Source organism: Wandonia sp. (assembly GCF_984588085.1).
The window spans coordinates 173,015-230,685 of sequence record NZ_CFIGVI010000001.1 but is presented as its reverse complement, the minus strand read 5'-3'; the positions used below and the strand labels follow the sequence as shown (position 1 = coordinate 230,685).

General features: G+C 39.8%; 62 protein-coding genes (2 of these 62 running past the window's edge). 14 read left to right on the top strand and 48 right to left on the bottom strand.

Annotated elements, in window-relative coordinates; genetic code table 11:
- The 4 genes from serS to AC4PL9_RS01040 all read right to left on the bottom strand — a co-directional run.
- Positions 1 to 330: the beginning of a serine--tRNA ligase gene (serS, locus tag AC4PL9_RS01055; RefSeq protein WP_491602942.1), read on the bottom strand. 942 nt of this gene lie to the left of the window's left edge; 330 of the gene's 1,272 nt are visible here — the first part of the coding sequence; it begins with the start codon at positions 328 to 330; its stop codon lies off the left edge, out of view.
- 144 nt (positions 331 to 474) lie between these two features.
- On the bottom strand, positions 475 to 741 hold the full coding sequence (rpmA, locus tag AC4PL9_RS01050; RefSeq protein WP_343785195.1) for a 50S ribosomal protein L27: 267 nt from the start codon (positions 739 to 741) through the stop codon (positions 475 to 477).
- Between the two features lie 37 nt (positions 742 to 778).
- Positions 779 to 1,090: a 50S ribosomal protein L21 gene (rplU, locus tag AC4PL9_RS01045; protein WP_491602941.1), complete on the bottom strand. Its 312-nt coding sequence runs from the start codon at positions 1,088 to 1,090 to the stop codon at positions 779 to 781.
- Between the two features lie 80 nt (positions 1,091 to 1,170).
- Entirely contained in the window at positions 1,171 to 2,070 is a 900-nt protein-coding gene (locus tag AC4PL9_RS01040) for a DMT family transporter (protein WP_491602940.1), read from the bottom strand.
- Between the two features lie 123 nt (positions 2,071 to 2,193).
- On the opposite strand from AC4PL9_RS01040, the gene AC4PL9_RS01035 reads away from it, so the two are divergent.
- Entirely contained in the window at positions 2,194 to 2,715 is a 522-nt protein-coding gene (locus tag AC4PL9_RS01035) for a heavy-metal-associated domain-containing protein (protein WP_491602939.1), read from the top strand.
- A gap of 13 nt (positions 2,716 to 2,728) precedes the next feature.
- Here the strand turns inward: AC4PL9_RS01035 and AC4PL9_RS01030 are convergent, their stop codons facing one another.
- The 3 genes from AC4PL9_RS01030 to AC4PL9_RS01020 form a co-directional block, all read right to left on the bottom strand.
- A complete protein-coding gene (locus AC4PL9_RS01030) occupies positions 2,729 to 3,214 on the bottom strand; it encodes a regulatory protein RecX (RefSeq protein WP_491602938.1) in 486 nt (161 codons plus the stop codon).
- A 2-nt stretch (positions 3,215 to 3,216) separates the two neighbouring features.
- Complete coding sequence (locus tag AC4PL9_RS01025) at positions 3,217 to 4,764, bottom strand: Rne/Rng family ribonuclease (protein ID WP_491602937.1); 1,548 nt, start codon at positions 4,762 to 4,764, stop codon at positions 3,217 to 3,219.
- 386 nt (positions 4,765 to 5,150) lie between these two features.
- Positions 5,151 to 5,441, bottom strand: coding sequence for an HU family DNA-binding protein (locus AC4PL9_RS01020; protein ID WP_343785189.1), 291 nt, complete (start codon positions 5,439 to 5,441; stop codon positions 5,151 to 5,153).
- A gap of 100 nt (positions 5,442 to 5,541) precedes the next feature.
- On the opposite strand from AC4PL9_RS01020, the gene mutY reads away from it, so the two are divergent.
- From mutY to AC4PL9_RS00995, 5 genes are all read left to right on the top strand, one after another.
- Positions 5,542 to 6,558 carry an A/G-specific adenine glycosylase gene (gene mutY, locus AC4PL9_RS01015; RefSeq protein WP_491602936.1) on the top strand — a complete coding sequence of 339 codons (1,017 nt, stop codon included), beginning with the start codon at positions 5,542 to 5,544 and terminating at the stop codon, positions 6,556 to 6,558.
- An 89-nt stretch (positions 6,559 to 6,647) separates the two neighbouring features.
- Positions 6,648 to 7,121 (top strand): single-stranded DNA-binding protein, encoded by a 474-nt coding sequence (locus AC4PL9_RS01010; RefSeq protein ID WP_491602935.1) that lies wholly within the window; start codon positions 6,648 to 6,650, stop codon positions 7,119 to 7,121.
- A 15-nt stretch (positions 7,122 to 7,136) separates the two neighbouring features.
- On the top strand, positions 7,137 to 8,492 hold the full coding sequence (gldE, locus tag AC4PL9_RS01005) for a gliding motility-associated protein GldE (RefSeq protein WP_491602934.1): 1,356 nt from the start codon (positions 7,137 to 7,139) through the stop codon (positions 8,490 to 8,492).
- Complete coding sequence (gene gldD, locus AC4PL9_RS01000) at positions 8,489 to 9,055, top strand: gliding motility lipoprotein GldD (protein ID WP_491602933.1); 567 nt, start codon at positions 8,489 to 8,491, stop codon at positions 9,053 to 9,055. The genes gldE and gldD overlap by 4 nt, the downstream gene beginning before the upstream one ends.
- Positions 9,056 to 9,134: 79 nt before the next feature.
- A complete protein-coding gene (locus AC4PL9_RS00995; RefSeq protein WP_491602932.1) occupies positions 9,135 to 9,896 on the top strand; it encodes a cyclase family protein in 762 nt (253 codons plus the stop codon).
- A 7-nt stretch (positions 9,897 to 9,903) separates the two neighbouring features.
- Here the strand turns inward: AC4PL9_RS00995 and prfB are convergent, their stop codons facing one another.
- The 14 genes from prfB to AC4PL9_RS00925 all read right to left on the bottom strand — a co-directional run bounded on the left by prfB (position 9,904) and on the right by AC4PL9_RS00925 (position 26,931).
- Complete coding sequence (gene prfB, locus AC4PL9_RS00990) at positions 9,904 to 10,995, bottom strand: peptide chain release factor 2 (RefSeq protein WP_491602931.1); 1,092 nt, start codon at positions 10,993 to 10,995, stop codon at positions 9,904 to 9,906.
- 61 nt (positions 10,996 to 11,056) lie between these two features.
- On the bottom strand, positions 11,057 to 11,902 hold the full coding sequence (porG, locus tag AC4PL9_RS00985) for a type IX secretion system protein PorG (protein WP_491602930.1): 846 nt from the start codon (positions 11,900 to 11,902) through the stop codon (positions 11,057 to 11,059).
- A gap of 68 nt (positions 11,903 to 11,970) precedes the next feature.
- On the bottom strand, positions 11,971 to 13,512 hold the full coding sequence (locus AC4PL9_RS00980) for an acyl-CoA carboxylase subunit beta (protein ID WP_491602929.1): 1,542 nt from the start codon (positions 13,510 to 13,512) through the stop codon (positions 11,971 to 11,973).
- 71 nt (positions 13,513 to 13,583) lie between these two features.
- Positions 13,584 to 14,474 carry a hypothetical protein gene (locus AC4PL9_RS00975; protein ID WP_491602928.1) on the bottom strand — a complete coding sequence of 297 codons (891 nt, stop codon included), beginning with the start codon at positions 14,472 to 14,474 and terminating at the stop codon, positions 13,584 to 13,586.
- Between the two features lie 135 nt (positions 14,475 to 14,609).
- Positions 14,610 to 15,980, bottom strand: a complete 1,371-nt coding sequence (gene radA / locus AC4PL9_RS00970; RefSeq protein WP_491602927.1) for a DNA repair protein RadA — start codon at positions 15,978 to 15,980, stop codon at positions 14,610 to 14,612.
- Between the two features lie 72 nt (positions 15,981 to 16,052).
- Positions 16,053 to 16,889 (bottom strand): phytoene/squalene synthase family protein, encoded by an 837-nt coding sequence (locus AC4PL9_RS00965; protein ID WP_491602926.1) that lies wholly within the window; start codon positions 16,887 to 16,889, stop codon positions 16,053 to 16,055.
- Positions 16,890 to 16,893: 4 nt separating this feature from the next.
- Positions 16,894 to 18,360 carry a bifunctional phytoene desaturase/3,4-desaturase gene (crtID, locus tag AC4PL9_RS00960; protein ID WP_491602925.1) on the bottom strand — a complete coding sequence of 489 codons (1,467 nt, stop codon included), beginning with the start codon at positions 18,358 to 18,360 and terminating at the stop codon, positions 16,894 to 16,896.
- A 5-nt stretch (positions 18,361 to 18,365) separates the two neighbouring features.
- The gene (locus tag AC4PL9_RS00955; RefSeq protein ID WP_491602924.1) at positions 18,366 to 18,869 is read right to left on the bottom strand and encodes an RNA polymerase sigma factor; all 504 of its coding nucleotides are present in this window, start codon (positions 18,867 to 18,869) and stop codon (positions 18,366 to 18,368) included.
- 165 nt (positions 18,870 to 19,034) lie between these two features.
- A complete protein-coding gene (locus AC4PL9_RS00950; RefSeq protein ID WP_491602923.1) occupies positions 19,035 to 19,232 on the bottom strand; it encodes a hypothetical protein in 198 nt (65 codons plus the stop codon).
- 106 nt (positions 19,233 to 19,338) lie between these two features.
- Positions 19,339 to 22,707: a preprotein translocase subunit SecA gene (gene secA, locus AC4PL9_RS00945; protein ID WP_491602922.1), complete on the bottom strand. Its 3,369-nt coding sequence runs from the start codon at positions 22,705 to 22,707 to the stop codon at positions 19,339 to 19,341.
- 171 nt (positions 22,708 to 22,878) lie between these two features.
- Positions 22,879 to 24,843, bottom strand: a complete 1,965-nt coding sequence (locus AC4PL9_RS00940; protein ID WP_491602921.1) for a T9SS type A sorting domain-containing protein — start codon at positions 24,841 to 24,843, stop codon at positions 22,879 to 22,881.
- A 128-nt stretch (positions 24,844 to 24,971) separates the two neighbouring features.
- Positions 24,972 to 25,733: an HvfC/BufC family peptide modification chaperone gene (locus tag AC4PL9_RS00935; protein ID WP_491602920.1), complete on the bottom strand. Its 762-nt coding sequence runs from the start codon at positions 25,731 to 25,733 to the stop codon at positions 24,972 to 24,974.
- Positions 25,726 to 26,574: an MbnB/TglH/ChrH family RiPP precursor modification enzyme gene (locus AC4PL9_RS00930; RefSeq protein ID WP_491602919.1), complete on the bottom strand. Its 849-nt coding sequence runs from the start codon at positions 26,572 to 26,574 to the stop codon at positions 25,726 to 25,728. Before AC4PL9_RS00930 ends, AC4PL9_RS00935 begins: the two co-directional genes overlap by 8 nt.
- A 9-nt stretch (positions 26,575 to 26,583) precedes the next feature.
- Positions 26,584 to 26,931 carry a hypothetical protein gene (locus AC4PL9_RS00925; RefSeq protein ID WP_491602918.1) on the bottom strand — a complete coding sequence of 116 codons (348 nt, stop codon included), beginning with the start codon at positions 26,929 to 26,931 and terminating at the stop codon, positions 26,584 to 26,586.
- A gap of 169 nt (positions 26,932 to 27,100) precedes the next feature.
- Between AC4PL9_RS00925 and AC4PL9_RS00920 the strand changes: the two genes are divergently transcribed.
- Both AC4PL9_RS00920 and AC4PL9_RS00915 read left to right on the top strand, forming a co-directional pair.
- Entirely contained in the window at positions 27,101 to 27,652 is a 552-nt protein-coding gene (locus AC4PL9_RS00920; RefSeq protein ID WP_491602917.1) for an RNA polymerase sigma factor, read from the top strand.
- Positions 27,652 to 28,485, top strand: coding sequence for an anti-sigma factor (locus AC4PL9_RS00915; protein WP_491602916.1), 834 nt, complete (start codon positions 27,652 to 27,654; stop codon positions 28,483 to 28,485). The genes AC4PL9_RS00920 and AC4PL9_RS00915 overlap by 1 nt, the downstream gene beginning before the upstream one ends.
- 3 nt (positions 28,486 to 28,488) lie before the next feature.
- Here the strand turns inward: AC4PL9_RS00915 and AC4PL9_RS00910 are convergent, their stop codons facing one another.
- The 20 genes from AC4PL9_RS00910 to AC4PL9_RS00815 all read right to left on the bottom strand — a co-directional run bounded on the left by AC4PL9_RS00910 (position 28,489) and on the right by AC4PL9_RS00815 (position 44,897).
- Complete coding sequence (locus AC4PL9_RS00910; RefSeq protein ID WP_491602915.1) at positions 28,489 to 29,262, bottom strand: YoaK family protein; 774 nt, start codon at positions 29,260 to 29,262, stop codon at positions 28,489 to 28,491.
- A gap of 2 nt (positions 29,263 to 29,264) precedes the next feature.
- Positions 29,265 to 29,738: a lipocalin family protein gene (locus AC4PL9_RS00905; protein WP_491602914.1), complete on the bottom strand. Its 474-nt coding sequence runs from the start codon at positions 29,736 to 29,738 to the stop codon at positions 29,265 to 29,267.
- A gap of 1 nt (position 29,739) precedes the next feature.
- A complete protein-coding gene (locus AC4PL9_RS00900; protein WP_491602913.1) occupies positions 29,740 to 30,228 on the bottom strand; it encodes a hypothetical protein in 489 nt (162 codons plus the stop codon).
- 74 nt (positions 30,229 to 30,302) lie between these two features.
- Positions 30,303 to 31,652, bottom strand: a complete 1,350-nt coding sequence (locus AC4PL9_RS00895; protein ID WP_491602912.1) for a sensor histidine kinase — start codon at positions 31,650 to 31,652, stop codon at positions 30,303 to 30,305.
- Positions 31,653 to 31,680: 28 nt separating this feature from the next.
- Positions 31,681 to 32,364, bottom strand: coding sequence for a response regulator transcription factor (locus AC4PL9_RS00890; protein ID WP_491602911.1), 684 nt, complete (start codon positions 32,362 to 32,364; stop codon positions 31,681 to 31,683).
- A gap of 43 nt (positions 32,365 to 32,407) precedes the next feature.
- Positions 32,408 to 32,863: a nuclear transport factor 2 family protein gene (locus AC4PL9_RS00885; RefSeq protein WP_491602910.1), complete on the bottom strand. Its 456-nt coding sequence runs from the start codon at positions 32,861 to 32,863 to the stop codon at positions 32,408 to 32,410.
- Positions 32,864 to 32,905: 42 nt separating this feature from the next.
- Positions 32,906 to 33,937: a cytochrome-c peroxidase gene (locus AC4PL9_RS00880; protein WP_491602909.1), complete on the bottom strand. Its 1,032-nt coding sequence runs from the start codon at positions 33,935 to 33,937 to the stop codon at positions 32,906 to 32,908.
- A 3-nt stretch (positions 33,938 to 33,940) separates the two neighbouring features.
- A complete protein-coding gene (locus AC4PL9_RS00875) occupies positions 33,941 to 34,717 on the bottom strand; it encodes an MbnP family protein (protein ID WP_491602908.1) in 777 nt (258 codons plus the stop codon).
- A gap of 78 nt (positions 34,718 to 34,795) precedes the next feature.
- On the bottom strand, positions 34,796 to 35,188 hold the full coding sequence (locus tag AC4PL9_RS00870) for a hypothetical protein (protein ID WP_491602907.1): 393 nt from the start codon (positions 35,186 to 35,188) through the stop codon (positions 34,796 to 34,798).
- Positions 35,189 to 35,253: 65 nt separating this feature from the next.
- Positions 35,254 to 36,282, bottom strand: coding sequence for an amidohydrolase family protein (locus tag AC4PL9_RS00865; RefSeq protein ID WP_491602906.1), 1,029 nt, complete (start codon positions 36,280 to 36,282; stop codon positions 35,254 to 35,256).
- 44 nt (positions 36,283 to 36,326) lie between these two features.
- Positions 36,327 to 37,235 (bottom strand): alpha/beta hydrolase, encoded by a 909-nt coding sequence (locus AC4PL9_RS00860; RefSeq protein ID WP_491602905.1) that lies wholly within the window; start codon positions 37,233 to 37,235, stop codon positions 36,327 to 36,329.
- Positions 37,232 to 37,933, bottom strand: coding sequence for a hypothetical protein (locus AC4PL9_RS00855; protein ID WP_491602904.1), 702 nt, complete (start codon positions 37,931 to 37,933; stop codon positions 37,232 to 37,234). Before AC4PL9_RS00855 ends, AC4PL9_RS00860 begins: the two co-directional genes overlap by 4 nt.
- 5 nt (positions 37,934 to 37,938) lie before the next feature.
- Positions 37,939 to 39,999 (bottom strand): M43 family zinc metalloprotease, encoded by a 2,061-nt coding sequence (locus tag AC4PL9_RS00850; protein ID WP_491602903.1) that lies wholly within the window; start codon positions 39,997 to 39,999, stop codon positions 37,939 to 37,941.
- 20 nt (positions 40,000 to 40,019) lie between these two features.
- On the bottom strand, positions 40,020 to 40,427 hold the full coding sequence (locus AC4PL9_RS00845) for a 5-fold beta-flower protein (protein ID WP_491602902.1): 408 nt from the start codon (positions 40,425 to 40,427) through the stop codon (positions 40,020 to 40,022).
- A gap of 60 nt (positions 40,428 to 40,487) precedes the next feature.
- Positions 40,488 to 40,745 (bottom strand): BPTI/Kunitz-type proteinase inhibitor domain-containing protein, encoded by a 258-nt coding sequence (locus AC4PL9_RS00840; protein WP_491602901.1) that lies wholly within the window; start codon positions 40,743 to 40,745, stop codon positions 40,488 to 40,490.
- Positions 40,746 to 40,798: 53 nt separating this feature from the next.
- Positions 40,799 to 41,563: a peroxide stress protein YaaA gene (yaaA, locus tag AC4PL9_RS00835; RefSeq protein ID WP_491602900.1), complete on the bottom strand. Its 765-nt coding sequence runs from the start codon at positions 41,561 to 41,563 to the stop codon at positions 40,799 to 40,801.
- Between the two features lie 56 nt (positions 41,564 to 41,619).
- Entirely contained in the window at positions 41,620 to 42,714 is a 1,095-nt protein-coding gene (locus tag AC4PL9_RS00830) for a cytochrome-c peroxidase (protein WP_491602899.1), read from the bottom strand.
- The gene (locus AC4PL9_RS00825; protein ID WP_491602898.1) at positions 42,692 to 43,453 is read right to left on the bottom strand and encodes an MbnP family protein; all 762 of its coding nucleotides are present in this window, start codon (positions 43,451 to 43,453) and stop codon (positions 42,692 to 42,694) included. The genes AC4PL9_RS00830 and AC4PL9_RS00825 overlap by 23 nt, the downstream gene beginning before the upstream one ends.
- 64 nt (positions 43,454 to 43,517) lie before the next feature.
- Entirely contained in the window at positions 43,518 to 44,453 is a 936-nt protein-coding gene (locus tag AC4PL9_RS00820; protein WP_491602897.1) for a transporter family protein, read from the bottom strand.
- Between the two features lie 63 nt (positions 44,454 to 44,516).
- Positions 44,517 to 44,897 carry a hypothetical protein gene (locus tag AC4PL9_RS00815; protein ID WP_491602896.1) on the bottom strand — a complete coding sequence of 127 codons (381 nt, stop codon included), beginning with the start codon at positions 44,895 to 44,897 and terminating at the stop codon, positions 44,517 to 44,519.
- A gap of 136 nt (positions 44,898 to 45,033) precedes the next feature.
- Here AC4PL9_RS00815 and gpmI point away from each other — a divergent pair, with 136 nt between their 5' ends.
- From gpmI to AC4PL9_RS00785, 6 genes are all read left to right on the top strand, one after another.
- The gene (gpmI, locus tag AC4PL9_RS00810) at positions 45,034 to 46,554 is read left to right on the top strand and encodes a 2,3-bisphosphoglycerate-independent phosphoglycerate mutase (RefSeq protein WP_491602895.1); all 1,521 of its coding nucleotides are present in this window, start codon (positions 45,034 to 45,036) and stop codon (positions 46,552 to 46,554) included.
- A gap of 196 nt (positions 46,555 to 46,750) precedes the next feature.
- Positions 46,751 to 49,171: a tetratricopeptide repeat protein gene (locus AC4PL9_RS00805; RefSeq protein WP_491602894.1), complete on the top strand. Its 2,421-nt coding sequence runs from the start codon at positions 46,751 to 46,753 to the stop codon at positions 49,169 to 49,171.
- Positions 49,168 to 50,184, top strand: coding sequence for a sulfotransferase family protein (locus tag AC4PL9_RS00800; protein ID WP_491602893.1), 1,017 nt, complete (start codon positions 49,168 to 49,170; stop codon positions 50,182 to 50,184). Before AC4PL9_RS00805 ends, AC4PL9_RS00800 begins: the two co-directional genes overlap by 4 nt.
- Positions 50,181 to 51,068, top strand: a complete 888-nt coding sequence (locus tag AC4PL9_RS00795) for a phosphotransferase family protein (RefSeq protein WP_491602892.1) — start codon at positions 50,181 to 50,183, stop codon at positions 51,066 to 51,068. Before AC4PL9_RS00800 ends, AC4PL9_RS00795 begins: the two co-directional genes overlap by 4 nt.
- A 12-nt stretch (positions 51,069 to 51,080) precedes the next feature.
- A complete protein-coding gene (locus AC4PL9_RS00790; protein WP_491602891.1) occupies positions 51,081 to 51,854 on the top strand; it encodes an aspartyl/asparaginyl beta-hydroxylase domain-containing protein in 774 nt (257 codons plus the stop codon).
- 20 nt (positions 51,855 to 51,874) lie between these two features.
- Entirely contained in the window at positions 51,875 to 52,477 is a 603-nt protein-coding gene (locus AC4PL9_RS00785) for an aspartyl/asparaginyl beta-hydroxylase domain-containing protein (RefSeq protein WP_491602890.1), read from the top strand.
- Here the strand turns inward: AC4PL9_RS00785 and AC4PL9_RS00780 are convergent.
- The 7 genes from AC4PL9_RS00780 to recA all read right to left on the bottom strand — a co-directional run.
- Positions 52,469 to 53,080: a GNAT family N-acetyltransferase gene (locus AC4PL9_RS00780; protein ID WP_491602889.1), complete on the bottom strand. Its 612-nt coding sequence runs from the start codon at positions 53,078 to 53,080 to the stop codon at positions 52,469 to 52,471. The genes AC4PL9_RS00785 and AC4PL9_RS00780 overlap by 9 nt on opposite strands.
- Entirely contained in the window at positions 53,077 to 54,000 is a 924-nt protein-coding gene (locus AC4PL9_RS00775) for a glycosyltransferase (RefSeq protein ID WP_491602888.1), read from the bottom strand. The genes AC4PL9_RS00780 and AC4PL9_RS00775 overlap by 4 nt, the downstream gene beginning before the upstream one ends.
- A complete protein-coding gene (locus AC4PL9_RS00770) occupies positions 53,997 to 54,755 on the bottom strand; it encodes an SDR family NAD(P)-dependent oxidoreductase (RefSeq protein WP_491602887.1) in 759 nt (252 codons plus the stop codon). The genes AC4PL9_RS00775 and AC4PL9_RS00770 overlap by 4 nt, the downstream gene beginning before the upstream one ends.
- Positions 54,752 to 55,807, bottom strand: coding sequence for a 3-oxoacyl-ACP synthase III family protein (locus tag AC4PL9_RS00765; RefSeq protein WP_491602886.1), 1,056 nt, complete (start codon positions 55,805 to 55,807; stop codon positions 54,752 to 54,754). Before AC4PL9_RS00765 ends, AC4PL9_RS00770 begins: the two co-directional genes overlap by 4 nt.
- Complete coding sequence (locus AC4PL9_RS00760; protein WP_343785089.1) at positions 55,804 to 56,034, bottom strand: hypothetical protein; 231 nt, start codon at positions 56,032 to 56,034, stop codon at positions 55,804 to 55,806. Before AC4PL9_RS00760 ends, AC4PL9_RS00765 begins: the two co-directional genes overlap by 4 nt.
- A gap of 4 nt (positions 56,035 to 56,038) precedes the next feature.
- Positions 56,039 to 57,043: a 3-oxoacyl-ACP synthase III family protein gene (locus AC4PL9_RS00755; protein ID WP_491602885.1), complete on the bottom strand. Its 1,005-nt coding sequence runs from the start codon at positions 57,041 to 57,043 to the stop codon at positions 56,039 to 56,041.
- Between the two features lie 133 nt (positions 57,044 to 57,176).
- Positions 57,177 to 57,671, bottom strand: partial view of a recombinase RecA gene (recA, locus tag AC4PL9_RS00750; RefSeq protein WP_491602884.1) — the end only. It continues 555 nt past the right edge of the window; only the last 495 of its 1,050 coding nucleotides appear in the window; its start codon lies off the right edge, out of view — the gene reads right to left on this strand; it ends in the stop codon at positions 57,177 to 57,179.

Below are 57,671 nucleotides of genomic sequence, written 5' to 3'. Positions count from 1 at the left end.
CACGTTAGGCAAGGTGTATAACAGCTCAGTAATTTGTTGCTCCAAATCAGCCACTTTTTGCTTTACCTCCTGCTCACGTGATTTAATTTCTGCTGTTTTGGATTTCGCAGCATTCGCCTCTTCTACTTTTCCTTCCTTAAAAAGGCCTCCGATCTCTTTCGCCAACTTATTTGACTCAGCTCCCAGCTGATCCAATTCTCCTTTTAACGATCTCCACTGTGCATCTACTTCCAAAATTTCATCTAAAACAGGAAGTGCATCCAGATTTCTCTTCTTTAGTCCCGCTGCAATAGCGTCTTTTTCGTTACGAATACGTTGTATTTCGAGCATGATACTTGTTTATTTTCAATTGTAAAAATACATTTTATGCAATGAATATGGGTGGTTTTCAGCAAAAATACCTCAAATTTTACCCAACAAAAAAGGTGGCTGAATAATCAACCACCTTCTCTAATTTTGTTTAACGTCGGTTAATTATGCTTCAGTTTCAAAAGGAACAACTGAAACAAACGAACGATTATTTGCTTTTTTTCTGAATTCAACGACTCCATCAGTAAGAGCGTAAAGCGTATGATCTTTACCAATCCCTACGTTTTCTCCGGGATGATGTTGAGTTCCACGCTGACGCACGATGATATTTCCTGCGATAGCAGGCTGTCCACCAAAAATTTTAACTCCAAGACGTTTGCTTTCCGATTCACGTCCGTTTTTCGAACTACCGACTCCTTTCTTGTGTGCCATTTCTTTATAATTTTACTCAGGCTAACCTGATAATTCGTTACGCTTTAATATCGTTAATTGTAATTTCAGTAAAAGACTGACGATGACCATTTTTCACGCGGTATCCTTTACGTCTTTTCTTTTTAAATACAATCACTTTGTCACCTTTCACGTGACGATTTACTGAAGCAGATACTGCTGCTCCTTCTATAGCCGGGGCGCCAACGTTTACCTTACCATCATTATCTACCAAAAGAACGCGATCAAACGTAAGTTTGTCTCCTTCGGCAGCATCCAGACGGTGAACGAATACTCGCTGATCTTTCTGAACTTTAAACTGTTGCCCTGCTATCTCTACAATTGCGTACATATAGCTTGTTTTAAATTAATTCTTACCTAAATTTCAGGAGGGCAAAGATAGAGAAAATTTCTTAGTTAACAACTAATTGTTTATTTTTTCTTCCAGTTTGCTACAAATATACCTGTCAATATGACACTGAGTGCAAAGATCTGAAAGAAAGTAAACCGTTCATTGTCTGCCAAACCAATCAACATGGCAACTCCGGGAATTGCATACGTAACACTCGAAGCAAACAAAGTCGTTGTTCTTGCGATCAAAACGTTATATAAGTACACTCCCAAAACAGTTCCCATCAATGCCAGAACAATAGCGTAAAAGAATCCCTCTGCCGCGTACTCATTTTCCAAAAAAACAAGTGGTGTATCCAGGATGATAAATAGTGTCAACGCCGGAATAAATGTAAGCGAAAAAGCCAGTGAAGTGATTTTTAGTGCCGGAATACCTGCCAACCGGTATTTAATAAAATTCAAACTGGTTGCATAACAAATTGTAGCCAGAACAACCGCAAGAACATTGATTAAGCTCCCTTCAAAAGTCACCTCCTCACCCGCCAACACCAATAGAACAACACCGGAATTCCCAATGACTAAACCCATTATCTGACGGGCTGTTAACCGCTGACCAAAAATGAAAAAACTGATTAACACAGTAAAGACAGGAGTTGCTGAATTCAACATCCCTACGTATCCGGCATCTAAATGCTGCTGTGCATAGGTAAATAAAAAGGCCGGAAAGAAATTACCACAAAAACCAACAACCAGCAATGTGGTAAAAACACGATATGAATTGATTACTTTTAAATTCCGTAATGCTACCGGAAGTAAAACGGTGCTTGCCACCAGCATTCTAATCGAGGCAACCTGTGTATTTGAAAAGACAGGGACTCCCTCCCAGGTGAACATACTGTGCTTCATGAGGAAAAAGGAACTCCCCCAAATACAGGCCAGTATAAAAAACAAACCCCAGTCTTTCCACCTATCCTGATTCATCCTGCAAAAGTAATCTATTTACTTCTGAAACTGCTTCAATTTGAATCGATATCCATTCACTTTTCTGAACGGATTACTACATTCCTAAAATGTTTTTCGTATTTTTGTTTAAAACACATAGACATGAACTGGAAAATGCTTGGCCTAAGCGCTCTGTTATTCGGGACTATAACTGCTTGTGAGCAAAACGAAAACAAAGTTGAAAGTGCATCGAAACAAGAAGTAACTACGGACGAGGTTTTTGCTGTAGAACCCAATTCCGTTGCTTTCGTAGAAGTTCAGGGAATGTCCTGTGAAATGGGCTGTGGAAGTGAAATCCGCAAAGGGCTGAAATCTTCAGGAGCTGTAGCTTCTACTAAGTTTGTAGATTTTGACGCTGATAATGAGACCAATATTGCTCGTATCGAATTTGACGATGCAGACCTTACTGACACTGATATCAAAAAAATTATCGAAGGATTAAATGATGGCCAGTTCACAGTAGGAACTATTGAAATCAATCAATTGGATAAGACACACGAAACCACAACAAGCGACGAAAATACAGAGGAAGTAAAGAAAAGTGAGAATACAACAACAACTATGTCTGAAACTACCTGGGAATTCCCTAATCTTTTCGATCTGTTCTCAACTCTTGTCATGTAACAATTACCAGAAACTAATCTTCTGTAGAATTCAATTCATTTAGGACTTCGTTCGCAATATCATTTTCGTATCCCCTTTGTGTAAGGTACCTGAGTACTTTTGCTTTTCTGTTCCAGTCATTCTTCTCAGATCTGAGATCACCCCATTTTCTCTCTGCCAAATATAAAGCACGCTTGTAATATTCGTCAGAATCTATTTCTTCCATACCATATTTGATACAGCGATCATTTACCTGTTTCTGTTTGAGGTACTGACGAATTTTAATCCTTCCCCATCCTTTCATTCTAAATTTACCGGAACAATACGATCTGGCAAACCTTTCTTCATTCAGAAAATCAAAACCGATTAATTCCGCTACCAAGCGATCCACATCCTCACGATCGAGTCCGTAACTATAAAGTTTTCTTTCAACCTCAGAAAAGCAGCGATCCTGATAAGCACACCATGCTTCAATTTTGGATTTAACCTCCAATAAAGAGTATTTACGCTCTGACCTCATTGTCAGAGCGCAATCTCTTTTTTATCTTTATCAACGAATGAGTATTGCATAAGATGATGAGCAGCAATTCCCCTTACAGGGATCCACTTCTTGTACTTAAAGAACCATTTTACCTGACGAGATAACAAACCTCTCTTGAAATGCGATTCAAGATACGGATGCACCCATAAAGTAACATCTTTCATTTTCCGGTCTTCAAGTAAGTAGTGCAGGTTATTTTCAATTTCTTCCGCAAACAGAATAGACGCCTGAATCTCTCCTGTTCCATTACACGTCGGACAGCTCTCGTTCGTATTAATATCTGTTTCCGGACGAACACGCTGACGTGTTATCTCAACAACACCGAACTTGGAAGGAGGCAAAATATTATGCTTTGCTCTGTCCGGCTTCATAAACTCTTTCAGATGCTCATACAAGGCTTTATTATTCTCCTTGTCGTGCATATCTATAAAATCGATAGCGATAATCCCACCCATATCACGCAATCGCAGAACACGGGCAATCTCTTCTGCTGCTTCAACATTCGTAGCAAGAGCATTATCTTCCTGCCCTTCAGCTCCTTTTCGGTTACCACTATTCACGTCAATAACGTGCATAGCTTCAGTGTGCTCTATTATCAGGTAACCACCAGAAGCCAATGGAACTTTTTTACCGAAAAGCGCTTTGATCTGCTTATTGATACCAAAGCGTTCAAAAGCAGAAATTTTCCCATCGTAATGCTTTAAGATTTTCTCTCTGCCGGGAGCAATTGAAGTAACATATTCCTTCATCTCTTCGAGCAGCCCGACATCATTCACATGAATAGCGGTAAAATCGCTATTCAACATATCGCGTAACAAAGAAGACGCCTTGTTCAGCTCACCTAAAACTCTGGAAGGAGGAGTTGCTGTTTTTAAATTTGCAAACATCTTTTTCCACTTCTCCATCAGGTTTTTCAAATCCCCATCAAGCTGTTCAACTTTTTTGTTTTCTGCTACCGTACGAATAATTACCCCAAAATTCTTCGGCTTAATGCTCTCCAGAATTCCTTTCAAACGATCTCGCTCTTCGGGATCTTTAATTTTTTGGGAAATTGAAATTTTATTCGAAAACGGCACAAGAACAATGTAACGCCCTGCCAGTGTAATTTCTGAACAGAGGCGTGGACCTTTACTTGAAATGGGTTCTTTTGCGACCTGTACCAGTATAGGCTGAGCAGTAGCTACAACGTCATCAATTTTACCATCTTTAGGAATATCATTCTCTGACTTAAAATACAATAAGTCAGGGACACTTTGTTTACCGTCCAGTGTCTGTCGGACGAACTTATTGAGGGAATTGTACTGAGGACCTAAATCCAGATAATGAAGAAAAGCGTCCTTTTCATACCCAACATCAACAAATGACGCATTAAGTGAAGGCACGACTTTTCGCACCTTCCCAAGGTATAAATCACCGACCATAAAGTCGTTGTTACCTTTTTCCTCGTGTAATTCAATCAGCTTCCCCTCACGAAGTAACGCCAGCCAAATCCCTTGAGGACGGGCATCAACAACTAATTCTAAACTCACGGAAGCTCTATTTGGTTAAACACAAACATGCCAGAACTAACTGAACACGTCATCACGCGTTCCCTACCCGGAAACACCACGTAACGAAAAAAGAAAAACTTAGCAGAACATTCTACTAAGCATTTCAGTAAAAAATCTGTCACAGAACGTGAAGATTACTTCTTCTTCTTATGACGGTTTTTTCTTAGTCTTTTCTTACGCTTGTGCGTAGCCATCTTGTGTCTTTTTCTTTTTTTTCCGCTTGGCATACTATATAATTTTAAATATTAAACTTCTTAAAAACAAACCTGTTTTACGATAAAATAAAACACTCCTGCTTAAAAAACAGGAGTGCAAAGATAATGAATACGTTTTAATTCACAAATTAATGTGAAAAAAAGTCGCAATTACTTAACTTTTACGTTGTTCTTTACTTCTTCAACAAAAGTTTTTGCAGGCTTGAATGCTGGGATATTATGCGCAGGAATAATAATAGTCGTGTTCTTCGAAATGTTTCTTCCTGTCTTCTCAGCTCTCTCCTTCACGATGAAGCTCCCGAAACCACGTAAATATACGTTCTCTCCTTTAGAAAGTGAGGATTTAATGGAGTCCATAAACGCCTCAACAACTTTTTGTGTTTCCATCTTCTCCAATCCTGTTCCTTCCGAAATCTCAGCAACGATATCTGCCTTTGTCATAATTTAACTATTTTAATTGTCTAAAAACGAAATGTTTATCACTGCAAATTTAAGTCACATATTCGTTGTAACTTTGTTTTTTAGACAGACATATAAAAACATGGTTCAAACTAGCGCTTTTTCACTATTAATTCAGAATTGGTACATTGAAAATCACCGTGATTTACCCTGGAGAAACACTGATTCCCCTTATTTTATCTGGCTATCGGAGGTTATTCTACAACAAACCCGTGTTGTTCAGGGACTGGATTATTACCACAAATTCACACAGCTCTTTCCTACGGTTCATGATCTAGCAAATGCATCGGAACAAGAAATCCTTAACGCCTGGCAAGGTCTCGGATATTACAGCAGAGCCCGAAATCTTCATAAAACAGCAATACATGTTGACCAACAATACAGCGGGGTTTTCCCTGACTCGTATAAAGAGCTTTTATCTCTTCCCGGTGTAGGTCCTTACACAGCAGCTGCTATTGCTTCCTTTTCCTATAATCTTCCGCATGCAGTCGTTGACGGGAACGTATTCCGCGTGTTGAGCAGAGTATTTTCCGTTGACACTCCTATTGACTCAACAAAAGGAAAGAAAGAATTCTCAGAACTCGCAGACAACCTTCTTGATAAAGTACACCCCGGAAGACATAATCAGGCAATTATGGAACTTGGAGCGCTCGTATGTTCTCCAAAAAACCCTGATTGCAGTTCCTGCCCGGTAGCGGAAATTTGTTCAGCAAGAGCAAACGGGAATCAGGAAAATTTTCCGGTCAAGGAAAAGAAAACGAAAGTCCGAAACAGGTACTTTCACTTCCTATTAATAGAAGAAAAGAATAAGCTGGTAATACAACAGCGCCAGGGAAAGGATATCTGGGAAAACATGTATCAACTTCCGCTTATTGAAACCTCCACTCCTGAACTCAGTATTGAGAAGAGTAATTTCAGTGAACCGGTCGCCAGCTACTCCCATCAACTTAGCCATCAAAAAATACATGCTCTGTTTTATAAGTCTCCTGAAATTCCCGAAGAAGTAGATGCATCTCTTTGCCGCTGGATAGAAAAGGAGGAGCTAAACGACTTCCCCTTACCCAGATTAATTGACCGTTTTTTCGAAGAACAGGAATAAGGCAGGTAGCTGGTTTCCTGAACTGGTGACGATTAAAATGTAAGTGAAAATCAAAAAAAATACGTACGTTTGTTACAAGATTCAGCAAAATGGCAGGAAGCGTAAATAAAGTTATATTAATAGGAAATTTGGGACGTGACCCGGAAGTTCGTTATCTGGAGTCAGGTGTGCCCGTCGCGGGCTTTTCGCTTGCTACTTCAGAAACTTATACCGACAGAACTACCGGTGAACGCAGAAATCAGACCGAGTGGCACAATATTGTTCTTTGGAGAGGGCTAGCTGAGGTAGCAGAAAAATACCTTAAAAAAGGTCAGAAAGTTTATATTGAAGGGAAATTACGCACCCGTTCATGGAATGATAAAGACGGCAATATGCGTTATACAACTGAAATTATTGCTGATAATATGACCATGCTCTCACCACGAGAAGAAATGACACAAGGTCAACAGGGTGGTGGTTCTAATCAAGCGAAACCGTCTTACCCTCCGACTCGTGAAGAAAACAGACCTCACACTCCGATGAGTAACGATTTTATGGAAGATGATGATGATTTGCCATTTTAATCAATAATAGCTTATATGTCTGATATTGAACCGTCCAGTATTTTCCCCTTAATTGGGGCCATTCAATTTGACTTACTCTTTGTAGTCAATTCATTAATTTTAGTCGTACTTCTTTTTCTGTCCGCGCTTATTTCAGGTTCGGAAGTAGCTTTTTTCTCTTTAGAGCCCAAGCATATTGAGGAGTTAAAATCTGAAAAATCCAAACGCAACGATCTCGTTCTGGATTTACTCTCCAAACCCAAAGAACTTTTGGCAACAATCCTTATCACAAACAATTTTGTCAATGTAGGAATAATTGTTCTTTCAGGTTTTATGACAGAAGACTTATTCAGAGAAGCTTTTTGGGTTGCGCATCCTACTCTTGCCTTTTTTACTCAGGTTGTAGGGATTACATTCGTTATCCTTCTTATCGGAGAGGTCATCCCCAAAGTTTTTGCCACAAAGAATGGTTTAGCTCTTGCGCGGTTTATGGGATACCCCCTACGCGCAACCTCAAAAATACCTCCTTTCTCCTGGTTAATGTACGGATTGGTTTACGGAACAGAAATCATAAACAAAAAGGCTAAGAAAAGAGAGTTAAAACTGTCAACAGATGATCTGGAACAGGCACTGGCACTGACCAAGGAAGAAAACAGTGATGAAGAGGAACATAAAATTCTGGAAGGAATTGTGAAATTTGGAAACACAGATGTTAAACAAATTATGTGTTCCCGCGTGGATACTATCGCTATTGATGAAGAATCCGATTATAATGAAGTTCTCGAAACAATTCTTGAAAGTGGATTTTCGCGTATTCCTGTTTATCGGGAGTCGTTTGACAATGTTATCGGGATACTCTATGTTAAGGATCTGTTAGCACACCTTAGTGAGGAGACTACTTTCTCCTGGCAAAGTCTGATTCGGACACCCTTCTTTGTTCCTGAAAATAAAAAGATTGACGATTTGCTTAAAGACTTTCAGAACAGAAAGATGCACATGGCTGTTGTTGTTGACGAATACGGTGGCACCAATGGTATTGTCACACTGGAGGATGTTTTAGAGGAAATTGTCGGGGAAATAACAGATGAATTTGATGATGATGATCTTGTCTACAGCAAAATCAACGATACTACCTATGTATTTGAAGGTAAGACTCCTCTTTTGGATATGTATAAGGTGCTGAATATTGACGGAAGAGAATTTGAAGATGTTAAAGGAGACTCAGATTCTATTGCCGGGTTTATGATCGAGCAGGCCGGAAAAATATTGCGGAAAAATGAACGTTTACATTTCAACGGGTTGACTTTTGTTGTTGAAGCTTCAGACAAAAGAAGAGTAAAAATGGTCAAGGTCATTAGACAACCGGAAAAAACGCAGGAAGAGAACAGATGAAAAGATTCGTAATATACATGATGATTGCAGGTATAGTAACCGCCTGTTCAGAAGAAGAATTTTATATTCCCAAACCAACTGCACCACTTCGCATGGAGTTTCCGGAAAGAGCCTATACGCGTGTTGTAGATGACTGTCCTTATTCGATGGAACTGGCAACATATATGAATAGCAAAGTTGCTTCAGAGGGCTCTTGTCACAAAGATATAGATCTGACGCAATTCAATGGTGTTATTCATCTCAGCTACCTTCCCGTTGATACCGCTTTATCCGCCTATATTAATTACTCTATCCAAAAGGTACAGGACCATATTGTTAAAGCTGCCGCTATAGAAGACACTACTATCATTAATGCTGATCAAAGGATTTTTGGGACCTTTTTTGACATACAGGGGAATGCTGCTTCTCCGTTCCAGTTTTATTTCACAGACAGTACTGACCACTTTATTCGCGGCGCGGTTTACTTCAATGCCAAACCAAATTACGACTCGATTTATCCGGTGTTACAATACGTTCGCGAAGACCTCATTCATCTGATGGAGTCTACCGAATGGAAGAAATAGGAGTCAATTTCGCTTTTCTTATCCCTCACAAAGCCGTTTCTACTTCAAAAATTTGATTATTTTTAGGAAAAAACCAATTATGCGGCTACAGATCAGTCACGATGAATATATTGAAACTTCTGAAGGCATAGATGTATCTATAGAACTTACAAACAAGTCTCACAACCCAAGAGCCTGGTATGTCGACCTTCCTGAATTTGAGCCTGTACGAGCAAATGGTTTTACGGGTTCCGTAGCCGAGGGTGGATCCGTCAATTTCCGGAATATTGCTTTTAACCCTCACGGACACGGCACACATACCGAATGTCTAGGGCATATAAGCAGGGAAGTCGAAAGTATTAACTCACATCTGAAAGAGTTTTGGTTTACAGCACAAGTGATCACTGTAACTCCTGAAAAAAGACGTCACCCTGACGAAGGGATTGAAGATAATGTCATCACACTTGACCAAATCCGAAAATCAGTAGAAATACACGCAGAGGCACTTGTTATCCGTACCCTTCCCAATACGGAAAGTAAAAAGTCTACTGTTTACTCGGGAACTAATCCTCCTTATTTTGATGCAGATATTGCTGATTATCTTGTGTCCCGTGGAGTCAAACATCTTCTTGTAGATCTTCCCAGTGTGGACAGAGAAGTTGATGCAGGTATTCTTGATTTTCATCATCGGTTTTGGTGTTACCCGAGTACCCCCCGTTTCGATGCAACAATCACGGAGTTAATCTATGTTCCTGAAACGGTAAATGACGGAATTTACATCCTCAATCTTCAGGTTGCTGCTTTTGATAATGACGCTGCGCCTTCACGTCCCGTCTTGTTTGCAATACAAAAAGTTAACTAACTATTTATTAGATCTTTTCTCCGTACATCATAAGGTAAGCTTTCAGGAAATCGTTAATGTCTCCGTCCATTACTGCCTCAACATTTCCTGTCTCATGAGCCGTCCTCACATCTTTAACCAGTTTATACGGGTGCATTACATAATTCCGGATCTGCGAACCCCACTCAATCTTTTTCTTCCCTGCTTCGATTTCATTTCGCTTTTCCATACGTGCTCTCAACTCCAATTCATATAACTGTGATTTCAGAAGTTGCATAGCTTTTTCCTTGTTCCCCAACTGAGACCTGGACTCAGAGTTCTCTATAATAATCCCGGAAGGAGTGTGTCGTAAACGAACAGCCGTTTCTACTTTATTTACGTTCTGCCCGCCTTTTCCACCTGAACGGAAGGTTTCAAACGTAATGTCAGCAGGGTTGATTTGAATTTCAATCGAATCATCTACCAACGGATATACATATACGGAAGCAAATGAAGTATGTCGTTTTGCGTTGGAATCAAAAGGAGATATTCTGACAAGGCGATGAACTCCGTTCTCTCCCTTCAGGTAACCAAAAGCAAATTCACCCTCAAATTCAAGAGTTACTGTCTTGATTCCGGCGACATCCCCTTCCTGGTAGTTAATCTCCTTGACCTTATACCCATTCTTCTCTCCCCACATCATGTACATACGCATCAACATAGATGCCCAGTCGCAACTCTCTGTTCCTCCGGCTCCGGCTGTAATTTGCAAAACAGCGTTCAAACTGTCTTCTTCACTCGACAACATATTTTTCAGCTCCAGTTCTTCTACTTTTTCAAGCAGTCGATCATAATGCGAGCTTACTTCTTCTTCTGTCGCTTCCCCTTCTTTGAAAAACTCCAGTAAAACACTCAGGTCATCCAATTGTGAGCTGACTTCATCAAATGTTTCTACCCAGTATTTCTTTCCTCTGATTTTTTTTAACAGTATTTCTGCTTCTTTCGGATCATCCCAAAACGCAGGATCTTGTGTACGAATCTCGTCTTCACTTACTTCAAGTCGTTTCTGATCGATCGAAAGGTAAGCTTTCATTTTATCTATTCGCTGTCCCAGCTCCTTAATATGGTCTTGATTAATCATGTCACAAAAATAGGGTATTGTCCGTAATATTATACGTACAGGTTAAAAATGAAAGAAATTATCAGCGTCCCGTCCAGCAGGTTGAAGGGTCTCCCAAAGTAACCGTCAGCATCAACCCGAAGAAACTATACCAATCTTTATTGTTTGGATCGCCTCTTCTGTAGCCCGTATTTACTCCTTCATGTCCCAGAGGTGTTATACTTCTATCCGAAAGAGCAGCAGCCATTGGCCCGTTAATTTCTGCAAGTGCCACTGGATCAACGTAACTTCCGCTCACATCATCAATATAGTCGGTGAATGTCCAACGCAAACCGTATTCAATTCCGATTGAGACTCTTTTTCCGATACTCATTTTCAGTCCCAGTCCCATAGGAACAGCCAACTGTGTCAACGGGTATGTTTTTTTCGAAGAGAGCACTGTTCCCTGCCCCTCTGTACCAAGCGGGCGTAGTTCAACCCATTCGCCATTCAAGTTTGCTTTGGGATTCATATAAAAACCGCCAATCCCTCCGAACATATAGGAGGTAATCCAATACTTCTTGTTTCCAACCTCGTATTGAAAGTAGTTAAACTCAAAACCGGCAGCTACTTCGATAATAGGTGAACGAAAACTCAGGTTCCTGTTCCGCTGAAAGTCATAGGGAGAACGACTGTCATCTCCCCTTACATTTCCATAAAAAGCAGTAAGTCTGAGCGCCAGTCGTGAGTGGGCATTATACCTGAATATAAGTCCTCCGGCAGGTTCTATTTGCTGAAAATGTCCCATCCGGTTCAATTCTCCAGTGTAGTAACTACCTCCCAACATAATTCCCAATTCCGACCGGGAAGCAAAACTACGTCGGGTCTGACCGTAAGCGGAGCCTACGATAAGAATCAAAGAAGCTATGACAAAAAATGGTATTCTCATCCTTTTATAATGCACACAAATCTTATAGAAGTATAAAAACGTTGTATTTACCAGGTTATTTTATCCGTTTACAGCGGAATGTTTCCGTGTTTCTTTTGTGGTAGTACTTCTTTCTTCGACTTCAACGATAATAGAGCCTTTATTATTCGTTCCCGTGTCTCTTCGGGGAAAATAACATCATCCACAAAACCTTTCTCAGCAGCACGATACGGATTCGCAAATGCCGCTGCATACTCTTTTTCTTTGTTCTGTAATTCCTGCTCAGGATCCTGTGCTCCTGCTATCTCTCTCCTAAAGATAATTTCAGCTGCTCCCTTGGCTCCCATCACTGCAATTTCCGCATTGGGCCAGGCATAGTTCAGATCAGCACCTGTATGTTTAGAATTCATGACATCGTACGCACCTCCATATGCTTTCCGTGTGATAACCGTAACGCGTGGAACAGTTGCTTCGCAAAAAGCATATAATAATTTTGCACCATGATTAATAATTCCTCGCCACTCCTGGTCTGTCCCCGGAAGGAATCCCGGAACATCTTCCAATACAACTAACGGAATATTAAACGAATCACAAAAACGTACAAATCGTGCCCCTTTTCGGGACGAGTCAATATCCAACACCCCCGCCATCTGAGCCGGTTGATTAGCCACTATTCCTACGGCTATTCCATTAATTCTTGCAAACCCGACTACTATATTCGGAGCATATTTTTCATGTACTTCCATGAAGGTCTGATCATCTATCAGACAATCAATCACTTCACGCATATCGTACGGCTGATTTGGGTTTTCAGGAACAATACTGCGAATTCGGGTCAGTTTCTCAGAATCAAAAGAGAATTCCTTCTGATCCGTCATACGTTCTGTATTATTCTGAGGGATATAGGTCATTAATTTCCGTACCTGCTTAATAGCAGTCAGGTCGTTTGGCGAAGTAAAGTGTGTTACACCTGACTTCACCGCGTGTGCCTCTGCGCCCCCAAGGTCTTCCGCATTCACTTCTTCATGTGTAACTGTTTTTACAACATTCGGACCGGTTACAAACATATAACTGGTATCCTCTACCATAAAGACAAAATCTGTCAACGCAGGACTGTATACCGCTCCTCCTGCACAGGGTCCCATTATCAGAGATAACTGAGGGATTACTCCCGACGCCTTGGTGTTCCGATAAAATATATCTGCATATCCTGCCAGAGAAACGACTCCTTCCTGAATTCTTGCTCCACCGGAATCATTCATACCGATAAGCGGTGCATTGTTTTTCATCGCAAGATCCATAATCTTACAAATCTTTGCAGCATGTGCTTCAGATAAAGATCCGCCGAGAACCGTGAAATCCTGAGAAAAAACGTATGTCAGTCTCCCATGGATTGTCCCGAACCCGGTCACTACACCATCACCCGGAAATTTTTGATTTTCCAAACCGAAATCAGAGCTGTTGTGCTGAACAAATCCTCCCATTTCCTGAAAAGAGTCTTCGTCGAGCAATAATTCGACTCTCTCTCTTGCGGTAAGTTTTCCTTTTGCATGCTGAGCCGCAACCCGCTGCTCTCCACCACCAACTTTAGCTTTCTCTCTCTTATCTGCAAGTACCTGATCTGCCTTCATTCTGTCAATCGTTCAATTTGACGTTAAATATAGTAGAATTTCAGCGAAAAAGAGAGAGTAGTATCTCTACATTAGAATCGGAAACCGAAAAACAGACCTACATGTTGATAAACAATATCATTTTCGTTTCTCATTCTTCCGTAGTTAAATTCGATTCCCCCACCTATCTTGTTGTACCAAAACTTAATATGAGGATTAACGGAAACCCCCAAATTAGGAGGGAATACAAAATCATTATATCTTGTCAATGCAAACATCATTCCTCCATTTACCTGAAAATCGATTCCCATATTTCTCTTTTCATTCAGGAATAAGGTTCCAACGATTCCGGGACGAACAATTGAAAAGTTCATATTTGGGAAAAAGTCACCATTGTTAAAATTAGACAGCCCCATGTTCAATGACAGGTAATTAATATCTAATCCCAAACGAAATTTCTTTTCTCCCCGACCAAAAAAGAACTTATTTCCCAACTTCAGATTTAATGCAAACATATTATCACGTGTTCGCACGGTTTGCACTGTTGAGCCTATGTAATATCCGTTTTCATCGTACATTTCCACATACTCCTGTCTGTCATATACATACGAGTCAAATCCGGCAAATGTCAAATCCAGATACAGTTTAATATTCTCTTTTTTTCTTGAAACAGGACGTTCCTCTGTTTTTTGAGCAGTTGTAACAGCATCTGTTGACGTCTTCAGCCCTTCTTTCTCCAACTTATCCAACTCATCTTTCAGTTGAGCTGCTTTTTTATAATCTTTATCTTTCAATGCAATTTCCAACTCCTCACGAAGTTCAAGCTCTCTTGAAAGTTTTGCAGCTTCATCATATTTTTCTGCAGCAGCCTGTTCTTCAATCAGCTCAGGCAATTGCGCAATTCTCTCTTTATTTGTCTGTTGCTGTCCCATTGCTATCGAAACAACAAAAAGCATCGCTAAAATCAGTCCTACCTTTTTCATAAATCAAGTTGTAAGTTTGCGTTATTTTCTTTCAAAGAAACAAAAATTCAGTCATAAGACGTAAATAATTTACTTTTATTGCGCAACCTGTAATTATTCTTAACTCAGATTATCAGTAAATTATATTAGCTAAAATCAGGCAAACAATGCCTTTAATACCTGCTCTATTTTACTACATTGAATTACTTCTATACTTTTGGTTTGTATAGCAGCTAACCCTTTATTTTGTGAAGAAACGATAATTCTGGCAAACCCCAGCTTTTCTGCCTCGTGCACCCTTTGTTCCACACGCTGTACCGGTCGGATTTCTCCACTCAGTCCAACTTCTGCCGCCAAACAGGTATCTTTGGGAATAGAGATATCAGCATTTGAAGAGAGGATAGCAGATACAACGGCTAAGTCAATCGCAGGATCATCCACTTTGATTCCTCCTGCTATATTCAGAAACACATCCTTCGCTCCCAAACGGAAACCACAGCGTTTTTCGAGCACCGCCAGTAACATATTCATTCTCCGCAAATCAAACCCTGTTGCAGAACGCTGTGGAGTTCCGTACGCCGCTGTAGAAACCAATGCCTGTACTTCTATCAGAATCGGACGAATCCCCTCAATAGTTGCAGCAATAGCAACTCCACTCAGTTGATCCGGATTTTGACCAATCAGAATCTCACTCGGGTTTTCAACTTGTCTTAATCCACTATTTTGCATTTCGTAAATCCCTAGCTCATTTGTCGACCCGAAACGATTTTTTACGGTTCTCAGTAAACGATATACATGATTTCGATCTCCTTCAAACTGAAGAACGGCATCCACCATATGCTCTAAGACTTTAGGTCCGGCCAGATTTCCTTCTTTTGTTATATGACCAATCAGAAAAACCGGTGTATCTGTTTCTTTAGCAAAGCGCAGAAATTCAGCTGTACATTCTTTGATCTGCGAAATACTTCCGGGAGTTGATTCAATCAGATCAGAGTGCAGGGTCTGAATCGAATCAACTATAACCAGTTCCGGTTCTATTTGTTCTATTTGTGTAAAAATCTGTTGTGTATTGGTCTCTGTCAGGATATAGCAGGAATTGTTCGCTATACCAATACGATCTGCACGCATTTTAATCTGCTGTTCGCTTTCTTCACCTGAAACATAAAGAACTTTCTTACCCATACGAACAGAAAGCTGCAGTAGAAGCGTTGATTTTCCGATTCCAGGCTCCCCACCAAATAAGATCAATGAGCCCGGAACAACACCGCCTCCCAAAACTCTATCGAGTTCTTTGTCACCTGTTTCTACACGCGACTGTCCCGTCACCTCAATATCCTGCATCAAACGCGATTCACTCTTAATGCGTTTATTTTTCGAGAAAGCAACAACTTGTGAAGCAGATTTTGAGGAGGTTACCAATTCTTCAACCATAGAGTTCCACGAACTACAGGACGGACATTTCCCTAGCCATTTGGGAGATTCATAACCACATTCCTGACAAAAATATGCTGTCTTTTGCTTCGCCATACACTCGATTTTTCACAAGTTTACTAAACTTCGGACAGAATCTATTTACGTTCTACTGGAATGTATGATCTATCAGACCAAATTAAAGCTATGCCTTACGTAACTGGAAAGAAACAATCGGTATTTTCTCCTATTGGGAATCCGTACCCGCTCTTTTAAAATTCTATCAGCAGGACAGGCTTTGATTTTCAAAAACAAGTTATAATAATAGACATAAGCCATATACACACCAAACCGGGAGTTTTTAGGTAGTTCAAGAATACCTAAATAGCCTTCGTGAAAGTCCCGTTCAATATCCGATTCGATTTCCTTTTTTACTTCATTGGTAAAATCAGCCATATTTATTCCGGGAAAATACGTTCTACCCAAAATATGATAATCGTCTTTCAGATCCCGAAGAAAGTTAATTTTCTGAAAAGCAGAACCCAGTTTCATAGCATTGGGCTTCAAGCGTTCGTATTCTTTCTCATCTCCGAAAACAAAGATTTTCAGACACATCAAACCAACTACCTCCGCTGATCCCAGAATATAGGTCTCAAAATCCTTTTTTGAGTATTTCTCAAAATCAAGATCCATCTCCATACTTTTCAAGAATGTATCGATCAGGTCAAGCGGAATTTTGTACTTATTAATCGTATGCTGAAATGCGTTCAGGATCGGGTTCAGTGAAATTCCTTTTTCAATAGCTTCAAAAGTCTGGCTACGAAAATCAGCCATTAGTTTTTCTTTATCAAAACCGTGGAAAGAATCCACAATTTCATCTGCGCAGCGCACAAAACCATACACATCATAAATAGGTTGCCTCAATTCTTTTTCAAGGAATCTGATACCCAAAGAAAAGGAAGTACTATACCTCTTTGTGGTAACTTTGCTTGTGTGGTGGGATAATTGATCAAAAACTTCTTTCATCGTATCAGTATTTCAGGCTATTATGAATTTGTCCGGCAACCACCTCTCCGGAAATTATTGCGGGAGGAAGTCCGGGGCCGGGAGTAGTTAATTGCCCGGTGTAAAAGAAATTTGACAATTTCTTATTTTTCAACTTCGGTTTAAGTATTGCTGTTTGACGCAGTGTATTCGCAAGACCATACGCATTTCCTTTAAATGCATGATAATCTTTCTTAAAATCCTCCAGAGCATAACTTCTTTTATAAACCACCGCATCCCTTACTGAAGTATTTACTCTTTCCTCAAGTCTATCCATCACTATATTGTAGTAATGTTCATGTAAATCCTTATTGTCTTCAAGACCTGGGGCAATCGGTATAAGGATAAACAAATTCTCTTTTCCTTCAGGAGCCACTGAAGCATCCGTTCTGGATGGGCAGCAAACGTAGAACAAAGGTCTTGAAGGCCATTTTGGATCTTTATAGATCTCATGCGCATGGAGCGAAAAATCTTCATCAAAAAATAAGTTATGATGATGTAGCGCATCTATCTTTTTGTCCACTCCGATGTAAAATAACAGGGAACTGGGAGCCATCGTCCGCTTATCCCAGTATTTATCCGAATAATTTGCCTTAGTATTCAGCAGCTTGTCGGTGTGTGCATAATCTGCTGATGAGACAACAATATCGGCATCAAAAGAACCTTTATTCGTCTTTACCTTTTTTACTTCTTTACCTTCCAAATCGAAACCTGTCACTTCATGATCAGTAAGGATCTGGACCCCTTGTTTTTCGGCAATAGCTTTAAATGCTTCAACCACTTTGTACATTCCCCCCATCGGGTACCAGGTACCTAACTTCAGGTCAGCATAATTCATTAATGAATAAAGTGCCGGAGTCTCCTTTGCTGTCGCCCCCAAAAATAAGATAGGAAACTCAAGGAGTGACAATAACTTAGGATGTGTAAAATGTGCTTTTATATGCTTTTCGAAAGAAGAAAACAATTGTAATTTAAAGATTCCCTCTATAACTCTTCTGTCTGCAAATTCAAGTATTGATACGCCCGGTTTGAAAACAAGATCATTCATCCCGACTTCGTACTTATACTGAGCTTCTTTCAAAAAAGAGTCCAGTTTTTTTGCACTTCCCTTTTCTATAGTTTCAAACAGATCCAGTAACTCGTCATAAGAAGCCGGAACATCTGTTTTCTCCGAATCTTTCCAAAATACTCTATAGGATGGATCTAATCTCTTTAACTCGTAAAAATCAGAGGTCGTGTACCCAAATTTTGCATAGAAGTTTTCAAAGACTTCCGGCATCCAATACCATGAAGGTCCCATATCAAAGACAAATCCCTTCTCTTCGTATTGACGGGCTCTCCCACCAACACTGTTATTCTTCTCCAGAATAATTACTTCACGCCCTTGCTTCGCAAGGAAGGAAGCCGCTGCTAATCCGGAAATTCCCGAGCCTATTACAATAACTCTACTCATACAATCTACTCCTCATACCCCGGCAACCAGTTCATTAGTTTTTTCCGGGCTAAAAATATCCTGCTTTTCACAGTACCTATCGGAATACCTAGCTTCTCAGCAATCTCTTTGTATTTAAACCCCTGAAAATGCATCTGAAAAGGCACCAGATACTCTTCCTCTAATTTATGGATTTGCTTCTCTAACTCCAAACCATCCATATAATTTTCAGGGGATCCTGATCTCCCGGGAGCATTGGTTAGCAGAAACATATCTTTAGAGTGGTCAAATATAGTATTTGATTTTGTTTTTCTTCGATATTGATTAATAAAGATATTACGCATAATGGTGAAAACCCATGCTTTAAAGTTTGTTTTAGGGATATAATAGTCTCTGTAAACAATAGCTTTTAATATTGTTTCCTGCGTTAGATCTTTTGCATCTTCTTCATTTCTGGTATACGTCATAGCAAAAGATTTCAGATAACTTTCGAGACTTGTTAAGGCGGTATAAAATTCAAGTGTTGACATACTGTTTAATTTTAAATTAAAAATCTTAAACAAAACTGTTTAACAAATTAACGAAATAATTAAACAAAACACAAAATGTTACAGCAAAAAAATTGCAGAACAAAAGTTTGTATACTAAAAAAACCGTCCTTCTCAGAACGGTTTTTTCTATACTTTAAGATCTAATTACTTAAAAGTCCCTCCTGCTGCTTCACAGTTAGTTTTTGCAGTTTCATACATAGCATTCTTCACTGCGTTTCCTTTACAGTACTCACCTGTATATACATTATTAGTAGTACCAGTACACTCAGCACACTTGTTACAAGATGCAACTGAAGCTGTTAACATTAATCCTCCTAGTAAAGTAAAAACTACTCTTTTCATAGCACATTTTTTTTTATTATTCGCTCCAAATATATAGTAAAAAAGTTACATGATATTCAAACAATTACTAAAAAACGGAACAAAATAAGAAGAACTCACTAGTCCACTACTTCCCGTGGCACTGTTTATACTTCTTCCCACTACCACAAGGACAGGGATCATTACGACCTATTTTCGGCTCTACTGTTACCGGCTGCTGTTTTATTTTGTCCTGATGTGAACTCTGCATAGCTTGCTGATACCCCTGACTACCTTCAAATTTCGGAGCTTCAGTACTTGATTGATTAGGTGCAGAAGTTGCCTGAGCCTTAGCGTAGTTATCCTGATTCAACTCCTTGTTCGTCGATTGAACATTTGGCTGACCTGTAGTAACCGGCAATTGCGCCTTTATCAAAAATTCAGAAATCTCCGTATTCAGTCGCGCCATCATTTCTTTAAACAGATTAAATGACTCCAGTTTATAAATCAATAACGGATCTTTTTGCTCATACACCGCTTGCTGAACTGACTGACGTAGGTCATCCATTTCACGAAGGTGCTCTTTCCATTCGTTATCAATCATTCCCAGCACAATATTCTTCTCAATATTCTTGATAATAGTGCGCCCTTCTGACTGAATTGCTTTATCTATATGTACCGCCAGCTGCATAGATTTTGTACCATCTGTTACCGGGAATGCTACGTTCTGGAATTTATCTCCCTGCTGCTCTTTCACCTGACGGATAATCGGCATTGCTACATCTATCAATTTGCGATTCTTACGATCGTAGTAATCCATTGCCGCATCAAATACTTTATCGACAATCACATACTGATCTAATTTTCCAAACTCTGTTTCGGAAACAGGAGATTCAATACTAAACGTTTTAAACAATTCCAGTTCAAAGGATTTAAAGTCTTTCCCCTGAATACCGTTAATCACCATATCTTCCGCTGTGTCGTAGAACATATTGGCAATATCCAGATCAAGACGATCTCCGAACAAAGCACTCTTACGCTTACGGTAAATAGCTTTCCGCTGGGCGTTCATTACATCATCGTATTCCAGTAGTCGTTTACGAATACCGAAATTATTCTCTTCTACTTTTTTCTGCGCACGTTCGATTGATTTAGAAATCATTCCATGTTGAATCACCTCTCCTTCTTTCAACCCTAAACGGTCCATCATTTTGGCAATACGTTCAGAACCAAATTTACGCATCAGATCATCTTCTAAAGACACGAAGAACTGCGAAGACCCCGGATCTCCCTGACGACCGGCACGACCTCTTAACTGTCGATCCACCCGTCTTGAATCATGTCTTTCTGTACCAATTATAGCAAGACCTCCGGCTTCTTTAACCCCTTCTCCAAGTTTAATATCCGTACCACGACCGGCCATGTTGGTAGCGATCGTTACTGTACCCGGTTTTCCGGCTTCCGCAACAATCTCTGCTTCTTTCTGGTGGTATTTTGCATTTAATACCTGATGCGGAATATTCTTCATTTTTAACATCCGGCTCAACAATTCGGAAATCTCGACTGTTGTCGTACCTACCAATACAGGTCTTTTCTGATTTACCAGACGTTCAATTTCAATGATAACAGCATTATATTTTTCCCGTGCTGTTTTATAGACAAGATCATTCTCGTCGTTTCTCTGAATCGGTTTGTTAGTAGGAATAACAACCACATCCAATTTATAAATATCCCAGAATTCTTTTGCCTCGGTTTCCGCAGTACCTGTCATACCGGACAGTTTGTGGTACATACGGAAGTAATTCTGTAATGTAACCGTTGCATATGTCTGTGTCGCCGCTTCAACCGTAACGTTTTCTTTTGCTTCAATTGCCTGATGCAAACCGTCCGAATAACGACGTCCTTCCATTATACGTCCCGTCTGCTCATCCACAATCTTGATCTTACCATCCATAATCACATATTCAACTTCTTTTTCAAAAAGTGTATATGCTTTCAATAGCTGATTCATACTGTGAATTCTTTCGGACTTAACACTGAACTCTCTGATTAAACCATCCTTTTTCTCAAGAAGCTCTTCTTTAGGAAGATTTTGCTTTTCAAGCTCAGCAATTTCCGAACCAAGATCCGGCAGCGCATAATAATCGCTGTTTTCTCCTTTAGATAATAAAGAGATCCCTTTTTCAGTCAGCTCAATCGAATTGTTTTTCTCATCGATAACAAAGAACAATTCATTATCCACATAGGGCATATGTTTATTTTGCTCCTGCATGTAGAAGTTCTCCGTTTTTTGCAGGTGAGCTCTTATTCCAGGTTCACTCAAAAACTTAATCAGAGCCTTATTCTTAGGGAGTCCCCGATAAGCACGCAACAACATCACTCCACCATCTTCCAATTGCTTTTTCACTTCCTTTTTATCACCTGTAGATTCAGGAGCGTTAAGTGAAGCTAACAATTTCTTTGCCTCCGAAAGAGCTGCTGTAACATACTTTTTCTGTTCGTTAACTACTGTTTCGATCTTTGGTTTCAGTTGGTAAAATTCATGCTGATCTCCTTTTGGAGTAGGTCCCGAAATAATAAGTGGAGTTCGGGCATCATCAATCAATACCGAATCGACCTCATCGACTATCGCATAATGGTGATTTCGTTGTACTAATTGACCAGGATCACTCGACATATTGTCACGCAGGTAATCAAAACCAAATTCGTTATTTGTACCAAACGTGATATCAGCATTGTAAGCTGTTCTTCTCTCATCAGAGTTGGGTTGATGTTTGTCAATACAATCAACACTCAGTCCGTGGAACTGGTATAGTGGTCCCATCCACTCAGAATCTCGTTTTGCAAGGTAATCATTCACCGTAACGACGTGTACACCTTTTCCGGAAAGAGCATTCAGGTATACAGGAAGTGTTGCAACAAGTGTTTTTCCTTCTCCGGTCTGCATTTCAGCGATATTTCCTCGGTGTAACACAGCTCCTCCCATTAACTGGACATCATAGTGTACCATATTCCACTCGACAGGTGCACCAGCGGCAGTCCACTGATTCTTCCAAACTGCTTTTTCGCCTTCAATTACGATCCCATCTTTTCTGGCTGCCAGATCCCGATCCATTTCGGTCACAGTAACTACCAGTTCTTTATTTTCAGACCAGCGTCGGGCAGTTTCTTTAACCACGGCAAATGCTTCCGGGAGCAATTCAAGAAGGATCTCTTCGATTTTTTCATTTACCTTCTTCTCAAGGTTTTCGATTTGGACAAACAGTTCCTCTTTCTGAAGAACCTCTAAAGCAGGGTCTTCTGTCTTTGTACGAAGAGCTGTGATCTGATCTTCAAGCTCACTCGTAGCTGATTTTATCTTTGCCTTAAATTCTTTTGTTTTAGCACGCAAATCATCATCCGAAACAGTTTTTAAATCTGCATAAAATGTATTGATCTGATCTATATAGGGTTGGTATTCTTTTTGGTCTTTTGCTGATTTATCTCCAAAAATCTTCTTTAAAATTCCTGCTATCATTGCCTGTTTCTTTATATTGCAAACCTCAAAAATAAGTCTAATAATCGGTTTTGCATTGTTCTATCGGGTTATTTTTTGTCAGAAATCATGCCAAAACAAATCCCTGCCACTATGGCAGAAAAAAAGAGGTTGCTCTAACGAAACAACCTCTTTTTCTGATCGATGTGGTCATTACTTCCTGACCAGTTTGATTATTCTTTCTTTTTCTACGGTTTTGATTTTTATAAAATAAATTCCGGCTGCCCCCTGTACGTCAAACTGAGGATTGGTCTTATTGTTAACCTCTGTATCAATCCAGACTCTTCCACTCACATCTGTTATCTGAACAACAGCATTTTCAATACTCTCCGGAAGTTCCATCGTTATAGTCCCTGAAGTCGGATTCGGATACACCATTATTCTGTCAATAGGATCAAGCTCTTCTACCCCTGCAAAATCTCCACAGCAGTAATAGGCAAAAGCACGGTATGTATTTGTTCCATTCACTATATTAAAAAACCCGGATTGAAGAAATGTCACTCCTTGTGGATTTGCTGCTCCCGAAACAGGATTTGCATTCATACCAAAATTCCAGGTTGTAACATTTTCTCCCTGATTCAGATCCAGATTTTCAATAACAACTACTGATTGAGACGTCATACATTCAGCATACGAAAGTCTAACTTCCGGCTGCGCTTCCAGGTTATAATTTGTACTTAACACAGTATACGCTTCTCCGGAAACCAGTTCAACAGCAGAAGAAATTCCCATTGCTCCGTCGCCACCATTTCCTCCGGCTCCACCGTTACCACCTTTTCCTCCGGCTCCGCCAGTACCAATCTCTCCCGAACAACTACTGTTAGCTGTTCCTCCGGCTCCACCTTCTCCTCCGGCTCCGCCCTGACCTCCTGATCCACCAAATCCCTGGTTGCCGGCAATCACCCGACAATCGATAAATGCTGCTCCTGCCCCATTCTGACGTGCATATACACCAAATGAAGATCCTCCACCGAAACCACCGGTTCCACCGATTCCTCCCTGGCCACCGCCACCACCACCGGAACCACCGTTCCCTGGACCATTATCACAGAAAGTACATGTCTGACGACCGCTTCCTCCGCCACCGCCACCACCGGCACCACCGCATCCATCTCCGCCAGTACCCGCCTGTGGTCCGGGAATCCAAAATCCGGCATCTTCACCTCCTGGCAATCCGGCTTCTCCAATACTACCTGCCATACCGTTAATCCCCGGATTTCCGGTACCACCATCTCCTCCCGGATCACCCTGAGTTCCTGGGCTTCCACCATTTGCGCCGGAATTACAAGCTGAAGCTCCTCCAGCCCCTCCTAATCCGGCATTATTTGATGAACATTCATCTCCTCCGGCACCGCCGCCGCCACCGCCGCCGCCATTTCTTCCTGACGCATCGGTTCCTGCAACTCCATTATCCTGTTGTCCGTTATTCGATCCGGCTCCAGCGCCTGCTGCTACAGCACCTCCTCCAAGACCTCCTGAACCTCCGGCGCCACCAGCCTGTCCGTTACCAAACGTACACTCTCCTCCATTACAGCTACCATTTCCTCCGGTAATTCCCTGCTCCCCCGGTTCTCCGGCATCTCCAGCAATTCCGGACTCCCCGTCAGCGGCATTACCCGCTTCAATGATACATCTCACAAAGCGATACGAAGAACAATTGGAAAGGTACACTCCATACGTTGACATTCCCGGCAAATTGGCATCTGCCGTTCGGATTGTCAGGTCATGTAACTCAAAACCTGTTTTGTCACTAATTGATAAAGCAACCAATCGTTGTTGATTCAGTGCTCCTTCCGGAGCGTTTGTAGAACGATACAGAGTAGTTGCTCCTGCAACACTGGTTTTTGTCCAGTCTTCCTCCGCTATAAAACCTCCTTCTACAACAATATTATTCCCTACTATCTCAAGGGGCGCATCAAGAGCGTATTCCCCCGTAGCAATTCTAATCACATCTCCATCCACAGCATCTGAAAAAGCAATTTCGATTGCCAGTGGGTCTTCAATAGTACCGGAAGCATCTTCTGCTCCGTCTACAGTTACATAATAAATTGAACATTGTGCCGTCACGAAACCGGCAAACGATGTCAACCAAGCAGTTAGCAGTATTAATTTTCTCATATCACAACATTTACATGTTGCCGAAGATAGAATTTATTTTGCCTAAGCTTAACGAGTTAGTTAAAATTTTGTTTTGATTTTTTGCTCAAAGTGAGGATCGTAAACCTCTAACTATTAATATGGACAAGTCATTCAACACGATTAACCTGCTTAATTATTTCCAAATGACAAAAAGACGAAAAGAATTGCTCCCAAACTTTTCGAAGCTCACTTTCCGTAACCTGTGTACTAAACTCTACAATTTTCAAAAATTTTTCTACCCCTTCCTCCAAAAGGATTTCAATATTTTGGACAATATACGCGTAGATAGGAGGAATTATCAGGTAACTTGCCTGTAAGTCAGCATTTCGGTACACAAAATAAAAGGTAGGTCGCAGCTTCCCTCTTTCGCTGGTATGAATTTCCCATTTTGAATCTACCAATCTAAAATGCGGTCCAAACCGGAACGGCTGTCCTTTATACTGAAAAACAAATCTCTCAACTTCCTCGTCAGAAAAATCTTTCTCGCAGAAGACAATTGTTTCGGCCCATTCAAATCTTAACAAATCGGTCAAATAGGGTATGCCTGTTTTCTCTGCTATGTTGAATTCCTCACAATATCCGATCAATTCCACAGGCATTTTCCAAAGTTCTTTTTCAGCATGCCTGTTTTCTTTCATAAATCCCGTTACCAAATCAATCCAGTTTGCCTTATTCATGATTGATTTGGTAATTGGATAAGCTGTGGAAAGCGCATCTTCAAAAACAGTAAAAACCAGTCGTCTGTAATTCCAAATTCTGGATACATCCTGCACAGCTACCTCTCCCAATTTACCTTCCAGACAAAAATTAAAAAATGCATTCATGTTTACCTCCAGATCTTCCCGTTGAGCCTCTACTTTCTTACGCATGATGATTTTGTTTTATGAATTCACTCTCAATCCGGTTCAATTGCTCCAATTCTCTTTTTAAATCTTCCGGATTTTCAGGAAAATTAAAATCCCTCTCTAATAGTATCGGTACACGGCTCAACTTAGGCAGAACAAACTTTAGCAAATCGTACACCGGCTGAATAATCTCCTCCCCATGTGTATCAATAATCAAGTCTTCTGACACTTTCGTATGCCCTGCCATGTGAATATACTTCACCTTATCTAAAGGAAATGCGTTTAGAAATGCATACGGATCATAGCTATGATTAAATGCATTGACATAAACATTATTTACATCAAGCAGTAGTCCACAACCGCATTTTTCAGCAATTTTAGTGATAAACTCCAGTTCCGACATTTCGGATGGTACGTTGGTGTAATAGGATATATTCTCAAGAATCAATTCCCGCTTCATGAAGTCCTGTACCCTCGCTACTTTTTCCGCAACATGATCTACAGCATTATTCGTAAATGCAACAGGAAGCAAATCATAAAGATGAACGTTATTACATTGAGAAAAACTAAGATGCTCCGTGTAATGTTCTATTTGAAACCGATCTAGAAAATCTTTTACCTGAGCCAGAAACCCGAAGTCTATTGCATCAGGTGAGCCAATTGACAAAGAAAGTCCGTGAGTGGTTATCGGGTATTGCGCTGCTACTTTTTCCAATAAGACCTTGGAAGCTCCTCCGAGACTCATCCAGTTCTCCGGAGCCAACTCAACAAAATCAGGTCTGTTTTCATCACCCCAATTCAACAAGAGATCTGCGATGTCTCTTCGAAACCCCAGGCCCACACCACTCAACGGACAATTCATCATCACACTTTATTACAGGTTACCACATTTTGCTTCTTTCGACTTTTCTCCACATTTCGCCTCCTGTGATTTCTCTCCGCACTTAGCCTCTTTCGTTTTTTCGCCACATTTTGCTTCTTTTGACTTCTCACCACATTTTGCTTCCTGTGATTTTTCACCGCATTTTGCTTCGCCGCATTTTAATTCCATGGCTCTGTCTCCCGTAAGAATTTCCACTCCATTTATAAGAGCACTTCTCACTTCACTACCATTTCCTAATTCAACAATCTCTGATGCATTCACATTACCACCTGCAGTAAATACAGCTGCCAATGCGAGTCCGCCCATAATTGCCTTCGCTGTGTTTTCTTTGTTTTTCATAACGTTTTGTTTTTTGTTTGACTCATATACGTTTGTTACAAATCATTTGGATTTCACTTCTTTAAAAAAAAGATAAAACAAACTGATAATAAACTAGTTAAAAACAAAAAGAACGATTTAAACATCCCTCTATAGCAATGATTTAAAAAAAAATTCATTCCTTTGATATGTGAGTGCAACCAACCATAAAAAATTAATTACAGCTGACGACATTACCCTGATACGCGGTGGAGATAAAGCGTCTTTCAAAAAGTTGTATGATCTGTATTCCGGAGCTTTATATGGTATTGCACTGCGCGTTGTCATATCTGAAGACGTTGCACGAGACGTTTTACAGGATGGCTTTGTCAAGATATGGAAAAACTTCACTGCCTATGATGAAAAGAAAGGAACTCTTTTCACGTGGATGTCCAACATCATTAAAAATACCGCAATCGATCAGCTTCGGAAAAAAGCCGTTAAATACGAAATCCATGTTCAGGATAAATTCGTAGGTATGGCAGACAGAGTGAATCAGACAAAACAAGAAACGGACACAATTGACTTAAAAGACAAATTAAGGTCATTAAGTGAAGACCACAGAAATGTAATTAACACTGTATACCTAATGGGGCACACACATGAGGATGCCGCTAAGGAGCTGGGGTTACCGCTGGGAACTGTAAAAACCAGGGTTCGTTCAGCGATGAAAGAATTGAAACGAATATATGGCACAGAATAGTGAATATTGAAGAATACATAGCATCAGGTATACTGGAGAACTACATTCTCGGTAACTGTTCTTCTCAGGAACAACAGGAAGTGGAATGTATGTCTCATATCTATCCCGAAATTCGTGAAGAGTTGACGAACCTTGAAATTTCCATGGAAAGCTTTTTCATGGAGCAACAAGTTGCTCCTCCTGTTGATTTATGGGATGCTATTGAACAAGAAATTGATGATGAACCGATGCTGGCGCAAACAAGTCCATCTATCAGTGAAAATGGAGCGGATTCCACTGTCATTCCTCAGAAAAAACCAACTCGAATTGCTCCTGTTATCTCACTTGTCAGCACAGTTGCAGCCGTCTTTTTAGGCATTCTGTATCTAAACACAACAAAAAAGATAAATACCATTTCAGATGAATTATCGACTCTATCTGCTCAGAATACATCTATAAATGACAGTTTGTCTAGAACAGTAGCTGCACTTGAGTTCAAAAACAGTCTTCTTACTTTCGTAACAGACCCTTCATCAAAAAGTATTTATCTGAAAGGGATTCCCGGCAAATACCCGGAAGGAAATGTTCTTGTCGCCTGGAATCCGGCCGATAACAAAGTAATTCTTAATAAGGGGAATTTACCTCAAAACCCGCCAGACAAACAATACCAACTCTGGGCCATTGTTGACGGAACTCCGGTAGATCTTGGTGTATTTGATATGGGAGAGAATGAAACCCTACTTGAAATGAAGCCTGTTTCCGGTGCTGCCGCTTTTGCCATTACACTGGAAGAACGTGGTGGAAAACCCACTCCGAATCTCGAAGAATTATATGTTTTGGGTGAGGTTGGATAAATTCTAGTTACTGTTGTTTCCCGACTGTGGAACCAAAGACACTGAAATTCTAACTTTTTTCTTTCGTATTGCTTTTGTCAGATATATTTTGGATATGTCATAAATCAGCACAACTACAATGGTAACCGCAATGACAAAAAATACTGTAAATTCAAACCAATACGTAATTGATCCCGCGATAACACCTCCAGTCAGATAAGCTACAGCTATAGATGACAGTAATTTAACTTTGTCCCTCACTTGTTTGTTCTCTCTGTATTTCTTCTTTGTCAACATAGACAGGTGTGCAGCAAGATCAGTAGTTAACCCGGTAAGGTGAGTTGTCTTTACGGAGAAATTAGAAATACTGGCTGTCAAACCATTTTGCAACCCCATGGCGAGCAATAATACAGCAACCATAACCTCTGTTTCCATCAATGTCTCCGAGTATATAAAATGTCCGTAAAACCCTACAGTAAGAATACAAATCATTTCCAAAATCAACGGAATCGAGTGGGTTATGTAACTATTTTTTCTCTCACCATGAATAATCATGTAATTCGAAAAAAAACTACCGGCGAAAAAGCAAAAGATCCACGAGAATACAACCAGAACCTGAAACCAGTTTCCTTTTGCTATTTCTTCAGCCAAAATGGCATAATGTCCTGTTACATTTGAAGTAAACGAAAAGAACAAAATCAGCGATGCAACGTTAACCATCCCTGCTGAAAATGCAGTCATTGCGCCTAATTTTATATTATCTCCAAGACTTCTGGAGCTACTGTATTTCCTCAACATATTTACTTCTTTTTTTCAAATTCTATTCTTACAATACCACGGGCGTGGATATCATTCTCAAAGTGTAACACCAACTTATTCCTGTTCAATTCCCTAATCTGATACACTTCAAACTTATCGTTGTCATATTTTAGTTTCAGGATATGTCCTCTTCCTTTGAGACGCCAGTTGAGCTTCTTATCTTCTTTATCATCTCCGGTTAGTAATAAATCTGCATTTTCATCAAAAGTCCATTCTTCCGATTTATGAATAACCAGATTTTTCGCAATCTCATCTCTTAATTCATCCCGGGCAATCTTTTTGAAAAATTCTCCATCTTCCATTTTATCTACTTTTTCATAGTGCCAGGAAACTTCCTTCCAGGTTCCGATCAGGTTCTTTTCAGGATGCTCCATGTTACCCGAAAGCATATACACAGAAAGGATCATTCCAAGAAAGACTGCCCACAAAATGATATGTGAATACATCTTTTTCATTTTATGCATTCATCTGAAACAATCGGGCAAGCTGTCCGGATACCGCACCTTCTTCGGATGCTACGTAATCAACTTCTATTTTCTCTGTTTTACACTTCCTTACAAAACCTGTTATATCAGCGCTCATTCCTGATAGATGCCGATTTTGAAAATTACCTGCAACGTATATCTTATCGACTTTGTTTCCTTCCAGGAAATTACCGAATGCCGCATTCGTAAACCCGGTAAAAAAGTCAAATCGAAACGAGTTAATCCGTGAAGAGTATCTGTTTCTTAAAACACTACAGGCTTCTTTAAATTCCTCCGACACCAGCTTACTGTAAAGTACTGACTTAGAAAAAAACAGTAGATCTGATGGGTAAGATGAGACATCAACCCCATGCACCATCAGAATATTAACGGACTGATCTTCGTAATCATCCAATGCCTTTTTTACGAGATAAAGTGAATCGATAGAGAAATCTGTAAGAATCATGATCGTTTGTTCCATAACCTAAATTTTGGAACAAACTTATCTCTGGGCTCTTAGGATGGGATTAGAAACTAATTAAGATTTGATTAGAATCAGAGCGTGTACTTACCGACAGGAAGCTTAATCTCAACAATAGTCCCTTCATTTTGAACAGAATAAACATTTAATTCTCCTTTATGAATTTTAATAATGTTTCGTGTCAGAGGTAATCCGATACCATATCCTTCAAAATTTCTTGTATTGGAAGCTCTGAAGAAAGGGTCGTAGATATACTGTAATTCATCTTCCGGAATACCGATTCCCGAATCAGTCACAACCAGAATAACCTGATTCTCCGAAAGCCCCAGAGACACCTTAACCGACTGATTAGAAGAATACTTATACGAATTGAGTAGTATATTGGAAAGTGCCAGATGCAGCAGTTGTTCATTCCCCTTTATTTTAAGCATTTCGGGGTTTTCCGGTAATAATGAAAAATCGATCACAATTTTATTGTCCGGGTGAATCCTGTTAATTGTTTCGTGGACATCAAAAATCAACTGGTCGATTCGTACTTTATCAAAAACAAGCACTTTTCCGTTAAATCCTGTCTGCGCCAGATAGAGTAATGCTTTGGTTTTTTTATCCAATTTTTCTGCCTCTTTCAAAATCTGTTGCAACACTTCAACGTATTCTTCTACCGACCGCTCTCTGGCCAAAGCAACATCTGCTTCTCCTATAATAGATGTTAATGGTGTATTCAATTCATGAGAGGCATTACTGATAAAGTTCTTTTGGGTCTCAAAACTTGTCTCCAGCCGATCCAGCATATTATTAAACGTCCTGATTAACTGTGTTAACTCATCTTCGTTATCAGAAACATCTAACCGCACATGCAAATTTTCCGTACCGATCAGGTTCACTTCTTCTGTTATAACTTTAATCGGGTTGATCAGGCGTTTTGATAACCAATATGCGATTAATACAACTATAATGGAGGAAATAGCAATTGAAATGATCAACAAGTTCCTCATATACACCATGTGGTGTTCGTAGTAATAATTAACCGCAGATGTAATTACCAGATAGTTCTTATTATTGACATCATATCGAATACCACTGAAAAACAGCTTGTTTCTTCGGTAGGTTGATGACCCGTTTTCATAAATTTCGCGGACAAAATCTTCATTCAGCTTATTTTCCTCGGCAATTTTCTTGAAATCTCTGTCCTTTCCGTCCAACTCAATAAACACATGTTTTTCTTCATGTAAAGGTTCCAGATATTCTCCTTTAAATTCTCTGATCAGGTCTGCTGTAGTTTTTTGGTCAAGATCACTTTTGGCCATGGAAAAAGCCCTAATCTCTAGCCGCTTGTAAAAATCGGAAAACGCGTATCTCGAATTAAAATAGTAGATAAATACACTGAATACTAATATCAAAGCCACAAAGGTTGAAGCCAGCATCAGTACTATTTTCGTTCTTATATTCAAATCAAGGTTCTTCTTTCATTACGTATCCCATACCAAAAACCGTATGAATTACCCGGCTATCACCATTCTTTTCCAGTTTTTTTCTCAGGTAATTGATGTACACATCAACTACGTTCGTCCCCAGATCAAATTCACTCCCCCAAACAGCTTCGAGTATATCAGCACGGGAAAGAACCCGCTTCGGATTGTCAATAAACATCATGAGCAGCCTGTATTCTGTAGATGTCAGTGAGACCAATTCTCCATTTCTTCTTACTTCCTTTGTCTCATCATTCATTTCAATGTCCAGAAATCGATGAACCTGCGGTTCCGGTTCCTTTCTCTCAAATCTTCTGAGTAATGATTTTATCCGGGCGACTAACTCAATAAACTTGAATGGTTTTACAATGTAATCATCGGCTCCCATATTGAGTCCCAAAGCTACATTTTCAGCTGTACCCAAAGCTGTAAGAAGAATAATAGGCACATTTACGTTCTGTTCCCGTACTCTTGAACAAACCTCTAATCCCGATATATCAGGCAGCATAATATCCAGTAAAACCACGTCATAACTTCCGGAATTAATGCGCTCCAATCCTGTTGCTCCATTCAGGCAAACTTCAACGGAAAAGTTCTGTTCGGTTAATCCTTTCCGGACAAACGAACACACCTGAGGATCATCTTCAATGAGTAATATTTTTTTCAACTTATGTCTATCGCTTGAAAGCAAATATACGAAAACAGAAAAGTTAGTTTTTCCTTAGTTCAATAAAGGACTCGATTTTTTCATTTTCTATTAAGACAGAAAGGCTATAGTGCCTGAGTTTCCATTCTCCCGTTTGCCGGTCCTGCTCCAGAACACCCGTACCCCGGCAGTTGTTCATCCACGTATCCAATTCTTCTTCAAACCAGGCGACGCTACCGTCATGCGAAAGGTACCACGTTCTGAAAATGGTAGAAAACTTCCACCCATTTCCTTTCTTAAAATGGGGACGGGCAAAAGCCTCAAAATCATCTTTCTCCCACCTTTCGGAAGGATCTGTCCCCAGAAAAACAAAATCATCCGACAAAAGTGCCGCATATGAATCCCAGTCTGATTGTGCTGCCGCTTTATGCCAGGTCTCCATTAATGAATCCAGTTCTTCTGTCTGAGAAAAGCCGGCAAAAGATAGAACAAGTGTAATCCAAACAAAAACCGATTTCATTTACGTTGCGTTTATCGTTGTCTGTAAGATAGTAAAAAACGGTTACTCTCCAAAAGGGTTACCAAAAACAGGATTGTAACAGAACTCAGCATCAGTAAGCGTAGAGAGAAAGGCAATTAACTTAGCTTTTTCTTCCTCTGAAAGTGTTATGCCGTTAACCAAAGCAGGATCTGTTGTTGCTGTCAGGTTAACTCCGAATCTGTAGTGATCGATTACTTCTTCCAGTGTTTCAAATCTGCCATCATGCATATAAGGATACGTCAATACACTGTTACGTAAAGAAGGAACTTTAAACTTCCCCCTGTCATCCGGATTCAGAGAAATTCGTTCTCGACCATTGTCCTCCGGATCCAGTAGAAGTCCATTGTTCCTGTATGAATGATCTGTAAATAATACACCCGCATGACAAGCAGCACAATTCTGCTCAAATAGATACTTCCCTTCCAACTCTTCATCTGTTAATTGGACTTTTCCTTCCAAAAACCTGTCGTACTTCGATTCAGATGAAACCAGCAGGGTTAAGAATTGTGTTAACGCATAAAAGAAGCGTTGATCGTTCATCTCTCTCGTACCAAAAGCACTCTGTAGCAACAGAGAGTATTCGTCAAGGGTATCCAGCTTACTCATCAGATCCTGCATATTCATATCCATTTCGTTATGATCTGTTACAGGTGCAAGCGGCATTATCTCAATGTGATTAATCCCTCCGTCCCACATGAAAGAGGGACTCCAGGCCAAATTAAACAGTGCCGGGGAATTGCGAACTCCCACTCTACCCTCAACACCTGTACTTACTGTTTTTCCTGGATCACTAAATGCATATTCCCGAATATGACAGGAAGCGCAGGAAACTGTATTGTTCAATGACAATCGTTTATCGTAAAACAATTTACGACCAAGAATAAAGCCTTCCTGACTTACTTCGTTATTTTCAAACTGATAATACGGTTCCGGAAAATGAGAAGGCGCCCGGAAGGAATATTCATTCCCTCCCGGCACTTCTGTCAATTCTTTCTTACATGCAGTAAGAAAAAGCAGGGTTATTATCCCAATGCTTCCAACAATTCCTCTCACCTATTAATGAATATGGTGAACAATAAAGGCTTCACGGAAATTATCTGCAAGTGTAATTGCATTGGCTCCCGGCATGTGAACGGTATTCATATTTGCAAGTAGAATGCCTCCATGCCAGAATCGAGCCGCATTTACATAAAAGTGAATTATAGGATCATTGCTTCCTGTTACGGCGAGTTCTCCAGCAAAATTCTGCGTATTTACCCGAATAGCATTGGTGTTGTTTTCATCTTTGAATCCTCCGATGTGGTACTCAAACGCACCGGAAGGTGAATCAGGAGAAGTACCTTCAGCTTTTATAAAAATATAGCCTGAATTCCAAGACCAAAACATACCATTTGATGTAGACAATGCCCCTGTCTGTGAACCGGAAACATTTCTCGTCGAATCCACTCCGATTGTGTATTCTATATCGGTATAAGTTCCAACCGGAACGCCTGAAATACTTAGTTCAGGAACTGTGTTTTCACCTACTTCTACCAAATAATAACTCTCGGGTTGACTCCACCAGGTACCATCTGTTTTCTTAAGCTTTACGTTTGAAATGTAATACTTCAGTTTTGTAAATGTGATTTCTTCCGCACTCATAGGGTGAGTATATGCTGTATTCATTGCAAAAGCATCCCAATTCATACCCCATTTGTGATCCAATTTCACTTTAACTGTTCCTGTTGTAGCTGTGGGCTCAGGAGTTGGCTCAGGATTGTCTTTTTTACAACTAACAAATCCAACTAACAAACTAACTATTAATACACTATAAAAATATTTTACTCTTTTCATTTCTTATTTTTTAAATACTATACTACCAGGGGAAGTAATTTCACTACTTCCCTGTTCAGATTAAAGATAAAAGTCAGGTTAAAGAAATGAAGTGTGTATGGGCGGCTTAAAAATATCCTCGATTAACAAATAGCTATACGTATCCTGACCTCCCTCAAGAGGCTTATCCGTTACTAGTGTACTACATTCATAGTTCGGAAATTCGTAGGTATCAACAACAAAAAAACTGATCTCAACTCTGAAGTTTTCAATCGTTCTTTTGGGATCATTATTACTCTCCGGAGATGAATCTTGCAGTTCTTCTGAAAGTTGACAGGAACCGTTACATTTCAATTCCGGTTTATCTTTGTTTTCGCAAAGAACCTCACTGTAATATTCGTAATTAGAAAAATAGTGAGAAACAACAACAAACCTCACCAGAAAAGGTAAAGTCAATGCAACTAATAATATGGAAACAAGAACACTTCTCACTTCAGGCAAATTTAGTCAAATTCCCGTTGGCATCTATTATTTTAGGGTACTATTTAGCCAAAAAACTACAGTTTTTTCCCCAACCATCTTAGCACATTATCCAACCAGATAGAATCAAACTCATTTTGCGTAATAATTTGTTGTTCCAAAGCTTCATCGATCACCTTCCCGGGATATGAACCCGGGACAGATTCCATTTCTCCCAGAGGATACGGATCATCCATTCCTGCCAATACCTGTGAAGCACCTGATCGATTGACCAAAAGACGAAAAGTCTCCACGTCGTGTACCAACGTATCAAAATAGATATTCGGATGTTGGTTTGACTCTCTCGGATCCAGAGCTCCCTCGAATAAATCCGGTCTGCCATCATATCCCTGCAATCGCCTTCCGAAGTTTGCCTGCCCCAACATATTGGCATGCGCAAAACAGGTACGTATTTCAGGAAATTTCTGAGCTATTCCAAGTAACGTGTAAAGGTGATAGGTGTCTGCGGTCTGGGCACACATCCATACCAGATGAAACCTCCAGTATCTATCAGCGATATTGACCATCTTTTCTCCATCATACGGATGTATTTCTACTGCCAGTTTATATTTATCCGCCAGTTCAAATAGGGGAAAAACGGATTCATCAGCTACAGAAACCCATTGTTGATCTCCATTCATAAAATGAGTCGGAAGGCAAAGTAAACGCAAATTATTCTCTTCTACATTCCGTTCTATTTCTCTTAAAGACTGCTCAATGTATGCCGGCTGAACAACAAAACCTGTTGTAAACTTATCCGGGTTTCCGGATTGAATCCGGGCATTGAAATCATTCTGAAAACGAACAGCATCTAATGTTTCCTTTTCAGAAAGTCCATTACAGTACAATTGTGATAAGGTTAATACAACCTCGTGGTCAATCCCGTTCTTTTCCATCCATTCCAACTTCTCGTTCAGAAAAAAACTGGGGTCAGTAATCGGTCTGCACCAATTTCCCTGTCTCATAAACTGCTTATCCTCATCTATCCAAAACAATTTTTTGTCCCGCATGAACGCAGGTATATCTTCGGGATAAGGCAGCAAATGGCCGTGACCGTTAATTTTCATTGTGTCTGATGTATTTGTGTCCGGCAAATGTACGATTTTGAACACTAATGCGTGCTGATAAACTCATGAATCACCTCAAGGTAATTTTCAAATCCCATTACCTTCGGCACGCCATTTTCTCCATCGTGTTCTGCTCCTTCAATTCGGTGCGCTTCACCATATTCCCCTGAGTAGTTTTTATATACAATTTCTCCATGTGTCTCCAACGAAAGAAAATCATCGTTCTTACCATGAAACCAAAGAAAAGGTTGCTGAACAGATTTTATTTTTTCCGCATTTTCTATTTCGGCATTTGTAAAATAGGAAGAAGGTAAACTTAACCCTGTAGAGCTTTGGGCCATTACTTCCGAAGAGGCAAAGGGGTTCTCCAGGATTAACCAACCCGGTTGTAATGCGTACTGGTCAGAAGCACTTATCTCACAGGCGGGTGCAGACCCCAAAGAATATCCATATACAGCTAATCTTTCGTCCGTCAGCCCCTTTTCTTTTAACCATTTTAATCCACCGTTTACCGCATCATACATGTTCTGTTCTGTAGGTTCACCTGAAGACATGCCGTACCCGGGGTAATCAATAGACAAGATTCCGTATCTATACTGATCCCCTGCCGAGGCCAGTAACTTCTGCCGGTTCCAATAATAATCCATGTGATCTTTATTCCCATGGCAATAAAAAATTACTGTATCTGTAGCAATTTGTGCCAAATCACCAATGTAAATCGCATAGATCTCCAGTGTTTCGTCCCCGGAAATTATATCGTAGGAAAATACTGTAATCTTATCTTGTGAAACGGAAAAAGATGCAGGTACATCGAAAGGTTTCTCTCCATCATAGGCCTCTAGATAATAGGCGTCTATTTCTGAATTATTGAACAAAAAACTATCCAGTTTTTTCTTACAGGATGTCCCTGTCAACACTCCCAGAAAAGCTAAAACTATACTTATTCTTTTCATTTCTTACCTCCCAGCGTTCTGACAATTCCTATATAAATCCCCATAGCTCCCCTGTTCCCCAGAGGACTCACATAGTCCAGAACAATATCTTCGTTAGATAAATAGGGAGCCAGCAGTTTCAATTCCAGCTGTACAGACCATCGATTTCGCGTAAATGTTGTTCCTACATGTGTATTCCAGAGCCATTTTACTGCATTCGGCTCTCCATGTGCCTGCGTATTGTATAGATCAAACCAGTTGTCAAATCCTACAAAGAAATCATTTCGTCTGAATTTTCCTTCTTTTTGTTTCACCGGATAATTGATATAATAGTTCATATCCAGTTGCGGATAGAACCGAAAGTCCGATGCTGTTTTTCCCATCATAATATTAGCTACAGGTGCGATACTTATTCCCATCGTTTTCTGTGTGTTCTGCCAGACTCTGAAAGAAGCTCCCGCATCAAATTGCCATACATTAAATGCAGCAGCTGTTGTATGCCAGTTCCCGAATACTGTCACATACTCTTTTACTCCGTACCCATATCCCAAAGCAGATAATGGTATCGGCATAGGCGAAACGCCCGGCACATTAATCACAGGTCCAAGAACATTCGCGGATATAGCATGCTCTCCTTCCTCCAAAGTTCGGTAAAAACGGGTAGGTGCACAGGAAAAGACAATTCCTGTCAGGAGAAGCATAAACAATATTCTAATCATGTCGATTATTTCAATTTCACAAAGGGAACAGTCTTCCCATCTACTTGTAATACGTAATATCCCTGATTCAGATTCCCAGTGAATACGGTTGTTTCTTGCTGTATTGATTCCTCTTCGTAAACAACTTTTCCTGAAAGGTCTACTATTCTTAGTAAGGATGATTTACCTGTCTCCATTTCCCGGATTACAGTTAACTGATCGGTAACCGGATTCGGATACACACTCAACTCCTCCGTCATTTTTTCCTCAAGCTGGAGAGCATCCGGATGAGCGATACGTATGTTATCAATATACAAATTATTTCCTCCGTCTCCTATAAACCGAAAACGAATCATCAGATTATCCACCAGATAAGAGGTATTTATATTGGTAACTGCTCCTGATTTCCATTGTGTTTCATCGACCGGTGTAAATGCTTCTTCAGAAATAGCAGCATCAACTGTTTTCAAGGTACTCGCTCCGTAAAACACTTTTCTCGTAGCCCAGGTATTGCCACAATCATTACTCACTGCAATCTGCAACAGGTCATTATTTCCGGTTTCTCTTTGCGCATAAGCGTAATCAAACGTCACCGCCAGATCACTTAGTTCTGAAGCATCAACAGGTTTAGAATGAAATGTGTATTCCCATGCACCTGCTTCAAAATTATTGACGTAAAAGGAAGTAGAACTTTCAAACCCAACAGGAGTAAAATCCCAGTTTACCGGAGCTTCTGTGGGTATTCGTACCCATCTTTCAAAAAAAGGATCTACATGCTCAAAAGACTCATGCATTCCTGAATACGCTCCCTGAGCAGGTAATACGGTAATATATTCCTCTTTAGTTATAATCTCTGTTTCTGTTCCATTTCCAACCTCTAGTGTCACACCATATATTCCCGGATTTGTGTAGGTAACTTCTACTAAGGAATCCGTATAAGATGAGGCTGTCCCCCCTTCAAATGTCCAATCTCTCTGTTCAATACCGTGATAAGACACATCGGAAAATTCGACTGTTTCGCCCGCACAGATTATTTTTTTATCTGCTTCAAAATTAGCGGCACACAGATAATATGTGGCATCATCTGTTCCAGTTGCCAACAGATTTTCCGGTTGCCATAAATTATTACGATCGGCTACAGGAGAATTCAAACAGGCATGCATACGCGTTTTCTGACCTTCCGTGAACATTCGGGCACAATAGGAGTACTCCATATAATTTTGAACATTATCTACTGTCCCGCAAGTAGTTCCACTCAGATTACATGTTTGCCATCCTATAGTAAGCGGAGTATCTTCTACCTCATCATCGTACTCACAATTTCCCGATTGTGCTACTGTAAGGTAAAAGTAATCCGGTACATTGTTCCCCCCCCAAATATGCTGCAGGTTTAAATAATGCCCTATCTCATGTGTCAATACTGTTCTTCTGAAATAATCGGAAGTTCCGATAGTACCAATGTAGGAATGTTGCATAACAATTCCGTCCCATTCCGGAGCGGCTTCCGCATCTGCCGGTAAGAGAGCATGTCCCGCCAATCCTGCTGCTGCGTCACAAACATAAATATTCAGATACTGATCCGGAGGCCAGTGAATAAGGCTCTTCACCTGATGATCACCAACATATGTCAGGTCTGAAACGGTTCTTGTAATACCACTGGTACAATTTCCTTGCGGGTCCAATTGTGCAAGGCGAATTTCGATTTCTGCATCTGCAGCTAATGCCCGAAATGAACTTACAATATCGGTTGTATCAGCATTTCGCTTACGCATTTGTGTGTTGACCTGTTTAACAGCGTCATAAATTTGTGCATCCCCAATATTTTCATCTCCATAATTATGAATGATATGAAATACCACGGGAATAATATAGGTTGTCCCCTCTCGCAGAACAGGTTGTTGTTTAAACCATTCCGTATACGTTGATAGTTGCTCATAGGCAATAGCAATTCCTTCACGAAGTTCAGGTTTTTGCTGTACCATTTCATGTCGCATTTTATCAGTTCCGCAATGCAGAAGGTCCTGTGCGAATGAAGAAAAAAACGAGAAGATCAAGCAAGTGGTGAGTAGTAAGTAGTTTCTTTTCATGAAAAACTTCTGTTTGTTATTTAGTCATTAAAAAAGAAAAAGAACCACAGTGCAGCATTCTCCCGGGTTACTCCATCTGTATATCCAATCGTAGACCGGCTACTGTTCATGACTCTGTCATTCTCCACATAACCAATGGTCGATCGGCTACCATTCATCACACGATCATTCTCTATGTATCCGATCGTACTGCGGGAGCTATTCATTACTCTTCCATTTTCAAAATAGCCTATGGTACTTCGGGAACTATTCATAACCCGTCCGTTTTCGATATAACCAATTGTACTTCGTGAGCTATTCATCACACGATCTTTTTCTATATAACCAATGGTGCTTCTGCTTCCATTCATTACACGTTGTGCCTGAACAGTTGTTACAGACAGTCCTATTAGCATACTAATTGCTATACAAGTTGTAAGAAATTTCATCTGGTCGATTTTTTCACTAAAATAGTGATAATTATGAAAGAACCCTCACATACACCTGTTTTACTTGCATTTACATGCTTCACATTCTTCTTGTGTAGCAAATCCTTTCTGCGAACAACCACTGTAACCTATCAACTGACATGCGTTTGCATCTTCATCAAAAAACCATCTGTTAAACGCCGCCTGACAGGCTTCATTTGTAGGAGGTGTTTCAGAACATTGTGCAATTTTCGAATCGCAATCATCCTTTTTACAGGAACCCGACAACACTGCCACAGAGAATACTGTAAACAGAAAAAAATACTTCATTGTTTTCATAACTTTCAGATTTAACTCAAAAAAGTTATGACTATTTTTTGATTCTCACAAGGTCAGCGAGTAAAAACCCATTCCTCACCTGAGCTCAGAGATTCGTGAAAACGGTATCCGTCTACATCGTAATTTTTCAGTTCTTCGACATCAGAAATACCTTTCTCCACAATATACCTTGCCATTGCTCCACGAGCATGTTTGGCATACATCATAATTACTTTAAACGTATCTCCTTTCAGATCTTTAAAAACCGGTGTAATAATCTTTCTGTCTATTACTTTAGTATCTATCGCTTTAAAGTACTCGCCTGAAGCCAGGTTTACAATCACTTCATCTTTATCGGTCTCTTGTTTCAATTGCTCCGTCACTTTCTTTTTCCAGAATGCATACAGGTTCTTGGTTTTGGGCGTCACTTCCCACTTTGTTCCCATTTCCAAACGATACGGGTAGAGTAAATCCAACGGTTTTAACAAACCGTACAAGCCGGATAGAATACGTATTTGACTCTGCCCCCGTAAAATATCTTCTTTTTTCCAGGAGGTCATGTCCATCCCCTTGTATACTTCTCCGGTGAAAACAAAACCACATTGTCGCGTGTCCTCATCCGGGCTCTCCGGCTTTTTCCAATTCTGGTATCTTTCGTAATTCAACGTCGAAAGCGCCTCACTAAGGTGCATTAACTTCCCCAGTTTTGCAGCACTCATTTTTTTCAGTTTTCCCGCCAGATAATCCGCTTCTTCTACAAAAACAGGAACTGTAAACTCGGTTACAGGAATGCTCTGATCCAGATCAATTGATTTTGCGGGAGATATTAGAATTTTCATTTTCGTTGGATTTCAAAATGTCTCTAAAAGTAGTTGTTAGAGCTCAGATTTCAAAACTAATGCGGGTTTGAAAATCTGGGGTCCTTAATAAAGTTTTCATCTGACAGACAAAGAAGAAATGCTTTTAAAAGCTGTTTTTCCTGATCATCTAACTGCACCCCTCCCATGTGAGCAAATTCTATCATCGGGTCGATTGTCTCACTCTGGATGATCCCCGAACTATAATGATCGATTACTTCGTCCAATGTTGAAAATCGTCCGTCGTGCATGTATGGGGCTGAGTACGCAATATTTCTAAGCGTAGGAACTTTGAACTTCCCGTTATCCGTACCGTTTCCTGTCACTTCCATTCGTCCCGGATCGGTAAAACTGGCATCCAGACCATTATTGGAGTATTTCTGCACCTGCATTAATGGTCCGTTATGACAATGCAGACAGTCAGCACCATTCAAACTCAGAAAGAGATCGTAACCAGCCCATTCTTCGATCGTAACCGAAGAATAAATTTGTTGCTCCTTTGCTGTCAACTGAAGTCCATTCTGGTATTTATACATCACATCAAATTTGGACTCTGCGGATATCATTGTACGGAGAAATTGTGCCAGAGCTTTGGTCACCTTTACTGAGTCAATTCCATATTCTCCGAAAGCCTTCGCGAACATTTCAGGATAGCGATCATCTGTCCGCAATTTTTCAACGGCATCACTCCATGACTGATTCATTTCAATCGGATTCGGAACCGGCTCCAATAATTGTGCTTCCAGTGTAGCTGCTCTGCCATCCCAAAAGAAGAACTGTTGCCACCCCAGATTAATCAAAGCCATCGAATTTCGTGTTCCAACAGCCCCGGTAATTCCTGTACTGAATTGAGCCGGATCAGAGAAAGCAGCCTCTGCATGGTGACAACTGGCACATGACATTGAATTATCTCCACTAAGTTTCTTCTCATAGAACAAATACCTCCCCAGTTCTACACCCTCCACTGTCATGGGATTATCTGAGGGGATAGGCATATTTGGGAAATGAGAGGGTATACTCAGATTATAAGGCGTGGGTTCAAAATCCGAAATCTTATCCTTTCTACAACTTGCTATCAAAAGTAAGCCTGCAAGAATAAACAAGCTTCTTTTACTCTCCGACTTGAATTGCATTGGAAAAATTTATCATTGCTTTATTTGTCAACTCTTCTGTCTCAGGCATGGAATGTGTCACAAACTCTGTTTTGAGATCAATTGTACCTCCCGGTCCCGTAAAAAACTGATCAACATGTACTTTTATCTTCATCCGGTACAGTTTTTCATTTATCTTTTCCCACTGTATATTATTCCATTCAAACTGTTTGAGATGCGCATCCATTCCCAAATGGAAAGAATAGTTAAACGGGAAATTGGCCGAACCGGGTATCGTATCATGACTGCCCTCTACTTTCACAAAAATATATCCCGGATTCCAGCTCCAGTGCATATCATTGATATTGGTAAGATAAAGAGGGTCTGTTTCTTCGAAAGAAACCGGGTCAAGGTGATTCCACTCCTGAATCACTCCCAGATTTCCCTGTATACTTTCAAAATTCCCAGGATCACCCGGCGCTTTGAACAAGGTAAGTCCCTCCGATGCCCAATCCATTTTCGCGGAATTAACCAACCGCTTTTCCCCATTCATTAAGCGGGTAACAACAAATTTTAATTCCCGGATTTTTATCGGATACCCCTGAACTGTTTCTACTACCTGATCCAATTCCAAAGGTTCTCCTCCATAATAAGGCTCCACCACAGCTTCAAGCATGATCGGATCCTCTCCGGGTTCGGGAATTACTACCGGACTATCCTCTTTGCAGGATGTCACAGCCATACCTATTACTAAAAACAGAAATTTTATTGATTTTTTCATTTTTCTTCTTTTACATAGCAGAGCATATAACTTCTCTCCTTAAATATACGATTTTTTTAACGTTTTAGTTGGTCATTTCTTCGTTCTTCTCCCTCTTTTTGAATGCATAGACCAATCCAATCTGAGCTACATAATGTTGTCGTGCCTCCGGACCGTTTGTCTTTTGCAGCATGGTATTCCTCAGGAACATATTTACCTGAAACTGCTTATAATTAACCGAAAGCCCCCATTGCATAGAAAGAATAGACACACCTGAAAACTCGTCCAGTAGTCCTCTCATCTCACTTTTTCTTCCCCACTCAAAAAACACGCCTGCACGCGGCATAAATTTGACATCTCCTGCACTAATCAGACCAAATAAGGCAGCATCTGCAGTAGCCATATCTCCGAACTTATAGTCCAGCGCATTCCGTGTATTGTGTCGATACATTCCCTGCAAACTTAACCCGATAAACTTATAGCGCACCATATACGACAAGCCTCCCCAAAAGTCGAAGGAGCCACTCCCCATTTGATACACCGGGTCTATAAGGATATTGGCATTACTATCCAGCCAATTCCCTGACGGGACATCCATTCCTCCAAATAAATCAAGACGATTATTCCATCCGTTTGGTGACAATTTGGAAAGGGGTCTTGCTGAAACCTGTAACTGAATATCTCCCATTCCCCAATAATCAAAACGTCTGTTACCGTTGACTCCCTGATAAATGTTTCGGATCGGAATGGCTACTTCTCCGAAGATCCTATCGGTGAAACTATATCTTCCCCGAAGTTCGTAGGTATCGAAAATCTCTTTCACCTCACTACCAACGAGGTTCAGATGTCCTGAATGTTTGGTATGAACGATGGGGTAACCATTACGAAACAATGTTGTATAATTAAACCCGATACTGCTTTTTCTATCGTTTGGAATGATTTCATAAAATCCACTACAGATATCACAGGCGAGTATCGTTGTCTGCCACAGAATTGCGGCAAGAACAAAAATCTTTTGCATAATTCTTTTAAAAATAAACTAGTAAAACAACCGGAAAGTGATTCTAAAATCACGTAAAGAAAATTATGCGTATACCGGAGGATGGTCTACTGAACGGGGCACACCCTCGACAAGATTTGTATTCAGGCTAAAAAAGTCAGAAATACCAACACTGGCATATACTTGTTCCTCGCATATTTCAATAAAAAAAGTCAGCGAGTATTTTCTAACTTCTTCCTGCTCTGTCTGCAATGGTGAATCATCAACAGGATCTTTGTGCGTTATTTTCTTTACGGCACAGGAACCATTACACTTCAATTCGGGTTTATCCTTATTCTCACAAAATTCCTCGGTAAAATCCTGATTGTTGAAAACATATTGATTAATCACCCATGTCTCAGCAAAGAAACCTGACAGTAAAACGCCCAAAAACAACACCAATATGTATGCTTGCTTTCGCACCATGCAAAATTACTCGAAAATCAGATACAAATTGCATATTTTACGTAAAACTAGGCTGTCAAAGTCAAAAAAGTTCTCTGTAATTGATGTTTACAAATAAATTGATGAACTTTGTGGACAGATAGATAAAACTGTTCCGATGCAAAAGAAAGTTGCCCTTGTTATTCTTGATGGTTGGGGATTAGGAGACCACACAAAATCCGATGCTATTTTTAACGCCAATACTCCTGTTTTTGATCGCATCATGCGTGATTATCCCAACGCAACACTCATCACAAGCGGAGAACAGGTTGGGTTACCGGAAGGACAAATGGGGAATTCAGAAGTAGGTCACCTTAACATCGGAGCCGGAAGGGTAGTTTATCAGGAACTTACCCGTATTAACAAGGCCATTCGCGACGGTGATTTTTTCACGAATCAAACGCTTCTTCACGCTTTTGAAAAAGCCAGGAATGAAAATCGTTCCGTTCATTTTATCGGATTAGTATCCAAAGGCGGAGTACACTCTTCGCAAGAACATTTGTACGCGCTTTGTGATCTGGCACAAAAAGAAGGTGTTACCAATGCTTATATTCATGCCTTTACCGATGGGCGTGACTGTGACCCGAAAAGCGGAAAGGGATTTGTTCGTGAGCTGGAGGAGTATATCGCTGACAAACCTGTAAAAATTGCCAGTGTTATTGGTCGGTATTATGCAATGGATCGGGACAACCGATGGGAACGTGTTGCAAAGGCCTATCACCTGATGGTGAATGGAGAGGGAACTGCTTACCCTTCAGCTAAAGCAGTTTTTGACACATCGTATGAAGCAGGAGTTACGGATGAGTTTATTGAACCTTCGTTCATTACAGATGAACAAGGCAGAGCTTTGGCTACTATTCAGGAAGGGGATATTGTCATCTGCTTCAATTTCCGGACTGATCGTCCCCGTGAAATTTCTATCGCTCTGACACAAAAAGATTTTCATGAGTACAATATGCACAAATTGAATCTGCATTATGTAACCATGACCAATTATGATAAGAGTTTTACAAATGTCCACATTGTATTTGAGAATGATAATTTAAAGAATACACTGGGTGAAGTACTCTCACAATCCGGGTTATCCCAGGTGCGTATCGCTGAGACGGAGAAATACCCGCATGTTACATTCTTTTTTAGCGGTGGCCGGGAAAATACATTTTCAGGAGAAAAACGCATTCTGGTAAACTCTCCGAAAGTTGCCACTTATGATTTGCAGCCGGAAATGAGTGCTCCTGAAGTCACCCAGAATATTGTATCTGAAATCCGGGACCATCAACCGGACTTTATTTGTCTGAATTTCGCGAACCCGGATATGGTTGGTCATACCGGTGTGTATGATGCTATTATTAAAGCGGTGGAAACAGTAGACTCCTGTCTGGGAACAGTAATCGACACGGCGCTGGCTTACGATTACGACCTCATTGTTATTGCGGATCATGGAAATGCGGATTATGCTATCAACACTGACGGAAGTCCCAATACGGCGCACTCTTTAAATCCGGTACCCGTAATCTGGGTAGGTTCTTCCAAAGAGACTCTACACGACGGAGTTTTAGCAGATGTGAGTCCAACCATTCTTCAATTAATGGGAATCCAGCAACCGGAAGAAATGACAGGAAAACCTCTGATAAAATAATTCTCTGTATTTCTTTATCCTTTTTTCCTGATGAATACAGTCAGAAGGAACGATTTTTCTATCATTTTCCACAAAGATTATGTATCACCTGTGAAGAGAAAAAAGCCCTGTTTCAATCATTGGTTAAAATTTTCTTCTGTTCTTTTCTATTGACATTTTTTTGTAAATTCGAAGTCACTACTACTAATAGTATTCTATGCTACGAAACATTAAAAAGCCAAAGAATTATTTCATCCTGTTGATCTGTATTGTTATTTCACTTCTTTTTTATGGCAATTCTATCCAAAATGGTTATTCCCTTGATGACGAACTTGTAACCTCAACCGATACGAAGAAAAATGAGAAAATCGAACAGGGATTCAAAGGATTTGCAAACATCTTCTCTTCCCGTTATGCAGAGGATGGAAAACAGCAGTATGCCTATCGTCCGGTAACTGTTTATTCGTTTGCTATCGAATATGATTTGTTTGGAAACATTGAGAATCGGGCAGCTATTAGTCACCTCATCAGTATTTTACTTTATGCACTCAGCGGGTATTTACTCTTTGTTTTTTTACAACTCTCAATTGGTGAACAGGCATGGCGATTCAATGCTTTAGTTGTCTTACTATTTTTGATTCATCCCATTCATTCTGAAGTTGTGAACAACATTAAATCAAGAGATGAATTACTCGCTTTTCTTTTCGGAGTAAGCCTTTTGATCAACTCATTCAAATTTTATGATACCCGAAAGAAGCGCTACTTGCTTTTTTCACTCCTATTTATTTTTCTGGCAATTTTCAGTAAAGAAACCGGGACTATCTTTTTAGCTCTCGTTCCGGTCAGCCTTTATTTTTTCAGAGATATTAAACTCAAGCATGTACTGCTCTTTACACTTGCTCTCGCTATTACTTACATTTCCTACAAAAAAGGATCTAAACTCATCCTGAATCAGGAATCTATTCGCTATTTCAGTTGGTTTGAAAATCCATTGTATGAACTCGGATTTGCCTCCCGTATCCCCATGTTTTTCTATTCTATCTGCCGGTATCTGATTCTTCTGATTCTTCCGTATCCATTGAAATACTATTATGGATACAATGAAATTCCGCTGGTCGGTTATTCGGATCCCGTTTTCTATGTATCGCTACTTATTATACTTGTACTTCTTTACTTTACATTTTCAGGTATTCGATCGAAGAAAAAAAGCAGCTATTTTCTTTTATTCTTTTTCTTAGGAATTGGCGGGGCAGGTAATTTACTTCTTCCTCTGCCCGGAATTATTGCCGAACGATTTGCCTTTGTAGGTTCTGTCGGATTTTGTGCCCTATTGGTGTACCTTCTTTTCTATTTTTCTAAAACGTCTCTTATCAGCCAGCTTCCGGTAAAATTGTCGCGGACACTGGGAGTGGGATTATCCATTCTTTTTATCACATCACTGGTTTATTCCTTTCAAAGAAATAAAGACTGGGAATCTACTTTCACACTCTACCACAATGATATATCCAAACTGGATAAGTCGATGAAAGCAAACTCATTATTGGCTACTGAATATGCCGGAATTGCCAATCAGATCAAAAGATCCGGTAATATAGACCAGATCAATCGGTTGATTGACAATGTTGACTCCGCCTTATTGTATTATACGAAGGCTTTAGCAATCTATGATCAATATGCCAATACTTATAACAATATTGGTTTTTTACTCTACAATCAGAAAAGTGATATTACGGGAAGTATTCCTTACTGGCAAAAGGCACTACAACTTGAACCGGATTATCAGGAGGCCCGGTATAATATTGCCAACTCGTATGGGAAAATCAAGAAAAATATCGATCAGGTCATTCTGGCTCTTGCTATTTCCGACTCCATCGATCAAAAAACATTACCTGCTTATAAAGAGCAATTCCAAAAGAACCATTCTACAGAACACATTTCAGAATCTCTTGTTGCCTGGGAAGTTTTAAATCATCTGGAACAGATGGCTAATTCAATTTGGTCACAGCGTCCTGATCCCGGAATTATTACCTCTTATGGAAAATACGCTAACGCTTATATAACATGGACTTCTCCTTATCTGGAATCCACCAATGCGCATGAAGTCATTCTGTCAACCTGCTCAGCACCGGATAACCTCACATACGCTAGGTTAAGGGATTTATTTGACAAACTTCGCAGAGCTCTGTCTAACAAAATCTTGAATTCGATAGCTGATGATACGAACCCCCATTCAGCAGAAACACTTCTGATTGCAGGAAGTTCTGTATATAGAGATTCTTTTTACAACGCATTTGAAGAATTGTACCGCATTGACTCACAATTTAGTCATATGTACAATGCCGTTGCCCAGTTTGCCTCTGCAAATGATGACCCTCAACCCCTTATTATCTGGGGAAGACGATTTGCGGAGAACTTTCCTGATCAGGCAGGAGGAGGATATCGGCAAGCAGGTGCAGCATTCCGCAGAATAGAACAGAAGGATAGCGCAGCGTTTTATTTCAATCTGGCTCTGAATGCCTACGAAAAAGAGCTGCAGTTACTTCGTTCGAAAGATCAGGCGACTAACCGGGAAAGAATTAATCAATTAGTGAATAGTATTTCGCTAACGCAAACATCACTTAAACAACTGGAAGAATGAGCCAACAACTCCCTTCTTCCGGAATAGTTAATATCCCCGTACATTATCTGATAGCTATGCCAAGAACGGGGAGTACGCTATTGTCCATCATGCTTAACAAGCACCCGCAAATTCTGTCTACGATCGAAGAACCTTTTTATTTTAACCTGTACCCTAAATACAAAAAGATAAAAGACTGGAATACTAAAGTAATCAATCACTTTTGCACGGATTTCTTTCTCTTTTCCAATCATAAACTGGAAATGCAATCCGTACATTTTGACACATTAAAAGGCCTACTAACGACTCACTCTGTGGGTTTAAATTTTGAAAAAGCTATCCGGCTTGCTTATATGGCTTTTTTCCCGAATAAAGATAAATCAGCTATTTCCTGTATTCTGGATAAAGAACTGCAATACTACCAGTTTATACGTAAAGTGGCTCAACGCTACCCTCAGACAAAATTTATTGTCTTGTTTCGTGAACCTGTCGACAATATATACAGATGGCAATTTATGCGAAAAAAAAGAAAGCGCAGACACAAGCTCAGGCACCTGACAAAGCTCTGGTCATATAGAAAAAGGAGTATCTTACAGCAATTATCTCAATTGCCCACATCACAGGTTTTATTAATTACCTATGAAGATCTCATAAACAACACTGATGAGGTAATCTCAACTATTTGTTCTTTTCTAAACGTCCCGTATTCTCCTGAAATATTACAAGACACATATTCTTCTGACTATTACGCAACATCAGAGTTTAAAGAAATTACTCGTTTTCATGAAATGTCATTCAAGAAGCCGGATAAAAATAAAATAGGTGAAGGATACGGGAAGTTCTCAGATAAAGAAGTTCAGTACATTATCCAAAAAACAGAATTCTTATCCAAAGGTACTTCAAAACGAGTATTTTCTCCCATATTCTCTGAAAAGCTTATTGTAAAAGCATGGTACATGTTACCTTTTTCATTCCAACGCGGAATAAAAATTATAAAAGCCAGGGTTATTTCCAAAAAAACTGCTGAATCATGAACACCTTAATCGAACTCCCAGAGGAGACATATAAACTCGGTGATCTGATTAAATCCGGAAGTACCGCCGAAATTTTTGAGTTTTCCACCAGCACTTTCTCAGGTGTCATCAAGCTCTTTTTTCCTTTTATTCCTGAAGAATGGGCACGGACAGAATATCAAAGTACGTTGATCGCGGGGAGTAAACTTTCTTTTTCAGTTCAAACCTATGGGATTGTCAAAGTGAAAAGCAGGATCGGCTTATTGTTGAACCTGAGTAAAGGGGTTTCTCTTTCCGAATATGTTTTAAAGCATCCTTCCAGGTGGTTGAGCATACCCAAAAAAATGGCTGAGATCCATACCCGGGTTCATCTGGTAAACACAGTTAATGAACTTCCTGAACTGGAACATCGCTTCTTTTATTCAATGGCTCAGTTAGATTTTCTATCCAACGAAGAGAAAGAAAAACTACAACAATATTTCCATTCTCTTCCAAAAGGAACTTCATTATGTCATGGAGACTTTCACTTTGGGAATGTATTACTGTTATCATCCGCAGCGAAAACAGTAACTCTTCTTGATTGGGGAGATACACATAAAGGTAATCCTATGTACGATGTATGTAGAACGTATCTTTTACTCAAGTCCCCCTCTGACAAACCGATATGGATATACCGATTTTTTGCTACTTTTATAAAACGCCATATTGCTACAAATTATCTGAATGCTTATCAAAAGATTACTGGTTGTAACCTAAAAGATATTGAAAAATGGGAAATTATTGTTGCTGTTATCCGGCTAAGTGAAATTGATGATACACGAAAAAGAGACTGGTGGAAGAATATTGTATCTCAACGTATCACTATCATACAGGGTGTGAGTCATTCTTCCCTTTCTTCATCTTAAACAAGTGTGATTATGAAACCCTCAATATGGTATTCTGCATACGATAACAACGATTACAAGGGTCAGGAGAGTAGTTTTTACGATCCAAAGCAATTTAAGTGGGCAAAAGAAATTCTTGCTCACAAAGAAGTTATTGAAAAAGAACTCTCCGAATACTTACAAACAGAAGAGAAGTTTGATCCTTATTTTAATCAGTCTCTTACTTCTGAAAAAGACAAATGGAAAACAATCGGTCTTAAATTCTGGTCAATTAACAATTTTACTAATCAGAAAAAATTTCCAAAGACAACAGAAATTATTAACGGGATTCCTGAATTGTACTCCGCTTCTTTCAATAAGTTGGAAGCCGGAGCCAGTATCCGTTCACATTGCGGAGACACAAATGCCATATTCCGTTGCCATTTGGGAATACATATTCCTGCGGATTTACCGAAATGTGGTTTTAAGGTGGGGAATGAACAGCAGGGTTGGAAAAAAGGAGAACTTCTTGTTTTTTGTGATGCCAAACGACACGAAGCCTGGAATTTAAGTGAAAAGGATCGCTATATTTTTCTGTTTGACATTATGAGAGATGAATTCGGTCAGCAAAAGAAAAGTGTTATATCCACCGTTCTCTCATTCCTTTTCCTTCAAAAAGTAGCTTTGTTCTTTGTCTTTCTATTTCGAATACAAGATCCTCAAAAGATTGAAAGAATTCCCCGCAAGTGGATCAGGCCACTTATTTTTATACTCCGCCCGTTTGCACGGGCTGCTGCCTGGTACGCCAATAGAAGAAGAATTTATTAATAATTAATCTGATCTGAAAAATGCTATACTCCATTGAACACAGTTGGTTACCCATTTTAAAATCAAGCTATTCAGTAATCCGTGAAGAACTTTTTCATTTTCTACGGGAGTGTTCTGTATCATCGCTTCACAACAACTACAAAGCGTATACGAATAAAGATGGGTGGAGAACTATTCCATTAGTCTTTTTTACAATAGAAAATCCTGAATTTATCACTCACTTTCCCAAAACGCATGAGATCATACAGGTTATTCCAGAATTAATTAGTGCCGAGTTTTCGATCCTACTGCCCGGGACAGAGATTCGTCCCCATATTGGTTATTCCAAACAGGTTATGAGAACACATCTAGGCCTAAAAGTTCCTGATGGCGATATTGGTTTCAAAACAGAATCGGAAAGTGTTCTTTGGAAAGAGGGCAATACCTTCTCTTTCAATGATGGAGAATTACATGAGGCCTGGAACAGAACAGACGAAGATCGTTGGGTACTTATGATTGATACTCCTGTTCCCGATTCAGTCTACGGAGCAAAAGAAATTGCCCGTTACAAATTTGAGAACCTTACTGATGAAGTACTCCTACAGATAGCACCTAAAGAAGAATGGTTAAGACGTTTAGGATGATAATTTTTCATTAATAACATCTAAATTCAGAGGTCCGGGCACTCCCCAAATCTTCGGTTTACCCTTGTCCCCACTCAACTTCTCTGCAAGTTTTATCCATTTTTGTGATTTTTTCTTATAATCTTCTCTTGTCAGCACATAATACTGAAAGTCTCTACTCTGCTGTCCAGGCACAAGTACATAACCCAGAGAACGATTGAAGACAATTGCTTTCTTGTTCTCTTTATGCACTTTTATAAATGACTTATTAAAAATATCGAGTTCGGTGAAGACAACATTTAAAAAACACAAACTGGCAAAAACGGGAGTATATTCTCCTGCATTATGTTTCCAGACAAAAATTCCTCCTTCGCCATAACCTTCTTCCAGGTTTATATTTTTACAATTCAAAACTCCTATCGGTTCATCACCAACCATAATCAGGAAATAATAGTTGAAAGGAGTATTAATGGATTGAAACCATTCTTGTTGCATTTCTTTCGAAATTCTCTTTTTATACTCCATTACCTTTCGGATAGTCGGGTCATTTCTCCAGCGACGAATAAGTTCAATATCGTTGAACTCTACTCTCTTCAATCGTATACCGTACTGTTCAATAATCATATTTCCTCCGCTATATGATATGATGGCTTTCCATACTGGGATAAAAGAATCTTTGAGACATACTGAGCTATGATTCCTAAGCTAAATAAGATGATACCCGTCGAAAAAAGAATACTGACGATCAATGAGGTATACCCCAGTACTTTTATCGAAAAGAACATCTTTTGGATGATGATATAAAAACCGATAAAAAAGTTGGTTAACATCAAAATAAAGCCCAGTCTTGTTATTAATTTCAAGGGAAATGTTGACGAAATTAATATCAGGTTTGAAGTAAGCGCCATCAGTTTGAATGAATTATAATTCGAACGCGAACGTTTTGACAATTCGTGACGTACCTGTACCACCTCCACTTTATCTGTATACCACAAGCAAAGTTCATCAATAAAGATAAATGGGCTGGAATGTTTGACGATTTCTTTTACCAAAGATGAAGACAACAACCTAAAACTTGACCCCACACCACTTTTATTAACCCACCTAGCTAACTTTTTATAACAAAATGACTGAAATTTTCTCCAGGCCGAAATTTTCTTTGACTGAGGAACACCATATACCACTTCCGAATTTCCGGATAAATACCTCTCCAAAAGAACAGGGATATCTTCCGGTAAAAACTCAAGATCGTCATCAATCGTTATAACCACATCTCCTTTCGCTTTTGACATCCCGCAAATCAGAGCATGATGCTGGCCAAAATTGCGGGACAAACGGATTCGTTTTATTGGAAATACACTTTGCTCTCCGATACTTTTTAAAACTTCCCAGGAATTATCACCACTACCATCATCCACCGCTATAATTTCTGTTTGTAGATCAAGTTGCCGTGAAACAACCGTAAGTCTTTCCAGTAACTCTACTATACAGTTTTCTGAGTTAAAAACAGGTATTATAATCGATATAGATCGTACTTGTCTCATGTTTGCTGACTTGAACTTAGTGTTAACCCTCCATCCATAACAAGGTTTTGCCCGGTTATCCATTGCGAATCAGATGAAAGAAAAAACAGTATTGCATTGGCAACATCCTCTGGAGTTCCCAGTCCAAACGGATACTGCTTTTCGTAGGTTTCCAGCTTATCGGGATCGGTAGCTTTTACCGTTTCTTCAAAAATTGCTGTTTTCACTAACGCTGGAGAAACAACATTTGACCGGATTTTCTTAGGTGCTAATTCTAAGGCAAGGTTTCGGCTATAACTTTCCAAAGCAGCTTTAGAGGAAACATATATAGCACCTCCAAAATACGGGTGTTTTGTCGATATAGAGGACAAAAATACCAATGAGCTTTCGTTTCTGATTTTCCCTTTACTTAGCAACAACCCTGTTAGTTCAATTGGCGCAAACGTATTCAGATTCCAAACCTTGTCCAAGTGCTTTCTTTTTATAAACTTAACAGGAAGCGGAAAAACCATCCCTGCCGAATGAACAACACCGTCCACTTTATCTATACTTTCTGAAAGGCGTTTTAACTGTTCTCCATCTGTTATATCGCATACATAATACGCTTGTTTTTCAGTAGAAATTTCGTCCAGTAGTTTTATCAATTCTATCAACAGATTTTCTCTTCTTGCAACTGCAATGATAGTGGCACCTTCTTCTACAGCCTTTATACATGTTGCCCTTCCAATACCACTCGAAGCACCTGTAACCAGTATTCTCTTATTTCTTAATCTCATTCATCAAACTCTATTACCGGGATCACCTTCAAATTCTCTGTTTGAACAATTGCACTTCCCCAGGAATATCCTACTCCAAAACCACTTAGCAATAATTTCTTCTTTCCTGATAACTCATCATTTGTAAAACAATGGGCAATCGTCAACGGTATAGAGGCAGAACTCGTATTACCATATACATCAATTGAGTAGGGTACTTTTTCTTCCGGGAATTTCATCTTTTTGCGAACGGTTTCGTTCATCAATTTGTTCGCCTGATGCATAATCAGGTAATCAATATCATCCTGTTCCACCCCAGCTGCGTGCAATACCGCTGCAACATTAGGTTTTACCTCTCTCAACGCAAAATTGAAAACTTCTACACCATCCAGGTGTAAATCCCGATCTGCTCTTATGATACCATTTCCAAAATCTTTCTTCTCAAACGTAGTACTACAAACCGGATTTCGTGTCCCTCCTCCGGGAATTATTATAGAGGCATGCCCGCTTCCATCTGTCTGTAAATTAAATATCGATTCTGCCTCCCCCTTACGTAAAAGAGTAGCTGTACCCGCATCACCAAACAACGGGTAAACACTCTTGTCTTCGTAGCTAAGCGAAGGGGAGGAAACATCACCGCACAAAAGAAGTCCTTTCGTTATATTTGAAGCTGCCATCAATGATGAAATAACGCTTAATCCATAGACATAGCCCGAACAACCCAAATTAATATCAAAAGCAAGCACATTTTTTCCAAGTTGTAACCGCTCCTGAAGAAGGATTGCACTTGCCGGAAGAATATAATCCGGTGACTGCGTAACAAAGATAATGACTCCTATTTCTTCCGGTTTTGTTATTCCTGAATCAAAAAAAGCACGGGCAGCCCGCTCACATAAATCCGATGCACAAACATTGCTATCTGCAAATCTCCGTTCCTTTACACCTGTTCCAGACTGGAAGAATTTCAGTTCAGATTTAGTAAACAGCGGATAGTCTTCCGTTTTGACAATTCTTCTCGGAACACAGGCCGAAATGGCTTCAATCTGTACACCAGAAGTCTTCACAACACTCATAACCTTTCAGTTACAAGATTAAACAATTCCTCTATCGTGTTCACCGATCGTAAATCTTCTCCATTCAACAAGACATCAAACTCACTATCTATCAAAGCGATTAAGATAAGGGCATGCATAGAACTGAATTCAGGAATTTCCCTATAATTCATTGAAGGTATTAATGTTCCTTCTTCTATATCTTCGAACTCTTTTTCAAGTAGTCTTGTAAATTCAACAACTGTCATAACCTCATAATTTAATAACGGTTCCTCCCCATGTGTATCCGATACCATAACCCAAAAGCATGATTTTCATCCCTTTTTTTGCCTTTCCCTGAACAATAGCCTCTTTCAGAGCAATAGGAATGGAACTTGAAACGGTATTACCAACTTCCTCTAAATAAACGAAAAACTTATCTTCAGGAATTTTACATTTCCTCCGTAATACATGTAGGATAAAACCACTTGCCTGGTGAAAAATGAACAAATCTATATCATCAAAACTCAGGTTATTCTTTTCTAATGTTTCAGCAAGCAGTTTTGGTACTCTACGTATTGCGAACGTAACTATTTCTGCTCCATCCATGTACATTCTACCATTCAGCATATTCCCCGGTTCATCTTTGTATTGAGTAATCCAGTTTTGGTCAACCGGATTCCGGGTAGCACTTCTGTCTACAAACAAAGACTTTGCTCCTTTACCATCAGTACCAAAGACAAAATCCCCAATTTTATCGATCCCCTCCTTTGATATATAGGTTGCGGATGCACCGTCACTAAATATCATTCTTAGATACAAGTCCTCCGAATGTGTTGCGTGGGAAGAAGTCTCAGCCAGTAAAAAAAGAGCATTTTTTACCAAACCCGCTGTGATCATTGCTTTAATAAGGCTAAGTCCATATATATATCCTGAACAGCCCATTGGTACATCAATACTAAGACAATCTTCCCTTAGCCCAAGCTGTTCATGCACAAAAACAGAAGTAGATGGGGCTTTAAAATCCGGAGATAATGTACACATTATCAGTAAATCGATTTCCTCAACAACAAGTGACTCATTTTCCAAAAAGAGCTTTTTTGCTGCTTTACAAGCTAAGTCAGATCCAATTTCATCAGGATTGGTAAGGTATCTTTTTCTAACTCCCGACTGCTTAAATATTTGTTCAGGTGTCACATCAGGGAACTGATCTGCCAATTCTTCATTCGTCACCACATTATCCGGCAAATAGTATGTCAGCAGGAATCCTGAATTCATTAATAGCTTTGTAGTTATAAGTTAATCTTCTAGCTAAGTTAATCAATTTATAGAATAAATTGCTGTTTTGCAGAAAGCAAAAAGCCTGTGAAAAATTTCACAGGCTCTCTCATCTGTTAAGATGTTGTTCTTTCTATTCTTCACCGGTAGTTATCGGTTCATCATTCTCTACTACCTCTGAGCCATTTAATGCTGTTTTGATTTTCAATTCCAGTTCATCCATGAGTTCAGGGTTATCTGCGATCAATGTTTTTACCGCATCTCGTCCCTGCCCCAGACGTGTTTCTCCATAAGAGAACCAGGAACCTGCTTTTTTCAGGATATTTAACTCCACACCCAAATCTATAATTTCACCCACTTTTGAGATTCCGCCTCCGTACATAATATCAAATTCAGCTTTCTTAAACGGTGGTGCAACCTTGTTCTTAACTACTTTTACTTTAACCCGGTTACCAATCACTTCTTCTCCGTCTTTAATTTGATTGGCACGGCGGATATCTAAACGAATCGAAGAGTAAAATTTCAGGGCATTTCCTCCGGTCGTCGTTTCCGGATTTCCGAACATCACTCCAATCTTATCCCGTAACTGGTTGATGAAAATACAACAACAGTTGGCCTTATTAATTGA

Excerpts from the sequence above, each read along its gene's own strand:
- AC4PL9_RS00795 (WP_491602892.1), top strand. The coding sequence starts at position 50,181 with ATGAACACCTTAATCGAACTCCCAGAGGAGACATATAAACTCGGTGAT.
- AC4PL9_RS00790 (WP_491602891.1), top strand. The coding sequence starts at position 51,081 with ATGAAACCCTCAATATGGTATTCTGCATACGATAACAACGATTACAAG.
- prfB (WP_491602931.1), bottom strand. The coding sequence starts at position 10,995 with ATGATTAATCAAGACCATATTAAGGAGCTGGGACAGCGAATAGATAAA.
- AC4PL9_RS00975 (WP_491602928.1), bottom strand. The coding sequence starts at position 14,474 with ATGAAAAAGGTAGGACTGATTTTAGCGATGCTTTTTGTTGTTTCGATA.
- radA (WP_491602927.1), bottom strand. The coding sequence starts at position 15,980 with ATGGCGAAGCAAAAGACAGCATATTTTTGTCAGGAATGTGGTTATGAA.
- AC4PL9_RS00885 (WP_491602910.1), bottom strand. The coding sequence starts at position 32,863 with ATGAAATCGGTTTTTGTTTGGATTACACTTGTTCTATCTTTTGCCGGC.
- AC4PL9_RS00935 (WP_491602920.1), bottom strand. The coding sequence starts at position 25,733 with ATGCGTAAGAAAGTAGAGGCTCAACGGGAAGATCTGGAGGTAAACATG.
- AC4PL9_RS00830 (WP_491602899.1), bottom strand. The coding sequence starts at position 42,714 with ATGCAATTCAAGTCGGAGAGTAAAAGAAGCTTGTTTATTCTTGCAGGC.
- AC4PL9_RS00955 (WP_491602924.1), bottom strand. The coding sequence starts at position 18,869 with ATGTCAACACTTGAATTTTATACCGCCTTAACAAGTCTCGAAAGTTAT.
- gpmI (WP_491602895.1), top strand. The coding sequence starts at position 45,034 with ATGCAAAAGAAAGTTGCCCTTGTTATTCTTGATGGTTGGGGATTAGGA.
- AC4PL9_RS00845 (WP_491602902.1), bottom strand. The coding sequence starts at position 40,427 with ATGAAATTTCTTACAACTTGTATAGCAATTAGTATGCTAATAGGACTG.
- AC4PL9_RS00855 (WP_491602904.1), bottom strand. The coding sequence starts at position 37,933 with ATGATTAGAATATTGTTTATGCTTCTCCTGACAGGAATTGTCTTTTCC.
- rpmA (WP_343785195.1), bottom strand. The coding sequence starts at position 741 with ATGGCACACAAGAAAGGAGTCGGTAGTTCGAAAAACGGACGTGAATCG.
- AC4PL9_RS00785 (WP_491602890.1), top strand. The coding sequence starts at position 51,875 with ATGCTATACTCCATTGAACACAGTTGGTTACCCATTTTAAAATCAAGC.
- AC4PL9_RS00780 (WP_491602889.1), bottom strand. The coding sequence starts at position 53,080 with ATGATTATTGAACAGTACGGTATACGATTGAAGAGAGTAGAGTTCAAC.
- AC4PL9_RS00965 (WP_491602926.1), bottom strand. The coding sequence starts at position 16,889 with ATGAAAGAAGTTTTTGATCAATTATCCCACCACACAAGCAAAGTTACC.
- mutY (WP_491602936.1), top strand. The coding sequence starts at position 5,542 with ATGGTTCAAACTAGCGCTTTTTCACTATTAATTCAGAATTGGTACATT.
- AC4PL9_RS00950 (WP_491602923.1), bottom strand. The coding sequence starts at position 19,232 with ATGAAAAGAGTAGTTTTTACTTTACTAGGAGGATTAATGTTAACAGCT.
- porG (WP_491602930.1), bottom strand. The coding sequence starts at position 11,902 with ATGAGAATACCATTTTTTGTCATAGCTTCTTTGATTCTTATCGTAGGC.
- rplU (WP_491602941.1), bottom strand. The coding sequence starts at position 1,090 with ATGTACGCAATTGTAGAGATAGCAGGGCAACAGTTTAAAGTTCAGAAA.
- gldE (WP_491602934.1), top strand. The coding sequence starts at position 7,137 with ATGTCTGATATTGAACCGTCCAGTATTTTCCCCTTAATTGGGGCCATT.
- AC4PL9_RS01010 (WP_491602935.1), top strand. The coding sequence starts at position 6,648 with ATGGCAGGAAGCGTAAATAAAGTTATATTAATAGGAAATTTGGGACGT.
- AC4PL9_RS00775 (WP_491602888.1), bottom strand. The coding sequence starts at position 54,000 with ATGAGACAAGTACGATCTATATCGATTATAATACCTGTTTTTAACTCA.
- AC4PL9_RS00900 (WP_491602913.1), bottom strand. The coding sequence starts at position 30,228 with ATGGAACAAACGATCATGATTCTTACAGATTTCTCTATCGATTCACTT.
- AC4PL9_RS00905 (WP_491602914.1), bottom strand. The coding sequence starts at position 29,738 with ATGAAAAAGATGTATTCACATATCATTTTGTGGGCAGTCTTTCTTGGA.
- AC4PL9_RS00995 (WP_491602932.1), top strand. The coding sequence starts at position 9,135 with ATGCGGCTACAGATCAGTCACGATGAATATATTGAAACTTCTGAAGGC.
- AC4PL9_RS00895 (WP_491602912.1), bottom strand. The coding sequence starts at position 31,652 with ATGCTGGCTTCAACCTTTGTGGCTTTGATATTAGTATTCAGTGTATTT.
- AC4PL9_RS00930 (WP_491602919.1), bottom strand. The coding sequence starts at position 26,574 with ATGATGAATTGTCCGTTGAGTGGTGTGGGCCTGGGGTTTCGAAGAGAC.
- AC4PL9_RS00820 (WP_491602897.1), bottom strand. The coding sequence starts at position 44,453 with ATGCAAAAGATTTTTGTTCTTGCCGCAATTCTGTGGCAGACAACGATA.
- AC4PL9_RS00865 (WP_491602906.1), bottom strand. The coding sequence starts at position 36,282 with ATGAAAATTAACGGTCACGGCCATTTGCTGCCTTATCCCGAAGATATA.
- secA (WP_491602922.1), bottom strand. The coding sequence starts at position 22,707 with ATGATAGCAGGAATTTTAAAGAAGATTTTTGGAGATAAATCAGCAAAA.
- AC4PL9_RS00980 (WP_491602929.1), bottom strand. The coding sequence starts at position 13,512 with ATGAAGGCAGATCAGGTACTTGCAGATAAGAGAGAGAAAGCTAAAGTT.
- AC4PL9_RS01040 (WP_491602940.1), bottom strand. The coding sequence starts at position 2,070 with ATGAATCAGGATAGGTGGAAAGACTGGGGTTTGTTTTTTATACTGGCC.
- AC4PL9_RS00860 (WP_491602905.1), bottom strand. The coding sequence starts at position 37,235 with ATGAAAAGAATAAGTATAGTTTTAGCTTTTCTGGGAGTGTTGACAGGG.
- AC4PL9_RS00800 (WP_491602893.1), top strand. The coding sequence starts at position 49,168 with ATGAGCCAACAACTCCCTTCTTCCGGAATAGTTAATATCCCCGTACAT.
- AC4PL9_RS01020 (WP_343785189.1), bottom strand. The coding sequence starts at position 5,441 with ATGACAAAGGCAGATATCGTTGCTGAGATTTCGGAAGGAACAGGATTG.
- AC4PL9_RS00815 (WP_491602896.1), bottom strand. The coding sequence starts at position 44,897 with ATGGTGCGAAAGCAAGCATACATATTGGTGTTGTTTTTGGGCGTTTTA.
- AC4PL9_RS00825 (WP_491602898.1), bottom strand. The coding sequence starts at position 43,453 with ATGAAAAAATCAATAAAATTTCTGTTTTTAGTAATAGGTATGGCTGTG.
- AC4PL9_RS00925 (WP_491602918.1), bottom strand. The coding sequence starts at position 26,931 with ATGAAAAACAAAGAAAACACAGCGAAGGCAATTATGGGCGGACTCGCA.
- crtID (WP_491602925.1), bottom strand. The coding sequence starts at position 18,360 with ATGAGTAGAGTTATTGTAATAGGCTCGGGAATTTCCGGATTAGCAGCG.
- yaaA (WP_491602900.1), bottom strand. The coding sequence starts at position 41,563 with ATGAAAATTCTAATATCTCCCGCAAAATCAATTGATCTGGATCAGAGC.
- AC4PL9_RS00770 (WP_491602887.1), bottom strand. The coding sequence starts at position 54,755 with ATGAGATTAAGAAATAAGAGAATACTGGTTACAGGTGCTTCGAGTGGT.
- AC4PL9_RS00910 (WP_491602915.1), bottom strand. The coding sequence starts at position 29,262 with ATGTTGAGGAAATACAGTAGCTCCAGAAGTCTTGGAGATAATATAAAA.
- AC4PL9_RS00755 (WP_491602885.1), bottom strand. The coding sequence starts at position 57,043 with ATGAATTCAGGATTCCTGCTGACATACTATTTGCCGGATAATGTGGTG.
- AC4PL9_RS00805 (WP_491602894.1), top strand. The coding sequence starts at position 46,751 with ATGCTACGAAACATTAAAAAGCCAAAGAATTATTTCATCCTGTTGATC.
- AC4PL9_RS01035 (WP_491602939.1), top strand. The coding sequence starts at position 2,194 with ATGAACTGGAAAATGCTTGGCCTAAGCGCTCTGTTATTCGGGACTATA.
- AC4PL9_RS01030 (WP_491602938.1), bottom strand. The coding sequence starts at position 3,214 with ATGAGGTCAGAGCGTAAATACTCTTTATTGGAGGTTAAATCCAAAATT.
- AC4PL9_RS00875 (WP_491602908.1), bottom strand. The coding sequence starts at position 34,717 with ATGAAAAGAGTAAAATATTTTTATAGTGTATTAATAGTTAGTTTGTTA.
- AC4PL9_RS00840 (WP_491602901.1), bottom strand. The coding sequence starts at position 40,745 with ATGAAAACAATGAAGTATTTTTTTCTGTTTACAGTATTCTCTGTGGCA.
- AC4PL9_RS00765 (WP_491602886.1), bottom strand. The coding sequence starts at position 55,807 with ATGAGTGTTGTGAAGACTTCTGGTGTACAGATTGAAGCCATTTCGGCC.
- AC4PL9_RS00760 (WP_343785089.1), bottom strand. The coding sequence starts at position 56,034 with ATGACAGTTGTTGAATTTACAAGACTACTTGAAAAAGAGTTCGAAGAT.
- gldD (WP_491602933.1), top strand. The coding sequence starts at position 8,489 with ATGAAAAGATTCGTAATATACATGATGATTGCAGGTATAGTAACCGCC.
- AC4PL9_RS00850 (WP_491602903.1), bottom strand. The coding sequence starts at position 39,999 with ATGAAAAGAAACTACTTACTACTCACCACTTGCTTGATCTTCTCGTTT.
- AC4PL9_RS00940 (WP_491602921.1), bottom strand. The coding sequence starts at position 24,843 with ATGAGAAAATTAATACTGCTAACTGCTTGGTTGACATCGTTTGCCGGT.